This is a genomic window from Staphylococcus sp. FSL K6-0223 (assembly GCF_038008285.1).
In genome coordinates this window covers 461374-519044 of sequence record NZ_JBBOYX010000002.1, presented here as the reverse complement: position 1 = coordinate 519044, position 57671 = coordinate 461374, and the positions used below count along the sequence as shown (strand labels likewise).

General features: G+C 32.1%; 54 protein-coding genes and 6 pseudogenes (1 of these 60 running past the window's edge). 47 read left to right on the top strand and 13 right to left on the bottom strand.

Translation table 11 applies throughout. The features are described from left to right. From glpK to hfq, 5 genes are all read left to right on the top strand, one after another. Positions 1-1154 carry the 3' portion of a glycerol kinase GlpK gene (glpK, locus tag MHI13_RS13465; RefSeq protein WP_002433942.1) on the top strand. 346 nt of this gene lie to the left of the window's left edge, so only the last 1154 of its 1500 coding nucleotides appear in the window; its start codon lies beyond the left edge, outside the window; the stop codon is at positions 1152-1154. A gap of 178 nt (positions 1155-1332) precedes the next feature. After that, entirely contained in the window at positions 1333-3006 is a 1674-nt protein-coding gene (locus MHI13_RS13460) for a glycerol-3-phosphate dehydrogenase/oxidase (protein ID WP_002470050.1), read from the top strand. 260 nt (positions 3007-3266) lie between these two features. Then, positions 3267-4202, top strand: a complete 936-nt coding sequence (locus tag MHI13_RS13455; protein ID WP_064210586.1) for an alpha/beta hydrolase — start codon at positions 3267-3269, stop codon at positions 4200-4202. A 4-nt stretch (positions 4203-4206) separates the two neighbouring features. After that, positions 4207-5205 carry a tRNA (adenosine(37)-N6)-dimethylallyltransferase MiaA gene (miaA, locus tag MHI13_RS13450; protein ID WP_064210587.1) on the top strand — a complete coding sequence of 333 codons (999 nt, stop codon included), beginning with the start codon at positions 4207-4209 and terminating at the stop codon, positions 5203-5205. Beyond that, the gene (hfq, locus tag MHI13_RS13445) at positions 5159-5398 is read left to right on the top strand and encodes an RNA chaperone Hfq (RefSeq protein WP_064210588.1); all 240 of its coding nucleotides are present in this window, start codon (positions 5159-5161) and stop codon (positions 5396-5398) included. Before miaA ends, hfq begins: the two co-directional genes overlap by 47 nt. 264 nt (positions 5399-5662) lie before the next feature. On the opposite strand, the gene MHI13_RS13440 is transcribed toward hfq, so the two are convergent. Beyond that, positions 5663-6139, bottom strand: a complete 477-nt coding sequence (locus MHI13_RS13440) for a glutathione peroxidase (RefSeq protein ID WP_002433669.1) — start codon at positions 6137-6139, stop codon at positions 5663-5665. A 111-nt stretch (positions 6140-6250) separates the two neighbouring features. Between MHI13_RS13440 and hflX the strand changes: the two genes are divergently transcribed. From hflX to MHI13_RS13380, 12 genes and pseudogenes are all read left to right on the top strand, one after another. Beyond that, positions 6251-7486 (top strand): GTPase HflX, encoded by a 1236-nt coding sequence (gene hflX / locus MHI13_RS13435; protein WP_064210589.1) that lies wholly within the window; start codon positions 6251-6253, stop codon positions 7484-7486. Positions 7487-7502: 16 nt separating this feature from the next. Then, positions 7503-8741 (top strand): methionine gamma-lyase family protein, encoded by a 1239-nt coding sequence (locus MHI13_RS13430; protein ID WP_064210590.1) that lies wholly within the window; start codon positions 7503-7505, stop codon positions 8739-8741. A 260-nt stretch (positions 8742-9001) separates the two neighbouring features. Next, positions 9002-9370 (top strand): MerR family transcriptional regulator, encoded by a 369-nt coding sequence (locus MHI13_RS13425; RefSeq protein ID WP_002433929.1) that lies wholly within the window; start codon positions 9002-9004, stop codon positions 9368-9370. Positions 9371-9389: 19 nt separating this feature from the next. Further along, positions 9390-10730: a type I glutamate--ammonia ligase gene (gene glnA, locus MHI13_RS13420; RefSeq protein WP_002433573.1), complete on the top strand. Its 1341-nt coding sequence runs from the start codon at positions 9390-9392 to the stop codon at positions 10728-10730. 71 nt (positions 10731-10801) lie between these two features. Then, positions 10802-11264 (top strand): annotated as a pseudogene (locus tag MHI13_RS23480) (minor capsid protein); the annotation flags it as partial. A gap of 422 nt (positions 11265-11686) precedes the next feature. Next, a complete protein-coding gene (locus tag MHI13_RS13410) occupies positions 11687-11935 on the top strand; it encodes a hypothetical protein (RefSeq protein ID WP_023350352.1) in 249 nt (82 codons plus the stop codon). Between the two features lie 37 nt (positions 11936-11972). Beyond that, a pseudogene (locus MHI13_RS13405) lies at positions 11973-12099 on the top strand (hypothetical protein); the annotation flags it as partial. Next, complete coding sequence (locus MHI13_RS13400; RefSeq protein WP_193750999.1) at positions 12090-12242, top strand: hypothetical protein; 153 nt, start codon at positions 12090-12092, stop codon at positions 12240-12242. The pseudogene MHI13_RS13405 and the gene MHI13_RS13400, both read left to right, overlap by 10 nt. 155 nt (positions 12243-12397) lie before the next feature. Beyond that, positions 12398-12881 (top strand): annotated as a pseudogene (locus MHI13_RS13395) (minor capsid protein); the annotation flags it as partial. A gap of 209 nt (positions 12882-13090) precedes the next feature. Further along, positions 13091-13168, top strand: a pseudogene (locus tag MHI13_RS23475) (hypothetical protein); the annotation flags it as partial. Positions 13169-13304: 136 nt separating this feature from the next. Beyond that, entirely contained in the window at positions 13305-13556 is a 252-nt protein-coding gene (locus MHI13_RS13385; protein ID WP_064210035.1) for a hypothetical protein, read from the top strand. A gap of 73 nt (positions 13557-13629) precedes the next feature. Next, positions 13630-13726, top strand: a pseudogene (locus tag MHI13_RS13380) (hypothetical protein); the annotation flags it as partial. Positions 13727-14074: 348 nt separating this feature from the next. Here MHI13_RS13380 and MHI13_RS13375 read toward each other — a convergent pair. Then, positions 14075-15100: a threonine aldolase family protein gene (locus MHI13_RS13375; RefSeq protein WP_064210036.1), complete on the bottom strand. Its 1026-nt coding sequence runs from the start codon at positions 15098-15100 to the stop codon at positions 14075-14077. A gap of 317 nt (positions 15101-15417) precedes the next feature. Here MHI13_RS13375 and MHI13_RS13370 point away from each other — a divergent pair, with 317 nt between their 5' ends. The 3 genes and pseudogenes from MHI13_RS13370 to MHI13_RS13360 form a co-directional block, all read left to right on the top strand. After that, positions 15418-15615: a hypothetical protein gene (locus tag MHI13_RS13370; RefSeq protein ID WP_002433822.1), complete on the top strand. Its 198-nt coding sequence runs from the start codon at positions 15418-15420 to the stop codon at positions 15613-15615. 60 nt (positions 15616-15675) lie between these two features. Next, positions 15676-17148, top strand: a complete 1473-nt coding sequence (gene cls, locus MHI13_RS13365) for a cardiolipin synthase (RefSeq protein WP_064210037.1) — start codon at positions 15676-15678, stop codon at positions 17146-17148. 108 nt (positions 17149-17256) lie between these two features. Continuing rightward, positions 17257-17547 (top strand): annotated as a pseudogene (locus MHI13_RS13360) (response regulator transcription factor); the annotation flags it as partial. Between the two features lie 16 nt (positions 17548-17563). On the opposite strand, the gene MHI13_RS13355 reads toward MHI13_RS13360, so the two are convergent. Beyond that, on the bottom strand, positions 17564-17749 hold the full coding sequence (locus MHI13_RS13355; protein ID WP_002433828.1) for a hypothetical protein: 186 nt from the start codon (positions 17747-17749) through the stop codon (positions 17564-17566). 431 nt (positions 17750-18180) lie between these two features. Then, positions 18181-18369 (bottom strand): hypothetical protein, encoded by a 189-nt coding sequence (locus MHI13_RS13350; RefSeq protein WP_002433689.1) that lies wholly within the window; start codon positions 18367-18369, stop codon positions 18181-18183. A 160-nt stretch (positions 18370-18529) separates the two neighbouring features. On the opposite strand from MHI13_RS13350, the gene nucI reads away from it, so the two are divergent. After that, positions 18530-19066, top strand: a complete 537-nt coding sequence (gene nucI / locus MHI13_RS13345; RefSeq protein WP_002433760.1) for a thermonuclease NucI — start codon at positions 18530-18532, stop codon at positions 19064-19066. Between the two features lie 61 nt (positions 19067-19127). On the opposite strand, the gene MHI13_RS13340 is transcribed toward nucI, so the two are convergent. Continuing rightward, positions 19128-19985, bottom strand: coding sequence for an NERD domain-containing protein (locus MHI13_RS13340; RefSeq protein WP_064210038.1), 858 nt, complete (start codon positions 19983-19985; stop codon positions 19128-19130). A gap of 334 nt (positions 19986-20319) precedes the next feature. On the opposite strand from MHI13_RS13340, the gene MHI13_RS13335 reads away from it, so the two are divergent. Next, positions 20320-20913: a hypothetical protein gene (locus MHI13_RS13335; protein WP_064210039.1), complete on the top strand. Its 594-nt coding sequence runs from the start codon at positions 20320-20322 to the stop codon at positions 20911-20913. Between the two features lie 69 nt (positions 20914-20982). Here MHI13_RS13335 and MHI13_RS13330 read toward each other — a convergent pair whose 3' ends face one another. Further along, positions 20983-22359, bottom strand: coding sequence for an aspartate kinase (locus MHI13_RS13330; protein ID WP_064210040.1), 1377 nt, complete (start codon positions 22357-22359; stop codon positions 20983-20985). Between the two features lie 188 nt (positions 22360-22547). Here MHI13_RS13330 and MHI13_RS13325 point away from each other — a divergent pair, with 188 nt between their 5' ends. The 4 genes from MHI13_RS13325 to MHI13_RS13310 all read left to right on the top strand — a co-directional run bounded on the left by MHI13_RS13325 (position 22548) and on the right by MHI13_RS13310 (position 26684). Next, positions 22548-23828, top strand: coding sequence for a homoserine dehydrogenase (locus MHI13_RS13325; RefSeq protein WP_002433692.1), 1281 nt, complete (start codon positions 22548-22550; stop codon positions 23826-23828). Between the two features lie 5 nt (positions 23829-23833). Beyond that, the gene (gene thrC / locus MHI13_RS13320) at positions 23834-24895 is read left to right on the top strand and encodes a threonine synthase (protein ID WP_064210041.1); all 1062 of its coding nucleotides are present in this window, start codon (positions 23834-23836) and stop codon (positions 24893-24895) included. Between the two features lies 1 nt (position 24896). After that, a complete protein-coding gene (gene thrB, locus MHI13_RS13315; RefSeq protein ID WP_064210042.1) occupies positions 24897-25817 on the top strand; it encodes a homoserine kinase in 921 nt (306 codons plus the stop codon). Positions 25818-25880: 63 nt separating this feature from the next. Continuing rightward, positions 25881-26684: a Cof-type HAD-IIB family hydrolase gene (locus MHI13_RS13310; protein WP_064210043.1), complete on the top strand. Its 804-nt coding sequence runs from the start codon at positions 25881-25883 to the stop codon at positions 26682-26684. A gap of 121 nt (positions 26685-26805) precedes the next feature. Here the strand turns inward: MHI13_RS13310 and MHI13_RS13305 are convergent, their stop codons facing one another. Together MHI13_RS13305 and MHI13_RS13300 are read right to left on the bottom strand one after the other, a co-directional pair. Next, positions 26806-27120 (bottom strand): hypothetical protein, encoded by a 315-nt coding sequence (locus MHI13_RS13305; protein ID WP_002433981.1) that lies wholly within the window; start codon positions 27118-27120, stop codon positions 26806-26808. A gap of 173 nt (positions 27121-27293) precedes the next feature. Next, positions 27294-28742, bottom strand: coding sequence for an amino acid permease (locus tag MHI13_RS13300; protein WP_064210044.1), 1449 nt, complete (start codon positions 28740-28742; stop codon positions 27294-27296). A 218-nt stretch (positions 28743-28960) separates the two neighbouring features. Here MHI13_RS13300 and MHI13_RS13295 point away from each other — a divergent pair, with 218 nt between their 5' ends. The 5 genes from MHI13_RS13295 (at position 28961) to MHI13_RS13275 (ending at position 33354) form a co-directional block, all read left to right on the top strand. Continuing rightward, entirely contained in the window at positions 28961-30475 is a 1515-nt protein-coding gene (locus MHI13_RS13295) for a catalase (protein ID WP_064210045.1), read from the top strand. Between the two features lie 94 nt (positions 30476-30569). Further along, positions 30570-30719 (top strand): 50S ribosomal protein L33, encoded by a 150-nt coding sequence (gene rpmG, locus MHI13_RS13290; protein ID WP_001831295.1) that lies wholly within the window; start codon positions 30570-30572, stop codon positions 30717-30719. A 187-nt stretch (positions 30720-30906) separates the two neighbouring features. Further along, the gene (gene rpsN / locus MHI13_RS13285) at positions 30907-31176 is read left to right on the top strand and encodes a 30S ribosomal protein S14 (RefSeq protein WP_002433763.1); all 270 of its coding nucleotides are present in this window, start codon (positions 30907-30909) and stop codon (positions 31174-31176) included. Positions 31177-31337: 161 nt separating this feature from the next. Continuing rightward, positions 31338-32315 carry a GMP reductase gene (guaC, locus tag MHI13_RS13280; RefSeq protein WP_064210046.1) on the top strand — a complete coding sequence of 326 codons (978 nt, stop codon included), beginning with the start codon at positions 31338-31340 and terminating at the stop codon, positions 32313-32315. Between the two features lie 22 nt (positions 32316-32337). Beyond that, positions 32338-33354 carry a CAP domain-containing protein gene (locus MHI13_RS13275; protein ID WP_186306238.1) on the top strand — a complete coding sequence of 339 codons (1017 nt, stop codon included), beginning with the start codon at positions 32338-32340 and terminating at the stop codon, positions 33352-33354. A 232-nt stretch (positions 33355-33586) separates the two neighbouring features. Here the strand turns inward: MHI13_RS13275 and lexA are convergent, their stop codons facing one another. After that, positions 33587-34207: a transcriptional repressor LexA gene (gene lexA, locus MHI13_RS13270; protein ID WP_002433936.1), complete on the bottom strand. Its 621-nt coding sequence runs from the start codon at positions 34205-34207 to the stop codon at positions 33587-33589. 142 nt (positions 34208-34349) lie between these two features. Between lexA and sosA the strand changes: the two genes are divergently transcribed. The 4 genes from sosA to MHI13_RS13250 all read left to right on the top strand — a co-directional run bounded on the left by sosA (position 34350) and on the right by MHI13_RS13250 (position 37556). Next, positions 34350-34583, top strand: a complete 234-nt coding sequence (sosA, locus tag MHI13_RS13265) for a DNA damage-induced cell division inhibitor SosA (protein ID WP_064210048.1) — start codon at positions 34350-34352, stop codon at positions 34581-34583. A 163-nt stretch (positions 34584-34746) separates the two neighbouring features. After that, the gene (locus MHI13_RS13260; RefSeq protein WP_002433819.1) at positions 34747-34983 is read left to right on the top strand and encodes a DUF896 domain-containing protein; all 237 of its coding nucleotides are present in this window, start codon (positions 34747-34749) and stop codon (positions 34981-34983) included. Positions 34984-35114: 131 nt separating this feature from the next. After that, positions 35115-37103, top strand: coding sequence for a transketolase (tkt, locus tag MHI13_RS13255; RefSeq protein WP_064210049.1), 1989 nt, complete (start codon positions 35115-35117; stop codon positions 37101-37103). 216 nt (positions 37104-37319) lie between these two features. Next, on the top strand, positions 37320-37556 hold the full coding sequence (locus MHI13_RS13250; RefSeq protein WP_016898133.1) for a YneF family protein: 237 nt from the start codon (positions 37320-37322) through the stop codon (positions 37554-37556). A gap of 95 nt (positions 37557-37651) precedes the next feature. On the opposite strand, the gene MHI13_RS13245 is transcribed toward MHI13_RS13250, so the two are convergent. Further along, entirely contained in the window at positions 37652-37882 is a 231-nt protein-coding gene (locus tag MHI13_RS13245; RefSeq protein ID WP_081253912.1) for a tyrosine-type recombinase/integrase, read from the bottom strand. 123 nt (positions 37883-38005) lie between these two features. Between MHI13_RS13245 and MHI13_RS13240 the strand changes: the two genes are divergently transcribed. The 7 genes from MHI13_RS13240 to sbcC all read left to right on the top strand — a co-directional run bounded on the left by MHI13_RS13240 (position 38006) and on the right by sbcC (position 46065). Then, positions 38006-38632, top strand: a complete 627-nt coding sequence (locus MHI13_RS13240; protein WP_227938720.1) for a hypothetical protein — start codon at positions 38006-38008, stop codon at positions 38630-38632. A 615-nt stretch (positions 38633-39247) separates the two neighbouring features. Next, positions 39248-39790, top strand: coding sequence for a phage scaffolding protein (locus MHI13_RS13235; protein ID WP_064210051.1), 543 nt, complete (start codon positions 39248-39250; stop codon positions 39788-39790). A gap of 213 nt (positions 39791-40003) precedes the next feature. Then, positions 40004-40240 (top strand): hypothetical protein, encoded by a 237-nt coding sequence (locus tag MHI13_RS13230; RefSeq protein ID WP_241497425.1) that lies wholly within the window; start codon positions 40004-40006, stop codon positions 40238-40240. Between the two features lie 64 nt (positions 40241-40304). Beyond that, entirely contained in the window at positions 40305-40463 is a 159-nt protein-coding gene (locus tag MHI13_RS13225) for a hypothetical protein (protein ID WP_193750992.1), read from the top strand. An 865-nt stretch (positions 40464-41328) separates the two neighbouring features. Continuing rightward, positions 41329-41796 carry a CcdC family protein gene (locus MHI13_RS13220; RefSeq protein ID WP_002433613.1) on the top strand — a complete coding sequence of 156 codons (468 nt, stop codon included), beginning with the start codon at positions 41329-41331 and terminating at the stop codon, positions 41794-41796. A gap of 111 nt (positions 41797-41907) precedes the next feature. Then, positions 41908-43032 carry an exonuclease subunit SbcD gene (sbcD, locus tag MHI13_RS13215; RefSeq protein ID WP_064210052.1) on the top strand — a complete coding sequence of 375 codons (1125 nt, stop codon included), beginning with the start codon at positions 41908-41910 and terminating at the stop codon, positions 43030-43032. Between the two features lie 3 nt (positions 43033-43035). Next, positions 43036-46065, top strand: coding sequence for an exonuclease subunit SbcC (sbcC, locus tag MHI13_RS13210; protein WP_064210053.1), 3030 nt, complete (start codon positions 43036-43038; stop codon positions 46063-46065). A 55-nt stretch (positions 46066-46120) separates the two neighbouring features. Here sbcC and mscL read toward each other — a convergent pair whose 3' ends face one another. Continuing rightward, complete coding sequence (gene mscL / locus MHI13_RS13205; protein WP_002433596.1) at positions 46121-46477, bottom strand: large conductance mechanosensitive channel protein MscL; 357 nt, start codon at positions 46475-46477, stop codon at positions 46121-46123. A 213-nt stretch (positions 46478-46690) separates the two neighbouring features. Here mscL and MHI13_RS13200 point away from each other — a divergent pair, with 213 nt between their 5' ends. From MHI13_RS13200 to menI, 3 genes are all read left to right on the top strand, one after another. Next, a complete protein-coding gene (locus MHI13_RS13200) occupies positions 46691-48331 on the top strand; it encodes a BCCT family transporter (protein WP_064210054.1) in 1641 nt (546 codons plus the stop codon). Between the two features lie 277 nt (positions 48332-48608). Further along, positions 48609-51314 carry an aconitate hydratase AcnA gene (acnA, locus tag MHI13_RS13195; RefSeq protein WP_023350325.1) on the top strand — a complete coding sequence of 902 codons (2706 nt, stop codon included), beginning with the start codon at positions 48609-48611 and terminating at the stop codon, positions 51312-51314. A gap of 135 nt (positions 51315-51449) precedes the next feature. After that, entirely contained in the window at positions 51450-51917 is a 468-nt protein-coding gene (menI, locus tag MHI13_RS13190) for a 1,4-dihydroxy-2-naphthoyl-CoA hydrolase MenI (protein ID WP_064210055.1), read from the top strand. Between the two features lie 46 nt (positions 51918-51963). On the opposite strand, the gene MHI13_RS13185 is transcribed toward menI, so the two are convergent. Continuing rightward, positions 51964-52260: a HesB/YadR/YfhF family protein gene (locus MHI13_RS13185; protein ID WP_064210056.1), complete on the bottom strand. Its 297-nt coding sequence runs from the start codon at positions 52258-52260 to the stop codon at positions 51964-51966. Positions 52261-52439: 179 nt separating this feature from the next. Then, on the bottom strand, positions 52440-53048 hold the full coding sequence (gene plsY, locus MHI13_RS13180; protein WP_340761248.1) for a glycerol-3-phosphate 1-O-acyltransferase PlsY: 609 nt from the start codon (positions 53046-53048) through the stop codon (positions 52440-52442). A gap of 209 nt (positions 53049-53257) precedes the next feature. On the opposite strand from plsY, the gene parE reads away from it, so the two are divergent. Then, complete coding sequence (gene parE / locus MHI13_RS13175; RefSeq protein ID WP_193750985.1) at positions 53258-55252, top strand: DNA topoisomerase IV subunit B; 1995 nt, start codon at positions 53258-53260, stop codon at positions 55250-55252. Then, positions 55249-57651 (top strand): DNA topoisomerase IV subunit A, encoded by a 2403-nt coding sequence (parC, locus tag MHI13_RS13170; protein ID WP_064210058.1) that lies wholly within the window; start codon positions 55249-55251, stop codon positions 57649-57651. The genes parE and parC overlap by 4 nt, the downstream gene beginning before the upstream one ends. The last annotated feature ends 20 nt before the right edge of the window (positions 57652-57671 follow it).

Below are 57671 nucleotides of genomic sequence, written 5' to 3'. Positions count from 1 at the left end.
ATCAAGGGTATGAAGAAACATTCAGAGATAAAACAGGTTTACTATTAGACCCTTATTTTGCAGGAACTAAAGTAAAATGGATTTTAGATAATGTTGATGGCGCAAGAGAGAAAGCAGAAAATGGAGACTTATTATTCGGAACTATTGATTCTTGGTTAGTTTGGAAGTTGTCAGGTAAAGCGGCTCATATCACTGATTATACGAATGCTAGTCGTACTTTAATGTTCAATATTCATGATTTAAAATGGGATGATGAACTATTAGACATTTTAGATGTTCCTAAACAAATGCTTCCTGAAGTTAAAGAATCAAGCGAAGTGTATGCTAAAACTATAGATTATCACTTCTTCGGTCAAGAAGTACCTATTGCCGGTATCGCTGGTGACCAACAAGCTGCATTATTTGGTCAAGCTTGTTTCGACCGTGGTGACGTTAAAAACACTTACGGTACAGGTGGCTTTATGTTAATGAACACTGGTGAAGAAGCGGTTAAATCAGAAAGTGGATTATTAACAACTATTGCATATGGTATTGACGGCAAAGTGAACTATGCGCTTGAAGGTTCAATCTTTGTTTCAGGTTCAGCTATCCAATGGTTACGTGATGGTTTGAGAATGATTAATTCTGCACCTCAAACTGAGAACTACGCTTCACGTGTGGACTCAACTGAAGGCGTTTATATGGTTCCAGCATTTGTAGGCTTAGGTACGCCTTATTGGGATTCTGATGCTAGAGGCGCATTCTTCGGATTAACTCGCGGTACTGAAAAGGAACACTTCATCCGTGCAACATTAGAATCACTATGCTATCAAACACGTGATGTTATGGAAGCAATGTCAAAAGATTCATCTATTGAAGTACAAAACTTACGTGTAGATGGTGGTGCAGTTAAAAATAACTTCCTAATGCAATTCCAAGCTGATATCGTTAATACAGCAGTTGAAAGACCTGAAATTCAAGAAACTACTGCTTTAGGTGCTGCATACTTAGCAGGTTTAGCTGTAGGATTCTGGGACGATAAAGAAGATATTAGAGAACGTTGGAAGCTTGAAACTGAATTTGAACCAAAAATGGAAGATGAACAACGCACTAAGTTATACAAAGGCTGGAAAAAAGCTGTTGAAGCAACTCAAGTATTCAAATTAGAAGATTAAGACAAATTTTTTAAAGGAAAAATGAGCAATAAATGGACTTGATTTTCTTAAATGTGATATACTTTATTTAAGTTAATAAGAAAATCGAGAAACGAGAGATCTGTTCGTACAAAACAATTAAATGTTGTTGTGGGATAGGTGTCTCGTTTTTTATTTATTTCTAGGAGGCGTTTAGATAATGGCATTATCTACATTGAAAAGAGATCATATCAAGAAAAATTTAAGAGAAAATGAATATGACGTTGTTATCGTCGGTGGTGGTATTACAGGTGCAGGTATTGCTCTTGACGCTAGTAACCGCGGTATGAAAGTAGCATTAGTTGAAATGCAAGATTTCGCACAAGGTACAAGTTCTAGATCTACTAAACTTGTTCATGGTGGTTTAAGATATTTAAAACAATTACAAGTTGGCGTTGTTGCTGAAACTGGTAAAGAACGTGCAATTGTTTATGAGAATGGTCCACATGTAACTACACCTGAATGGATGCTGTTACCAATGCATAAAGGTGGTACATTCGGTAAATTCTCAACAGCTATCGGTTTAACAATGTATGATAGACTAGCTGGTGTTAAAAAATCTGAACGTAAAAAAATGTTATCTAGACAAGATACACTAGATAAAGAACCATTAGTTAAACAAGAAGGCTTAAAAGGTGGCGGTTATTACGTTGAATACCGTACTGATGACGCTCGTTTAACTATTGAAGTTATGAAAAAAGCAGCTGAAAAAGGTGCAGAAATCATTAACTATACTCGTTCAGAACATTTCACTTATGATTCAAATAAAAAAGTTAATGGTATCGAAGTATTAGATATGATTGACGGAGAAACATACGGTATTAAAGCTAAAAAAGTAATTAATGCTTCTGGTCCATGGGTTGATGAAGTGAGAAGTGGTGACTATGCACGTAATAATAAACAACTACGTTTAACTAAAGGTGTGCACGTTGTTATCGACCAATCTAAATTCCCATTAGGCCAAGCAGTTTATTTCGACACTGAAAAAGATGGTCGTATGATTTTCGCTATACCTCGTGAAGGTAAAGCATATGTTGGTACAACTGATACTTTCTATGATAACGAAAAAGCAACACCATTAACTACACAAGAAGATAGAGATTATCTCATTGATGCGATTAATTACATGTTCCCAAGTGTTAATGTTAAAGATGAAGATATCGAATCAACTTGGGCAGGTGTTCGTCCATTAATCTTAGAAGAAGGTAAAGACCCATCTGAAATTTCTCGTAAAGATGAAGTTTGGGAAGGTGAATCAGGCCTACTTACTATTGCTGGTGGTAAGTTAACAGGTTATCGTCATATGGCACTAGATATTGTTGACTTATTAGCTAAACGTTTAAAACAAGAACATGGACTTAAATTTGAACCATGTGCAACTAAATATCTTAAAATTTCTGGCGGTGACGTAGGTGGTAGTAAAAACTATCAACACTTTGTTGACCAAAAAGTTGACGCAGCCAAAGGATTTGGTATTGAAGAAGATGTTGCACGTAGATTAGCTAGTAAATATGGTTCTAACGTAGATCATTTATTCAACATAGCTCAAACTGCTAAACAACAAGATAATCATTTACCATTGGAAATTTATGTGGAATTAGTTTACGGAATCCAACAAGAAATGGTTTACAAACCAACTGACTTCTTAGTACGTCGTTCAGGTAAATTATACTTCAATATTCAAGATGTTTTAGATTATAAAGATGCTGTTATTGACGTTATGGCTGATATGCTTAACTATTCAGATGCTCAAAAAGAGTCTTACACTAAAGAAGTAGAAGAAGCAATTGATCAAGCACGTACTGGAAATAATCAACCAGCAGTTAAAGAATAAGCATGTTGAATTAAAACGTATGAATATCTAATAAACTACTTGTGAATGTTGGCTCTCGCTTTCATTCATAAGTAGTTTTTTAATTTGCAAATTTTGTGCCATCATTTTCTAAAAATAAATGATTAATGAGGGTAATGTTAATATGCAAACGATTTGATTACATCAATGTCTCACGGTATATTATTTATAAAATGGTTTTAATGAACGCATTGAATTAAACCTAAATTTGAAGTTAGAAAGATCGATCGGGGGCATATGATGTGAGTCAAAGTCAATTTAAAATTACTGTTGAAGATGGAACAATGATTGAAGTTAAAGTTGATAAAGCGAAGAAAAATACTATCGGTATTATTCATCTTTTTCATGGAATGGCTGAACATATGGACCGTTATGACGAGTTAGTAAATGCGTTGAATATACAAGGATACGATGTTTTAAGACACAATCATCGTGGTCATGGTAAAGATATTGATGAAGTTGAACGGGGTCACTTTGAGAGTATGTCTCAAATCGCTGATGATGCGTATGAGATAGTTGAAACACTATATGGTACTGAACTTAAAGTTCCTTACGTTGTCCTTGGACATTCTATGGGCTCTATTATTGCAAGATTATTTGTTATGAGATACCCAGAATTTGCAGATGGATTAATATTAACAGGTACTGGCATGTTCCCGAAATGGAAGGGTGTTCCGGCGACTTTCGCTTTGAAACTCATTACGATGATCTTAGGAAAACGCCGTCGAGTAAATTGGGTGAATAAATTAGTTAATAAATCATTTAACAAACGAATAGACAATCCCTTAACTGAAAGTGATTGGATATCTACAAGACGTGATGAGGTAGAGAAATTTGTTAAAGATGAATACTGTGGTTTCAAAGTATCTAATCAGTTAATTTATCAAACTGTAAAATTTATGATGTTAACAATAGAACCTAAATGTCTAGATAAACTTAACAAACAATTGCCAATTTTATTGATTTCAGGAAAAGAAGATCCATTTGGTGATTATGGAAAAGGAATCAAACAATTAGGTAAATTGTATAAAAAATCAGGTATTAAGCACATTACTGTTCAGCTATATAAAAATAAAAGACATGAAATTTTATTTGAGGACGATTATCAAACAACGTGGCAACATATGTTTGAATGGATAGAGAAACAAATTTTAAAGAAAAATAAAGTGAGTGAATAACGAAATGACGAATCAACATAAGCCATTTATTGTTGTTATTGTTGGACCAACAGCATCAGGTAAAACTGAATTAAGTATTGAAGTTGCCAAAAAATTTAATGGAGAAATCATTAGTGGCGATTCAATGCAAGTATATAAAAATATGGATATTGGAACAGCTAAAGTAACACAAGATGAAATGGATGGTATCACGCATCATATGATAGACATCTTAGAACCAGATGAGTCGTTTTCGGCATTTGAATTTAAAAAACGTGCAGAAGCATGTATTGAAGATATTACAAATAGAGGTAAATTACCTATTATCGCGGGTGGCACGGGCCTTTACATACAATCATTACTTTATAATTATGCATTTGAAGATGAAACTATTTCAGAAGAGCAAATGAAACGTGTTCAAGCGCAACTTGAAGAATTAAAACACTATAATAATGAAGAATTGCATCAGTATCTAGTATCATTTGATAGTGACTCTGCAGAAGATATTCATCCAAATAATCGAAAAAGAGTACTTCGAGCGATAGAATACTATTTAAAAACAAAAAAACTTTTAAGTTCTCGCAAGAAAGTGCAACAATTTACTGAAAATTATGATACATTATTATTAGGGATTGAAATGTCGCGCGAAACATTATATTTTAAAATAAATAAACGTGTCGATATTATGTTGGGTCACGGATTATTTAATGAAGTGCAAGACCTCGTAGAACAAGGTTTTGAATCAAGTCAAAGTATGCAAGCAATTGGATATAAAGAACTCGTACCTGTAGTAAAAGGTCATATACAGATGGATGATGCTGTTGAAAAACTTAAACAGCATTCACGTAAGTATGCGAAACGACAATTAACTTGGTTTAAAAATAAAATGAACGTTCATTGGTTAGATAAAGAAAAAATGTCACTTCAGATGATGTTAGATGAGATTACAACCCAAATAAATAAAAGGAGTTCTAAACATGATTGCAAACGAAAACATCCAAGATCAAGCACTAGAGAACTTTAAAGCAGACAAAACTGAGGTCACTGTATTCTTTTTAAACGACTTTCAAATGAAAGGTGTTATTGAAGACTTTGACAAATATGTCGTAAGTTTAAATTCTCAAGGCAAACAACATCTGATTTACAAACATGCGATCAGCACTTTCACAGTTGATAATGAAACAGAAGAATCAACTGAAGAACAAAGTGAAGAATAGAAGTTGTAATCAAAGTGCATTAATAACGCCATTTTGTTGAAAGTAAAATCTAATCGTTGGTTTTACTAATCAATGAAATACATTTAATTATTGAAGATAATGTTTTAAAACACTAAGCACTTTAGAACAAATCAAGGGAATGTTTGTAATAAAAAAATGCTTCATGCAATGTGTTGATTGAAGTTCGTCTTAATTTCAATAATTACACATTACATGAAGCATTTTTCATTATAGTTACACTTTATATTACTCTTACATTTTTAATTATAATAATTTTTCAATTTCACTTGCGATTTGGTCTGGTTTTTTCTGAGGAGAAAAGCGTTTAACGACATTACCCTCACGATCAACTAAGAATTTAGTGAAATTCCATTTTATTTTTTCATTTAACATACCTTTTGCTGCATCAGTTAAATAACGGAATAAAGGATGTTGATTGTCGCCTTTAACGTCTACTTTCTCATGAATAGGGAAAGTAACGCCATAATTAATTTTACAATTTTGAGCGGCCTCTTCTCCTGAACCAGGTTCTTGTCCGCCAAATTGATTACAAGGGAAACCTAAGACGATAAAGCCTTTATCTTTATAGTTATCATATAACTTCTGTAATCCTTCAAATTGTGGAGTAAAACCACATTCACTAGCAGTGTTTACGATTAGCATTACGTCGCCTTTATACTGTTCTAATTTATAATTTTCACCATTATTTTTTTGTACTACGAAATCATAAATTGTTTCCATATCTATCACCCTTTCGATTTACTTCAAATTTAACATAATTTAATCGTATAGTCTTTGTTTATACTCTATGATAGAATGTTTTGAGTAACTTTTTAAAAGGAGATGTATATCATGGCACAGCAACCACATACGACTAAGAAGAATTTAGAGACTGCTGTTTTAATCGGTGTACATGCTCAAACGGATAATCAATTTAATTTTGATTCAACTATGGAAGAATTAGAAGCTTTATCTCAAACTTGCCGTTTAAATGTTAAGGGACAAATCACTCAAAATAGAGAACAATTTGATCATAAATATTATGTAGGTAAAGGTAAAATAGAGGAAATTAAAGCTTTCATCGAATTTCATGATATAGATGTTGTTGTTACAAATGATGAATTAACGACGGCTCAATCTAAAACATTAAATGATAATTTGGGCATAAAAATCATCGATAGAACCCAATTGATTTTAGAAATATTCGCATTAAGAGCAAGAAGTAGAGAAGGTAAATTACAAGTTGAACTTGCACAACTTGATTATCTTTTACCACGATTGCAAGGTCATGGAAAGAGTCTTTCTCGTTTAGGCGGTGGCATAGGTACAAGAGGTCCAGGTGAAACAAAACTTGAAATGGATCGACGTCATATTAGAACACGCATGAATGAAATCAAGCACCAACTACAATCAGTAGTTGAACATCGTGAAAGATATAGAAATAAACGAGAACAGAATCAAGTTTTCCAAGTTGCCTTAGTTGGTTATACGAATGCTGGAAAATCATCTTGGTTTAACGTTTTAGCGAATGAAGAAACCTACGAAAAGGATTTACTCTTTGCAACATTAGACCCAAAAACACGTCAAATACAAATAAATGAAGGGTTTAATCTTATTATTTCAGATACAGTAGGTTTCATTCAGAAATTACCTACAACACTTGTTGCTGCGTTCAAATCTACGCTTGAAGAAGCTAAAGATGCAGATTTACTATTACACGTTGTTGATGCGAGTCATCCTGAACATCGTACGCAATATGATACAGTTAATCAAATCATTGATGATTTAAATATGGATCAAATACCTCAGGCTGTCATTTTCAATAAAAAAGATTTATGCACAGAAGCTCAAGAGGCTCCAGTTGCTAAATCGCCATATGTATTTGTATCTAGTCGTGATGAAAATGATAAAGATAAAGTTAGAAACTTAATGATTGATGAAATAAAACATCATTTAGACTATTATGAAGAAACAGTTGATAGTACAGATGCAAATCGATTGTACTTCTTAAAGCAACACACACTAGTTGATGAACTTTATTTCAATGAAGACAATGAGACTTATAGTATTAAAGGTTATAAAAAATAAAGAAGGAAGAAAAATCATGGAAGAAATGACCAAATTAATTGAAGAAGTTGAAACGACTTTAGCACCATTCTTCAAAGATATTGAGAAAACTGCGTTAATCAATCAAGAAAAAGTATTAGACGCATTTCACCATGTCAAAGCTACAGAGAGTGACTTGCAAGGATCTACCGGGTACGGTTATGACGATTTTGGTAGAGATCATTTAGAAGAAATTTACGCTCACACATTTAAAGCTGAAGATGCCCTTGTCAGACCACAAATCATTTCAGGTACCCATGCAATTACGCTAGCTCTGCAGAGTACTTTAAAATATGGTGACGAGTTGTTATATATCACTGGAAGTCCATATGACACTTTACTAGAAGTGATAGGTGTGAACGGGAATGGTATAGAAAGTTTAAAAGAACATGGTGTGCACTATAACGAGGTCAAATTGAAAAATGGTAAAATTGATATTCCTTCTGTACTTAGTGCAATAAATGAGAAAACGAAAGTTGTTGCTATTCAACGTTCTAAAGGTTATGATCAACGCCCGTCAATTCCGGTGGATGAAATTGAAGAGGCGATTGATACAATTAAAACACAGCATCCGAATGTCATTATATTCGTAGATAATTGCTATGGAGAATTTGTTGAAGATAAAGAACCTATTGAAGTAGGGGCTGACTTAATCGCAGGTTCACTCATTAAGAACCCTGGTGGTGGCCTAGCTAAGATAGGCGGGTATATAGCCGGTCGTAAAGATTTAATTGAGAGATGCGGTTATCGCTTAACTGCGCCAGGTATTGGTAAAGAAGCGGGAGCATCTTTAAATTCTTTACAAGAAATGTATCAAGGATACTTTTTAGCGCCTCATGTAGTCAGTCAAAGTTTGAAAGGCGCATTGTTTACCAGCCTTCTTCTTGAAAAGTTAAACATGAAAACGACACCTAAATACAATGCGAAACGTACAGACTTAATCCAAACGGTACAATTTGAGACGAAAGAACAAATGATATCTTTCTGTCAAAGTATACAACATGTTTCTCCAATTAATGCACATTTTAGTCCAGAACCTAGTTATATGCCTGGATACGAAGATGATGTCATTATGGCAGCAGGTACCTTTGTACAAGGCTCCTCTATAGAATTATCAGCGGATGGTCCTATTAGACCACCATATGAGGCATACGTACAAGGTGGACTTACTTATGAACATGTTAAATTAGCTGTAACACGAGCAGTTACACAACTGCGAAAACAAAACTTGATATAAAGATTAATTTAACTCTCTAAATAAACTTGATTTAGAGAGTTTTGTATTTGTTTGAACTTTTTGTCAGAAAATTATAAAATTATTTCAGAAAGTATAAGTTGTTGCCTGAAATTAATTAAATATTTTGAATGAATTTGTTAGTAGAAATATTGATATGACAGGTTTTTGATATTTTATGTTAGAAAACCTTACATACTTTTGTATTATCGATAAAACTATGCTAAATTAATGACAAGTTCAAAAGTAGAGGAGAGGTTCAAGTGCAGTCTAACGATTCTATCAGACGTAACATGGCCGTATTCTCTATGAGTGTAGTGAGTAAATTAACCGAACTAAGTCCAAGACAAATTCGATACTATGAGACACATGAACTCATTACACCTGAAAGAACTGAAGGTAACAAAAGGTTATTTTCAATGAATGATTTGGATAGACTTTTAGAAATTAAATCTTTAATTGAAAAGGGTTTTAACATTAAAGGTATTAAACAAATCATTTTTGATGACCAAGATCACTTATCGACAGACGAACAAGAGACTAGAAAAAGAATGATTGTAGATGCAACACAGAAACCGCGTAGCGAAACATTACCAATAAATCGTGGTGACTTATCAAGATTTATTAAATAAAATTTGGAGGATTAAAACCATGCCAAAACGTAGTTTTACAAAAGATGATATTCGTAAGTTTGCTGAAGAGGAAAACGTAAGATATTTAAGATTACAATTTACTGATATTTTAGGAACAATTAAAAACGTAGAGGTTCCTGTTAGCCAATTAGAAAAAGTTTTAGATAATGAAATGATGTTTGATGGTTCTTCAATCGAAGGATTTGTAAGAATTGAAGAATCTGATATGTATTTACATCCAGATTTAGATACTTGGGTAATTTTCCCATGGACTGCTGGACAAGGTAAAGTTGCACGTTTAATCTGTGATGTATTTAAAACAGATGGTACTCCATTTGAAGGCGATCCACGTGCTAACTTAAAACGAGTTTTAAAAGAAATGGAAGATATGGGATTCACAGACTTCAACTTAGGGCCTGAACCAGAATTCTTCTTATTCAAATTAGATGAAAAAGGTGAACCAACTTTAGAACTTAATGATGATGGTGGTTACTTCGACTTAGCACCTACAGACTTAGGTGAAAATTGCCGTCGTGATATCGTATTAGAATTAGAGGATATGGGCTTTGATATTGAAGCAAGTCACCATGAAGTTGCACCTGGTCAACATGAAATTGACTTTAAATATGCAGATGCTGTAACAGCATGTGATAATATTCAAACATTCAAACTTGTTGTAAAAACTATTGCTCGTAAACATAATTTACATGCGACATTTATGCCTAAACCATTATTTGGTGTTAACGGAAGCGGAATGCACTTTAACGTTTCACTATTCAAAGGTAAAGAAAATGCATTCTACGATCCAAATGGCGAAATGCAATTAACAGAAACAGCTTATCAATTTACAGCAGGTGTTCTTAAAAATGCACGTGGTTTCACTGCAGTATGTAACCCTCTAGTAAACTCATATAAACGTTTAGTGCCAGGTTACGAAGCTCCATGTTATATCGCTTGGAGTGGTAAAAACCGTTCTCCATTAGTACGTGTACCTTCTTCAAGAGGATTATCAACTCGTATTGAAGTACGTTCAGTTGACCCTGCAGCTAACCCTTACATGGCTTTAGCAGCAATCCTTGAAGCAGGATTAGACGGTATTAAGAATAAACTAGAAGTACCAGAACCAGTAAATCAAAATATCTACGAAATGAATCGTGAAGAACGAGAAGCAGTTGGCATCCAAGACTTACCATCAACATTGTATACTGCGTTAAAATCAATGCGTGAAAATCCTTCAATCAAAAAAGCTTTAGGAAATCACATTTACAATCAATTTATTAACTCTAAATCAATTGAATGGGATTATTACCGTACTCAAGTTTCTGAATGGGAACGCGAGCAGTACATGAAACAATACTAAAGCGCTAAACAAAATAGGGGAACCACATTAGGGGTAAGAGCTGAGGCGAAACTGTCTCGGCTCTTTTTTATGTTGTTAATAGTAATTTTAAAGGTGTGAAATGGTCTAGAAGAGTATGGCAAGATATGGCTATAGTTCAAAAAGAAGTGGAAAGAACGACGAGTAATGTTACTTAGAGGGAGACATCCCAATGAGTATGTAACTGTATATGAGAAACATACTGTTACAAATATTTATAATGCAAGTAGATTGTTAGTTACTGAATCTGCACGTGTGCAGGCTGAATCACAGAAGCTAACTTATCTTAAAGAATTAGGTGAAGATGGCGAATATAAATATGTGGCCAAAATAGATAAAAAAACATCTAAAATATGTCACACATTAAATGGCAAAGTATTTAAAGTTAAAGACATGGTTCCAGGCATCAATGCTCCACCAATGCATCCATGGTGCAGAAGTACTACAGTACCACATGTGGGAAACTGGCGGGATAAATTCTTTACTGAACGTAAAGGTAAGTATCAGATTAAAGATTACCTTAGCGAGTCAGGTGCACTTAGTAACAAAAATGATGAATACGGTGTTAAAAGAAGAAAGCACGCACAAACGTATTATAATTCAGTAAAAAATCGTGATAAACTGGCAGAGATAAAAACTATTGCAAACAATGTGAATATGAATGAAAAAGCGATTAAAAGAGTTTATGAACACCTATTTGAGAACAAGTATCTACTAGACAATGGCATTAAACAATTTGACCCTGATTTTTATATGGCTCAAAGTTGGCAAAGATTGAGAGAAGGGAAAAATATTAAATCTATGGATGTAATAATGCTAAAGCACGAAGCACTTGAACACTTTTTAATGAATAAGTATTATTTAAGTTATAAAGAAGCACATATACTTTCTGAAAAAAATACAATTACAGCGCATTAATTAAATAGAGGTGAGATTATTTGCTAATTTTAAAACTTCAAGAAAAAAATAACCAGACTGTTATATATAAATATTATCCTAATGATAATGAAAATATTAAGCCAGGTGTTATTCATGTGAATATAGACAGTCTTCAAATTATCAATGCTGAAAAATCTGAGATAGAAGATAAAGAAAAAGATAATTATTTTATACATGCTATCGAAAGAATAGAATTGAATACCAGTAAAAAAATGTTTCCCAAATCTGAACTTGTAGCTTGGGGATAGAGCACCTAACAAAGATATAGATTAAGGTGCTATTTTTATACGCTTTTTTAACCTTCTACGGAAGGTTATTTTTTTATGTCCAAAACGTGCTGATGACGTTATAAAAGCAAGTATGGAATACGCAGTCGACAGACTATAAACGGAGGTATATCTCATGGAAAACAACCAAAGTAATATTACTGAAGAAACGAAGCACAATGATAATTCAGAAACAATTCATGAACAATCACAGCAAAAGGAGCACACATTCTCCCAAGCAGAAGTATCTCAAATGATTAAAGATCGTTTAGCTAGAGAAAAAATCTGATGAACGTATTAAGGATGCCATTCAAGAGGCTGAAAAACTGGCAAAAATGAATGGGAACGCGAGCAGTACATGAAACAATACTAAAGCGCTAAACAAAACAGGGGAACCACAATAGGGGTAAGAGCTGAGGCGAAACTGTCTCGGCTCTTTTTTGTGTTGTTAATAGTAATTTTAAAGGTGTGAAATGGTCTAGAAGAGTATGGCAAGATATGGCTATAGTTCAAAAAGAAGTGGAAAGAACGACGAGTAATGTTACTTAGAGGGAGACATCCTAGTGAGTATGTAACTGTTTATGAGAAACATACTGTTACAAATATTTATAATGCAAGTAGATTGTTAGTTACTGGATCAGCACGTGTTCAAGCTGAATCACAGAAGCTAACTTATCTTAAAGATTTAGGTGAAGATGGCGAGTACAAGTATGTAGCAAAAATTGACAAGAAAACATCTAAAATATGTCACACATTAAATGGCAAAGTATTTAAAGTTAAAGATATGATACCTGGAGTTAATGCTCCACCTATGCACCCTTGGTGCAGAAGTACTACAGTACCGCATGTCGGCAGTTGGCGAGACAAGTTCTTTAAAGAGCGTGAAGGTATGTATCAAGTAGAAAATAAAAAAATGAACATGAAAAAATAACAAGGCTTTCTGGAGCGTTAAATAATTTAAATGATCCTTACCAAGAAAAGAGAGATAATCATGCAATAATTTATTATCAATCAGTCAGAAAACGAAATAAAAATATAGAAATAGATAAAATTTCTAAAAATACAAATTTAAATAAAAACCTAGTGAAAAGAGCTTATGAACATTTGTTTGAGAATAAATATAGATTAAATAACGGTATTAATAATTTTTATCCAGATTATAATATTGCTGTAAGTTGGCAACGTTTAAGAGAAGGTAAAAATATTAAAGAGCGAGATTTGATTCTGTTGCGTCACGAAGCGCTTGAACATTATTTAATGAATAAGTATAATTATAACTATAGAGAAGCTCACGAAATTGTAGAAAGAAAATACGATTTTGCTAGTTATATTGAGAAATAGGGTGATTCAGTTGCTTATTATGAAAAAGCTAAAAGAAGATAATCAAGTTATAGTATATGAATATATTCCACAAGATAAGATAGAAAATGGTAAGGGTAAAATAACGGTAAATAAATTAGATTCAAAGGTAATAGATTATAATTTATCAAAGATTGAAATTGAAAAAAACATTTTAGCTTATAGAAATAAAGCTTTCTTTGCTATTAGAACTTTTATAGAAAATAAAGAATTTCCAGAAAATCATTTAGTTGCTTGGTATTAGCATCCTTTCTACACAAATATATAGAAAGTGGTGCTATTTTTATACGCTTTTTTAACCTTCTACGGAAGGTTATTTTTTATGTCCAAAACGTGCTGATGACGTTATAAAAGCAAGTATGGAATACGCAGTCGACAGACTATAAACGGAGGTATATCTCATGGAGAACAATCAAAGTAATATTATTGAAGAAACGAAGCATAATGAGAGTATAGAAACAACTCATGAATAATCACAGCAAAATGAGAAAACATTCTCCCAAGAAGAAGTATCTCAAATGATTAAAGACCGTTTAGCTAGAGAAAAAATCTGATGAACGTATTAAGGATGTCATCTAGGAGGCTGAAAAACTGGCAAAAATGAAACCAGTTCAATGCTCAATGAGTCCGGTGTTCAAATTTTAATAAATTAACCATAATAAAAAGATCTCGTCGCATTCTCACAATAATCAATCATTAACCTTTTATTTCCAAAGTAAATTAAGAATAGACGAAATCTCTTCAAATTTAAATAGCAGTATATTAAATTAACTTCAACAACTGTTCTACATTTTCTTCAGTAGTTGCCCAACTAGTCGCAAATCTTACAACACGGTGATTATCATCATATTTTTCCCACACTGCGAATTTAACTTTCTTCTCTAATTCTTTTATTTTATCGTTACTGAGTATAAAGAATTGTTGGTTCGTGGGTGAATCAAAATAGACTTGATATCCTTTTTCTAAAAATCCGTTTTTGACTTTCTTAGCCATATCAATCGCATGTTTACTAATTTTAAAATATAAATCATCTGTAAATAACTCTAAGAATTGGATACCAGTTAATCGACCTTTAGCTAGTAAAGCGCCATGGTGTTTAATAATGGTTGTAAAGTTTTTTGGCTCATTATTCTTAGTGAATACAATTGCCTCACCACATAGTGCACCTATTTTAGTACCACCAATATAAAAGATGTCACAATATTTAGCTACATCTTCAATAGTGACGTCGGTATTTTCACTCATCAACCCGTAACCGAGTCTAGCACCATCCATAAATAATGGTATCTCATGTTGACGACAAACTTTGGCTAAACTATTTAATTCCTCTTTTGTATATAGTGTGCCATATTCTGTAGGATGAGAAATATAAACCATCCCCGGAAATACCATATGTTCTTTTTTGAAGTCACTATAAAAAGTTTCTAAGTAAGCTTCAACACCTTTAGCGGATATTTTTCCTTCTTCTGATGGGATGGCTAAAACTTTATGGCCACTAAATTCAATCGCGCCACCTTCATGAACCGCCACATGTCCCGTATCTGCTGATATAACACCTTCGTAACTTTTCAACATAGAATTGATAACTACTTGGTTTGTTTGAGTTCCGCCAACTAAAAATCTTACAGTTGCCTCAGGACACTTGATAGTTTCTCTAATTTTATCAGCTGCTTGTGATGAGAAGTCATCAAAGCCGTATCCAGCAGCTTGAACCATGTTTGTATCAATAAGTCGTTTGAGTACTTTCTCATGTGCACCTTCTAAGTAATCATTTTCAAATGAAATCATTAACTTTCCCTCCTAAGTTAAATCCAATCTTCAATATTATTCAATACATCTTGATGATTCACTTTTATTAGAAAATAAATTCTCATTTTTAGGGGTAGAAAACAAGAAATGATTAACTAATAAAAATATCAAAAGATAGATAATTCTGAATATTCAATCGAATGTTGTTATTATACATCATGATAACTAAAATTAAAATATATTCCGAACAACCTATTTAAATAAGTGGTAATTAAACAAATTGTTTCTGTAATAATTGAATTTTTATATGAAAAGTTCTATCATTTAATCAACATAAAGAAAGGGGAATGTACCTTATGCAACAAATTAAATTCAAAACATTTACAGAAGATTCTATTGAAAGATTGGAAAAAAGCGTTAATGATTTTCTTAAGTCAGATGAAGGTAGTGCATATAGCTTATTAAATATCACTATTAAACAAATTGAGGAGCGAAAGTTTCCAAATATAGAAGAAGATTATAACGCAATAGTAACTTTAGTTACTAAAGAATAATATAAGAGAAATATCCACTTGAGATGATTCAGGTGGAAATACATATAGGAGTTAACATTCATGAATTTAGGATATTTTGGTACTATTTTAGCGATTTTATTAGTCCTAGGATTTATCATCAATTTGATACTTGCTTTTATTATCATTTTCTTGGAAAAGGACCGACGAAGTGCAAGTTCCACATGGGCATGGTTATTTGTACTTTTCTTATTACCAATAGTTGGATTCATTCTTTACTTATTCCTAGGTCGAACTGTTTCTAAGAAAAAGCTAGAGAAAAATAACGGAAAAGAGTTGGATGCTTTCCAAGATTTAGTTAAAGCACAAGCAGATAGCTTTGAAAAATTAAATTTTAATTCTCCAAACGACCAAGTAACAAAACATCATGATTTAATCCGAATGTTATTGATGAAACAAGATGCTTTTTTAACAGAGAATAATAAAATTGAATTATTTACGGACGGTCATAAACTCTTTGATAAAGTTATAGAGGATATTTATAATGCTAAAAATTATATTCATCTGGAGTATTATACATTTGAACTTGATGGCCTGGGGAATCGTATTATCGATGCGTTAGAAACTAAACTCAAAGAAGGCTTAGAAGTCAAATTATTATATGATGATGTAGGTTCGAAAAAAGTGAATATGGCTAAATTTAAAAAATTTAAGTCTCTAGGTGGAGAGGTTGAAGCCTTTTTTGCTTCTAAATTACCTATCATCAACTTTAGAATGAATAACCGAAATCACAGAAAAATTATTATCATAGATGGTCAAGTTGGCTATGTCGGTGGTTTTAATATAGGTGACGACTATTTAGGTCTAGGTAAATTAGGTTATTGGAGAGATACACACCTTCGTGTTCAAGGTGATAGTATTGACGCATTGCAACTAAGATTTATTCTGGATTGGAACTCACAAGCACATCGACCACAGTTCGAATATGACCAAAAATATTTCCCTAAAAAGACTGGAGAAAAAGGAGATAAAGCATTACAAATTGCATCGAGTGGACCAGCTTTCGATCTTCACCAAATTGAATATGGTTATACAAAAATGATAATGAGTGCAAGAAAATCAATTTATCTTCAAAGCCCTTACTTTATACCAGATCAATCTTATATTAACGCGCTGAAAATGGCTGCAAATAGTGGGGTAGACGTCAATTTGATGATTCCATGTAAACCTGATCATCCATTTGTATATTGGGCTACATTTTCAAATGCAGCTGATTTGTTAGATAGTGGTGTAAAAATTTATACTTATCAGAATGGATTTATACATTCTAAAATATTGATGATCGATGATGAAGTTTCATCTGTAGGTAGTGCGAACATGGACTTTAGAAGTTTCGAGTTAAACTTTGAAATTAATGCTTTTGTATACGACAAAGAAATTGCACAACAATTACGTCATGCTTTCGAAGAAGACGTGAAGAAATCAAAACTTCTTACCAAAGAAAAATATGAGCAACGTCCACTTTCAATTAAGTTTAAAGAAGATTTAGCTAAGTTAATTTCACCAATTTTATAAACTAATAATTAAGTAGAATCCTCGTTCGAAAGAGCGAGGTTTTTTAGTTGCTAATAACTTTATTATGTAAACTAAAAAAATAAATGATAAATGTCACGTACTAATAATGACAAATCTGTAGAAGATTTAGTCAATACTATTTATAAAGTTATGAATGGTGAAAAAGAATATAGTACCTCATTGATGACTACTTTATTTAGTGAGTCAAATCCATTAACGCATAAGGAACAAGTTGTATTAAAAGAAATAGGCATAGGTTTAAGTAGTAAAGAAATTGCTGAAAAATTGTACTTGTCTAATGGTACTGTTAGGAATTATACAAGTACGATTATTGATAAAATGTGCTCTGAAAATCGCTTTGATGCATGGAAAAAAGCAATTGCTAAAGGATGGATATAAACTTTGATAGAATATATTACTTTTTAATTATTAATTTCGGGCGGTCAGTTTTATCTACATAATTAGATAATAGTGATAAAATTTCTACAACTTTGTGTGTGGGTGTTTCAATACTCAAGGTGTGTTGAAATATTCTTCCTTTAGCTGTTTTCACTTTATACGTCACAGAGTTTGTGTCGATGATACAATCTAAAATTTCCATCGTTTCGTACCTCCAATCATAAGTGTTGTAAATATGTTAGTCTTAATAAAATTGTAAATAAATTTAGACTTTATCTACTTACAACTTTTATGTCGGAGATACATTTATAAAAATTATTCTTCTATAAAATAAAGCTGAATAGTTTAGTTGTAAAAATAGATATCATATTATTTCTGTAACTATACCACTTTAGATAATTATTACTCCTAATTTGTAAAATATTTTAAATTTGGTTTTAGCTAAATATATTTTTGCAAAAGCCTTATTAACATAAAAAACCATACGCTTTGCGTATGGTTCGTAAAAATTCTATTATTATTAATTGAATTTTTTTATTTTTTACGACTTCTCTTCCTTAGGATAGTCTAACTTAAGAGAAGCCATTTGAACTTTCCCTTTGAAGTTTAAATTTTCCTTAGACCATTTTACCTTCACTTTTTCCTTTTATTTAGTGTTGATTGAATAATGTATACAATGAAACCAACTAAAATGCCTAATAATAAGGCTACTACAACACTTACTATAATAGGTAATTTAAATACTATTTGTAATACTACGCCTATGATTATTGCTACAATAATTGCGATTAAAGATATTTTATTTTCATTAGATGAATCCATCTATTTCACTCCTAACATTACATATTATAGCATGAGCTTACATTTTGAAAAAATAACTATTAGAAGAAGCTTTTGATTTATCAGTTTAAATTTAATATTGACTACAAAGTGATTTTTATTTAACATAAATCAGAATATAACGTGAAGTAAGGTGACATCTATGAAATCAAAAAAAGGATTATCGCTAATTGTTGTTGCATTAATCGCAATAATAGTAATACTATTTCAATTTATTAACCATGATGGGCCATTCGGTGCTCATCAATCAACGGAAGAAAATCAAAGCGCAGATTTGAAAGGGAAGGACAAAGTCTACGTTGAGCGTGTAGTGGATGGAGATACTTTTCTTGCTAAGAAAGATGGTGAGCGCATTAAAGTTAGAATGATTGGTATGGACACGCCTGAAACGGTTAAACCTAATACTCCTGTTCAACCCTATGGTAAAGAAGCGTCAAATTATAGTAAGAAAGAGTTAACACACAAATATGTTTATTTAGAGTATGATAAAGAAAAAAATGATAGATATGGTCGAACTTTAGCTTACGTTTGGCTAAGTAAAAATAGGATGTTTAATAGAGAGCTAGTTGAGAAGGGGTTAGCTAGAGAGAAATACTATTCTCCAAATGGTAAGTACAGACAAATTCTTAAAAAAGCACAAGAAGAGGCGAAACAAAATAAAGTGAACTTATGGAGTTAATATATTTAAAGGCCAAGAGGATTTACTATCAATCTTCTTGGCCTTTTTAAGCTATGATATGTTATTTAAAACTCTCAGATATTTCTTGGACTTGTTCATCATTGAGAGGGTGCTTAGAAAGTTGTATAGCATCTTCTATGACCTTTTCAAGAGAAGATTGAGTAGATACTGTATCCACATATTTATCACTTTCATCTGAACCTTCAATAATATTTACGCTACCATCACTGAAATAAACAACGCCGATACTTTGTATCTTAAATTGATAATCTGATTCAATTTGATCTTTAAGTGCTTTAGCATTATTTGCAGCTTGTTGGTATGGATCTTGATCATAAAATTCATATATCACACGATTATCTTGTAAGATTTCTGTAAATGTATAGACACCTGTACGTGTCGTATTGAATTGGCTATGATATCTACTACTTACATAATGACCTACTATTTGATCAGTATCATAGGGTTGATTCTTTTCTTCAAAATGTTTATCTGGAACGTCGAAATGGTAGAAAGTTTTTTGATTCCAATTTTTTACGTCGACATTGATGAGTCCTACATCAGTGACAATAATAAAATCAAATGATCTTGCATATTCAAATAATGGGTGTTTCACAGCTAAATTATTTGTAGAAACAATTGAATATGTTTTTAATCGACCGTTTTCTTTAAAGCGATCCAAAATCTTTTGTAACTCACGCTTAGCATTTTTAAAAGCATGGTGTCCTACATCGTTATTAGAACTTAACATTTGATTCTTTAAAGCTAAATTTTCTTCACTTAAAGTTGAGTTTTTAGCAATTAATTGATTTCTAGCATATTCTTCAGTCTCAACTCTATCTTTCATATATCTTTGATTTAAGACAATAGCTATAATCAAAATAATAATAATTACAGATAAAATGACCGTTACAGACATAAATATTCACCCAAATCTTAAGATTTTAAATTCTAATTTCAAAACACATTATATACGTCTTAAAATTTGAGTTCAATCATTATGAGTACAAATAATGATTAAACTTTCTTGCGCTATATTTAATGTTTACAAAATTTTAAGAAATCGAAATCTTTACTCAATATCTAAAAGAACGTAATATAACTCTTTTTGTTTTTATGTATATATGAAAAGGCTATACTTTATAAATATATTAATTTTAATTTACTAAATGTTCACAATTCTGCGTTTGATAATTGTATATTTCGAATGTATAATTAAATTTATGAAAGCGCTTGCTTAAGGAGGTGTACGAATGAAACTTGAAGCACAAAAACCAGTCGACCAAATAGTTAAGATATTAATGGATACATCTACTCATATTTTTAAATTTCATGGTGAAGTTGCGATGCAGTTGTTTTTGAATGATGAGTTTAAGTTACCTAATAAAGTGGATATTTGCGTTGAACGCAAAAAATTAATTGAAATCGTCAAAGTTATACCTAAGGATTTCACTATAGAATATTATGGTAAGGCAAATGGGGGTTCGAAGAATAAAAAACTTTCATTATCTGAAGTTGCCCATGTAGAAGTATTTAAAGATGGAAATATGGTTCTCAATATTTTCGTTTATGATGTAGTAAATGATCAGTGGATATTCAGATTAGATAATAAAATCCGTTTACCAAAAAATAATATTTATTTTCACTCATTAAACTGGAATGTAGATTATATAAAACCTGAAATAGTTTTAATGTATGATTTAATGGATAATCAAAATTATCATCAATTTTCAAATTATAAGGCTGTGATTGATTCACTAAGTTATTATCAATTTTATATTTTAAAATTAGTAGTAGGGAAAAAACGTATTGAAGAAGCGGTAATAAATAATAGAAAAATATCATAAAAAGATTTCTACGACATACACTTAATATAGACTAAAGTAGTATATGTATTGTAGAAATCTTTTTATCTTTTATGAACATAAATTTTTTAAACAAATACCATGGTAACAAAATTCATAAGTTGATAGGACAGCTTTTTCTGCATCTTCAACTCGTATACCGAACATCATTGATATTTCAGAAGCCCCTTGGTTAATCATTTTTAAGTTAATATTAGATTCTGAAAGTGCATGAGTGATTTTACTCGCTGTACCAACTACTTGATTCATTCCTTCTCCAACAATCATTAAAATTGCTAGATCGTGATCGACGCTAAGTTCATCTACTTCACACCGTTTTCTGATTTCATTTAAAACTTGACTTTCTTTACCTTTAATTTGATTCGTACGCATAATAATACTGATATTATCAATACCAGATGGCATGTGATCGAATGAGATATTAAACTCCTCTAATACGGCTAGAATCTTTCGTGTAAATCCTACCTGTCTATTCATCAAATATTTCTTAATATTGATAACTGTAAAGCCTTTGTCGCAACTTATACCACTAATTACATTGTCCGAATTTACTTCTCTATCATGTCGAATATAAGTACCTTTATCATTTGGGCGATTCGTATTTTTTATTACAACAGGTATCCGATCCTTATATAAAGGTTGTAGCGCTTCATCATGAAAAACTCCAAACCCTGCATATGAAAGTTCTCGCATTTCTCTATAAGTAATCTCTTCAATTAACTCCGGCTTATCTATAATTGTTGGATTTGCTTTGAAAATACCTGACACATCAGTGAAGTTTTCATAAAGAGATGCTCTTACACCTCTAGCAATTATAGCACCGGTAATATCTGAACCGCCTCGGGGGAAGGTTACAATATAATTTTGTTTAGAAATTCCAAAGAAACCAGGGATAATAAGCTTTTCTTTATAATTACGTAATTTATAAATCTTTTCATATGAAGAATCTATAATTTGAGCTTGTTGTGGCAAATCCGTCACAGTGAGTCCGGCTCCTTTAGGAGAAACATACCGTGTAGGGATACCTTGACTATTATTGTAGCTTGCAATCAATTGCGCATTGAAATCTTCTCCACATGATAATAAAGCGTCGTATAAACGTGAAGGTTTATCATAAAGTTGGTTAATGTAAAGTTCTAACGTTTCATCAATGGTAGTTAATATTTCATCATCCATATCTAACTCTTTTACAATGTCAGCATAACGCTGAATAATTTCTTTTTTCTTATTTTGATAATCTAAACCATTGAGTACTTTTTCATATAAACGGATGAGTAAATCAGTTGTTTTGGTATCATCATTACTCCTTTTACCTGGGGCAGAAACAATAATTATTTTGCGCTCAGGGTCTCCATTTACAATATCTAATACTTTTTTAATTTGTTTAGCATTGGAGACAGAACTACCTCCGAATTTAGCAACTTTCATGAGTTATCAACCTTTCTAAAAAATCAGAAAATTCTATTCAGTTTTCTGATTAAGCATGGTACTATAGATTTATATTTTCAATATTAAGAACTTTACAAAAATTAAGAATAATTTTATACTAAACCATTATTTAGTATTTTTCAACTGTACAATTGTTTTTCTCAAAAGCACAATAGGAGGTATGATACATGAAAGAATTGAATATTGCATTACTTGGTCTAGGGACTGTTGGATCAGGTGTTGTCAAAATTATTGAGGAGAATAGGCAACAAATTAAAGATACCATCAATAAAGATATTGTTATTAAGCATATTTTAGTACGTGATAAATCAAAAAAGCGTCCATTAAATATTAGCCAATATCATTTAACTGAAGATATTGATGAGATATTAGGGGATGAATCAATTGATATTGTTGTTGAGGTAATGGGAGGTATAGAACCTACAGTCGATTGGTTAAGAACTGCACTTAAAAATAAAAAACATGTGATAACTGCTAACAAAGATTTATTAGCAGTTCATTTAAAATTATTGGAAGATTTAGCAGAGAGTAATGGCGTAGCCTTAAAATTTGAAGCAAGTGTTGCGGGCGGTATTCCAATTGTTAATGCGATTAATAATGGTTTAAACGCTAATAATATTTCAAAATTTATGGGTATCTTGAACGGAACTTCTAATTTTATTCTTACAAAAATGACCCGAGAACAGACAAGTTTCGAGGATGCTCTAGATGAAGCTCAAAGATTAGGATTTGCCGAAGCGGATCCTACAGATGATGTTGAAGGTGTCGATGCTGCGCGTAAAGTTGTCATTACATCTTATCTATCATTTAACCAAGTAATTAAACTTAATGATGTGAAGTTAACTGGTATTAGTGGAACAACATTATCAGATATAAATGCTGCTGATCAATTAGGCTTTAAAATAAAACTAATTGGTAAAGGTACTTATGAAAATGGTCATGTTCACGCTTCAGTTGAGCCAACGCTCATTCATAAGTCACATCAACTTGCAGCTGTTGAGAATGAATATAACGCTATTTATGTTATAGGTGATGCTGTAGGAGACACAATGTTTTATGGTAAAGGCGCTGGTAGCTTAGCCACGGGAAGCGCTGTTGTAAGTGATTTACTCAATGTAGCTTTATTCTTTGAATCGAACCTTCACACGTTGCCACCTCATTTTGAATTAAAAACTGATGAAACGAGAGAGATGATGGATGGGGAAGAACCTGTTGTAATCCAAGAAAAGTTAAATTACTACATTGTTTTACAAAATAATCATTTAACAGTTGATAAGATTGAAAATGATATCAAAGCACTGTTGCCATTCCATAAGTCACTTCAAATTGCTGAAAGAGATGAGAATACAGTAGCAGTGATAATTATAGGATTGGATCAATCTCCAGAGGATGTTCTTAATAAATCAGGATACGAAGTCGAAAAGATTTATCCTGTAGAAGGAGTTTAATAAATATGAAAAGATGGCAAGGATTAGTACAAGAATTTAAAGAGTATTTACCAGTTAGTGAAGAAACACCACAAATTACTCTAAACGAGGGTAGTACACCACTTATTTATTGTGAAAAGTTATCTGAAAAACTTGATATAGAATTGTATGTGAAATATGAAGGTGCCAACCCTACAGGATCATTTAAAGATCGTGGCATGGTTATGGCGGTCACTAAAGCTAAGGAACAGGGTAAAAAGATAGTGATATGTGCATCTACAGGAAATACATCAGCTTCAGCAGCGGCTTATGCAGCGCGAGCAGGTTTAAAAGCAATAGTAGTTATACCTGAAGGCAAGATTGCACTCGGAAAATTATCACAAGCTGTAATGTATGGTGCAGAAATTGTCTCAATTGAAGGCAACTTTGATGAAGCACTAGAGATTGTTAAAGAAATTGCTAAAGAGAACAGCGATATTGAATTAGTGAACTCAGTGAATCCTTTTAGAATTGAAGGACAGAAAACTGGGGCATTCGAAATCGTTGAACAATTAGAACAAGCTCCAGACGTATTGGCAATTCCTGTTGGTAATGCCGGAAATATTACTGCTTATTGGAAAGGTTTTAAAGAATATAATGAGAAAAAAGGTAGTCAATTACCTCAATTGTTTGGTTTCCAAGCAGCAGGTGCAGCGCCAATTGTTCAAAATAAAGTTATCAAAAATCCAGAAACAGTTGCTACAGCCATCCGTATCGGTAACCCAGCAAGTTGGCAGAAAGCAGTTAAAGCATTAGAGGAATCTAACGGATTAATAGATAGCGTAACAGATGATGAAATACTTGAAGCTTATCAATTAATGACTACAAATGAAGGTGTGTTTAGTGAACCAGCAAGTAACGCATCAATCGCAGGTTTAATTAAACTTCATAGAGCAGGTAAACTTCCAAAAGGTAAAAAAGTAGTGGCAGTTTTAACTGGTAATGGCTTAAAAGATCCAGATACAGCAATCTCCTTATTGGACAACCCAATTCAACCTTTACCTAATGAAAAGGACAGTATCATAAAATACATTAAAGGGGCAATTTGATATGGAAGAAGTTCTAAAACTTAAGATTCCAGCTTCAACTGCTAATTTAGGCGTAGGTTTTGATTCTATAGGAATGGCATTAGATAAATATTTATACATGTCTATTAAAGAAATTAAAGGACATGCTTGGGAATTCTTGTATTATAGTCCTGAATTAGAAACGTTACCCAAAGATGAAAGTAATTATATATATAAAGTTGCACAAGAAGTTGCAGAAAAATATAAAGTAACATTACCTTGTTTACAAATTGAAATGAGAAGTGATATCCCACTAGCTAGAGGATTAGGTTCCTCTGCTTCAGCGCTAGTGGGCGCTTTATATATTGCAAACTATTTTGGTAATATTCAATTATCACAATATGAGTTATTGCAATTAGCTACTGAAATTGAAGGTCACCCTGATAATGTTGCTCCAACTATATATGGGGGATTAATTTCTGGCTATTATAACCCAGAGACAAAAGTTACAGATGTCGCACGTATAGATGTTCCTAAGGTTGATATTATTCTAACGATTCCACCGTATGAATTACGTACAGAGGACTCTAGAAATGTTTTGCCTGAAACCTTTTCACATAAAAAAGCAGTACAAAATAGTGCGATTAGTAATACTATGATATGTGCCTTAATTCAACATAAATACGGCTTAGCTGGTAAAATGATGGAACAAGATGGGTTTCATGAACCGTTTAGACAACATCTTATTCCAGAGTTTGAGGAAGTACGCCAATTATCGCGAGAACACCAAGCATACGCAACTGTCATCAGTGGTGCAGGTCCTACAATTTTAACTTTGTGTCCTAGAGAACGTAGTGGCGAATTAGTAAGAGCATTAAGAGATCGAATCACTCATTGTACCTCTGAGCTTGCTACAATTAATGAGAATGGCGTTATAGAAGAAGTTGTGTACCTAAAGTCCTAAACTATTGTAAAATATAGATAAGAATGATTTTTGATTAAGTCACGGAAGGAGTTCTTTTACTATATGAGTAAATTTAAAATGATAGTTTTGGATATGGATGATACTTTAATGAACAGTGACAATGAAGTGTCAACCGAAACTAAATCCTATTTGATAGATATTCAAGATAAAGGATATAGCGTAGTTTTAGCATCTGGTAGACCTACGGAAGGGATGATACCCGTAGCTAGAGAATTACAGTTAAATCACAACGAGAGTTTTATAATTAGCTACAACGGTGGCAAAACAATTAAAATGTCTAATGAAGAAGTTGAAGTAAGTAAACCAGTTTCTAAAGACAATTTTGATTTAATTGTAGATTATTGTAGAGAAAGAGGATTTCTAGTTTTAACGTATGATAACGGTTATATCATTCATGATAGTGATCACGAATATATGAATATTGAATCTGAATTGACTGGTTTACCAATGAAAAGAGTCGAAGATATTAAATCATATATTAATCATGATGTACCTAAAGTTATGGGTGTAGATTATGTAGGTAATATTACTGAAGCACGTGTAGATCTTAATGGTTTCTTCAATGAGGACATAGATGTAACGACTAGTAAACCATTTTTCTTAGAATTTATGGCTAAAGATGTCTCTAAAGGAAATGCAATCAAAGCATTATGTAAGAAAGAAAATATTAATTTAGAAGAAGTAGTAGTGTTTGGAGATAGTTTAAACGATCAATCTATGTTTGACGTAGCTGGTTATTCAGTTGCGATGGGTAATGCTAGTGAAGAACTTAAAGAAAGCGCTGATGTAGTTACCTTAGATAACAATTCAGAGGGGATTCCTCATATGTTGAAGAAATTAATCTAACTTAAAATAAAATTACTAAAAATACAGGTTTTAACATATTTAAATGGACTGGGAAGAAGAGTTATTCATACCAGTCCATTTTTTCGTTATTCCATTTTGACAATAGCTTGAGTGTTTATTTTTATTTAGCAGTATGTGTCCAATCATGTTTCCCTTTATATCTTTTTATGTGTGCATAGACTTGGTCAGCAGCATAATCAAGATTAGTATATACTGTAATAGTAAAAGCTGATTGATTGTCTTCGAAGGGTTCTTCTAAAAATACATCTTTGAGATGTGTAAATAAATCATTCATTTGATCATGTTTTAAACTAGGGTATTCCCTTAGCGTGTGCTTTAATAAGTTGCCATTTTTTTCTTCAAGGGCTTGAACCACAATGACAAAACGTTCATCTTGTTTTATAACATCATCGAATAAGTTAGTTTGTCCAACCATGTTATCCACCTCTAAACCTTTTTATTACTTATATTATACATGATTACTTTTCAACATAAAATATTCAAAGCTGCCGTGAAAGAAGTTTATTTTCTAAAAAAGAATAAAGTCAATTAATGAAAGTAATAAAATAAAAAGACGACAATTCTTATTAGGAATCATCGTCTTTGTTATTAATTTTTATAATTATGTGGAGTTAAATCCATTTCTTCTAATTTAACAAAATGAGTGCGTTTAATTAATTTATGGACGAAATAAATAATTGAAAGGATAATGATAGGTGCAAAGTTTCTTAAAACGCTTAATAAATCTCCAGTAATAATACTACTGTAAGAATTACCTAATAATAAAAACAATAATGTAATAATTACAATTATTGGACCTACTGGATAAAATGGTGCTTTATAAGGGAGTAAATCATTAGGATTTTTACCTTGTCTTTTAATTGCCCTACGCAATCTAATCTGAGACCATATACTAGATCCCCATACTACAATAACCATTGAACCAATGATGTTTAATAGATTAAACACAGCATTGGCATTGAAATTTGCATATATTATAACAAGTATGATAAGGATGTAGGTTGTAACTAAAGCACGCATAGGTAATTTAGTTTGTTTGTTTAATTTGCCGAAAAATTTAGGAGCCTGACCATCGGCACTTAGAGAAAATAGCATTCTACTCGTTGTATATATACCTGAATTTGCTGCTGATAATAATGAAGTCAAAATAACTGCATTAATAACTGATGCAGCAAATGCGATTCCAATTCTATCGAATACAATAGTAAATGGACTTTGTGAGACCGATTTATGCTCATTTAATAATAATGGATCAGTATAAGGTATAATTGCAGCTATAACTGCGATAGATAACACATAGAATAATAAAATTCTCCAGAATACTTGTTTTATAGCTTTTGGCATTGATTTTTGAGGATTATTTGATTCACCTGCTGTAACAGCGACGACTTCAGTACCGCCTACAGAGAAACCGGCTACAAGTAATACGCTTAATAATCCTGATATACCCCCAACAAATGGTGCTTGACCTTTAGTATAATTATCAAAGCCGTAAGAATGACCACCTAATATACCAAATATCATTAATATGCCAAAAATAATGAAAACAATGATTGTTATTACCTTGATGAGTGATAACCAAAATTCAGTTTCTCCAAAAGCTTTTACTGAAAATATATTAATCAAGAAAATAAAAGTTAAAAATATTAAACTCCATGCTAGGGGACTAAGTACTTTAAATACATCCCAAAATTGGAGGACATTCGATGCCACAATAATGTCTACACTTGTTACAAGTGACCACATTCCCCAATATAACCATCCCATCGTGAAACCTAGAGATGGATCTACAAAGCGAGTTGAATAAGAACTGAATGATCCTGATACTGGGTAAAAAGTTGCTAGTTCTCCAATAGATGACATTAAAAAGTAAAGCATAATTCCTATTAGAATATAAGCTAATATAGCGCCACCGGGACCTGCTTGCGAAATCACACTAGCAGTTGCAACGAATAAACCTGTTCCGATAGCGCCACCAATTGCAATCATGGATATGTGTCTCGATTTGAGTCCACGTTTCATATTGTTATCTTCCATAAGGTGTCTCCCATCTATTTAAATATATCCACCATTTTAATCTTTTTAGGTATAGTATTCAATAACTTTTTAGCACTTTAAAGCGAAAATATTTAAAAATTTTCTGAAATTTAATTTTCATTAGGAATTGGGTTTAATTACTACTTAAAACGGGTTTATTTAAAATATATATTAGATTATAATTATTACAAATTAGAATTTGTGAGGGGGAGCTAGCCATGTCTAAACAAGATGGTAGATTAACTGGTCTATTTGGTGCACCAGTATCAGATAGAGAAAATAGTATGACAGCAGGGCCACGAGGTCCATTATTAATGCAAGATGTTTATTATTTAGAACAAATGTCACATTTTGACAGAGAAGTAATTCCAGAGCGACGTATGCACGCTAAAGGTTCTGGCGCATTTGGTACTTTTACTGTCACAAATGACATTACTCAATACACAAATGCTAAAATTTTCTCTGAAGTTGGTAAACAAACAGAAATGTTTGCACGTTTCTCAACAGTTTCAGGTGAACGTGGTGCGGCTGACTTAGAAAGAGATATACGTGGATTTGCGTTGAAATTTTATACTGAAGACGGTAACTGGGATTTAGTTGGGAATAATACACCAGTGTTCTTCTTCAGAGATCCTAAATTATTTATTAGTTTAAATCGCGCTGTTAAAAGAGATCCACGTACTAACATGAGAAGTCCTCAAAACAACTGGGATTTTTGGACTGGCATTCCAGAATCTTTACATCAAGTAACAATTTTAATGTCAGATCGTGGTATGCCTAAAGGTTTCCGTAATATGCACGGTTTCGGCTCACATACTTATTCAATGTATAATGACGCAGGAGAACGTGTATGGGTGAAATATCATTTTAAAACGCAACAAGGTATTGAAAATTATACTGATGAAGAAGCTGCTGAAATCGTAGGTGGAGATAGAGATTCATCTCAAAGGGATTTATACAATGCCATCGAACGAGGGGATTATCCTAAATGGAAAATGTATATCCAAGTGATGACAGAAGAACAAGCAAAAAATCATCCACATAATCCATTTGATTTAACTAAAGTATGGTATAAAGATGATTATCCATTAATTGAAGTAGGCGAATTTGAATTAAATCGCAATCCTGAAAACTATTTCTTAGATGTAGAACAGGCTGCATTTGCACCAACTAATATAGTACCAGGGTTAGATTTTTCTCCGGATAAAGTGCTACAAGGGAGATTATTCTCTTATGGAGATGCTCAGAGATATCGTTTAGGTGTCAATCATTGGCAAATCCCTGTCAATCAACCTAAAGGTGTTGGCGTTGAAAACTTGTGTCCATTTAGTCGCGATGGGCAAATGCGTTTCTTAGATAACAACCAAGGTGGCGGTCCACACTATTATCCAAATAACCAAGGTGTATATGATTCACAACCTGAGTTTAAAAAACCATCATTCCCTGTAGATGGTGATGGATATGAATATAACTTCCGTCAAGATGATGATAATTACTTCGAGCAACCTGGTAAGTTATTCAGACTACAATCAGATGATGCTAAAGAACGTATCTTTACTAACACAGCTAATGCAATGGACGGGGTGACTGAAGACGTCAAAGTACGCCACATTCGTCATTGTTATAAAGCTGATCCTGATTATGGTAAAGGAGTAGCAAAAGCTTTAGGTATCGATATTAATCAAATTGATTTAGAAACTGAAGAAGATGAAACATACGAAAACTTTAAATAATATAATTGTAAAAGATAAGATTGCATGTTGACATCAATTATGATAAAATTTTAAATCGTAAGAATTCCTAACAACATTAGAAAGGGTGTTTAACGTGCGCGTAAATATTACTTTAGCTTGCACAGAATGTGGCGATCGTAACTATATTACAACTAAAAATAAACGTAACAATCCAGAACGTATTGAAATGAAAAAATATTGTCCTAGATTAAACAAATATACGTTACATCGTGAAACTAAATAATTTCTTATCTTTCAAATACGACAATTTGAAATTTATAGTCTCTCCTATAATGAAATAGGAGAGGCTTTTTTTATTGAAAAAATATAAATCAGGTTTAGTAGCTTTAAAATTTTTCCTTGTATAAATTAAAATTTATGTTATTCTATAAAACGTAATAATTACGATTTATGGAAAGAGGTTAAATTAAATGGCGAAAAAATCTAAAGTAGTTAAAGAACAAAAAAGAGAAGAACTTGTAAATAAATATTATGAATTACGTAAAGAACTAAAAGCAAAAGGTGATTATGAAGCGCTTAGAAAACTCCCTAGAGATTCTTCACCTACGAGATTAACTAGAAGATGTAAAGTAACAGGACGTCCAAGAGGCGTTTTACGTAAATTTGAAATGTCTCGAATTGCTTTCAGAGAACATGCACATAAAGGTCAAATTCCTGGTGTGAAAAAATCAAGTTGGTAAAAATGAATTTATGTCTTTTGTCCATTTACATTAGTAAAAAAACAATGTACAGTTAATAAGGATAAAGAATAACTGAATAATATGTGTAAATTTAATATAATTATTCGGTTTTAAAGCGTTATCCGATTAAAATTTTTAATTGTAAGGGGCAAATTACAAAAATGAAGATTTTTGACTATGAAGATATACAATTAATACCTAATAAATGCATTGTTAACAGCCGTTCTGAATGTGTTACTTCAATTAAATTTGGACCACGCACATTCAAATTACCAGTAGTTCCGGCTAACATGCAGACAGTAATGAATGAAGAGCTTGCACAATGGTTCGCACAAAATGATTATTTTTATATTATGCATCGCTTTGATGAAGAAGCTAGAATTCCATTTATTAAAAAGATGCAAGATGAGGGGCTATTCGCTTCTATTTCTGTTGGAGTAAAAGAAAATGAATTTAAATTCATTGAAGAACTTGCTTCAAAATCTTTAGTTCCAGAATATATCACAATTGATATTGCGCATGGCCATTCAGACTCAGTCATCAATATGATTAAACATATTAAAAACCACATACCTAAAAGTTTCGTTATTGCAGGTAATGTTGGAACACCTGAAGGCGTTAGAGAACTTGAAAATGCTGGTGCTGATGCAACAAAAGTTGGTATTGGTCCAGGTCGTGTATGTATAACTAAAATTAAAACAGGCTTTGGTACTGGAGGTTGGCAATTAGCTGCACTTAACATTTGTAGTAAAGCAGCTCGAAAACCTATTATTGCTGATGGTGGTTTAAGAACTCATGGTGATATAGCTAAATCAATTCGTTTTGGTGCATCAATGGTAATGATTGGTTCGTTATTCGCTGCACATGAAGAGTCACCAGGAGAAACTGTTGAACTTGAAGGTAAAAAATATAAAGAATATTTTGGAAGTGCCTCAGAATTTCAAAAAGGTGAACATAAAAATGTTGAGGGTAAAAAAATGTTTGTTGAACATAAAGGTTCACTGAAAGATACTTTAATTGAAATGCAACAAGATTTACAAAGTTCAATATCTTATGCCGGTGGAAAAGATCTAAAATCACTAAGAACTGTAGACTATGTTATCGTGAGAAACTCAATTTTCAATGGTGATAGAGACTAAGTTTAAATAGTAGGTGTAAAAAATTAAAAGATTTCTATTATTCTTTGTAGTTTTATTATGTATCATTATTTTCACACCCATTAAAGAAGCTAAGCCATTAGTAGATTTTCAAAAAGAAGTTCGACAACAAGTTGATACATGGATTAACCACGATTCAAATGTAAACGATAAATCATTATCTGTTCCTAAAAAACAAGAATTTGCACTTAGTAATATCCAAATGAATATGTCTAAGCAAGCCGTTGAAAGTAAATTAGGTCATCCAAAACGTATGACTTCTAATGAATATGGAACTAAGTGGTACACATATTATAATAAAGATTATGATAACTTTATTATGATTAGTTATATTAAAAACCACGTTAATGCCATGTACTCAAATCAAAATATCATATCTTCAAAATCTAAAATTAAGTACGCTACTCCTAAACATACTGTGAGAGAACGGTTAGGTACTCCTATAGAATATATTAGTAAAGGGCGATATCGTTTTGAGGTAAAAAATAATGAATATGATGTTTTCCATAAAGATCACATTTATACAACAGTTTTTTACGACAAACATGAAAAAAATGGAGTGACTGCATTACTACAAGTAAGTGAAAATATGGAAAATCGCTTGCGTCAACAATATGGTGTACCATCTAGAGAATTAGAAAAAAGCTTTGAATTACAAAATTATGATTTAGTTAACTCGGAAAGAAAGCAACATGGCTTAAATACACTAAATTATTCAAGTAAAATTTCTAATACTGCTAGAAAGCATAGTAAAAATATGTCTGAAAATAACTTTTTCGATCATACAGATAATAAAGGGGATTCTCCTTTTGATAGATTGAAAAAAGATCGTATTGATTTCAATGCGGCAGGAGAAAATCTTGCTTATGGTCAAATCAATAGTATTTATGCTCATGAAGGATTAATGAATTCACTAGGTCATAGGAAGAACATACTAAATACGCATTATCGAAATTTAGGCGTAGGTGTAGATTTTAATAAAGAGAAGCAACCATTTTGGACTGAGAATTATACAGAATAAGAGTTTATCTTAAGTAGATAAGGGTAAAATAAATTCGTAAGGATGTAGATAAGCATGAAAACGAATAAAGATAAACAACCCGATATACTTGATAAAATAAAAGATGTATTAAACAAAGATTCTAAACAGAAGACAAGGTAGTTCGATAAGAACTACCTTGTCTTTTAGTATTTATATGAGATTTTTATAGAGGTCTTGATATAGGGGGGCTTAAATAGAGAGAAATTGATAGTTACATTTCTCTGTATAACCCTATGACTTTACCAACTACTATAACATTATCTAAATAAATAGGATCCATAGTACTATTTTCAGGTTGTAATCGGTAACGGTTTTTCTCTTTATAGAAGCGTTTAACAGTAGCTTCTTCGTCTTCAGTCATTGCTACTATAATGTCGCCGTTTTCAGCTATCGTTTGGCTTCTTACAATCACTTTGTCACCGTCTAGAATACCAGCTTCAATCATACTTTCTCCTACTACATTTAATATGAAAATGTCACTATTATGTGTTGAAGTTAAATGTTCAGGTAGTGGGAAATACTCTTCAATGTTCTCAACAGCTGTAATAGGAACACCGGCAGTAACTTTACCTATTACTGGTACGTGAATCGTTTCTTCAACATTAACTTCCTCTAGTTGTTCACTAACAATTTCAATAGCTCTAGGTTTAGTAGGGTCTCTTCGAATATAACCTTTTTCTTCTAATCTTGATAAATGTCCATGTACGGTTGAACTAGATGCTAAGCCCACTGCTTCGCCAATTTCTCTAACACTAGGTGGATAACCCTTAGTTTGTACAATGTGTTTAATGTAATCATAAATCTCACTTTGACGTTTAGTTAATTCTCTCATATATAGGCACTCCCTAATTTTATTTAAGTACATTATAGCATTAATTATCTTCGAAAACAAACGTTTGTTCGTTTTAGTGTTGACACAGAACATTCGTTCTGATAAATTAAATATACAAACAAACGTTCTAGGAGTGAGATTAATGTTAATTAAGACAAAACAAAAGTTTTTAATATATATAGCTGTAGTACTCATCTCTTGCATGGTTTTCCTAACATTCTTTTTAAGTGTAAATCAAAGTGCGCATTCAGAACAAACGTACGAAATGACAGATCATGAAATTCGTCAACAGGATAATAATAAATCAAACTATAAAGTTGAAGACACACAAAATAGCGAACAAAATGACACTTCAGTGTTCGCTTTAGTTAATTAGTAATTTATTAAAAATATGATGAGTAAGTATTGTTAATGAGCGTAACTATTTGGTTACGTTCATTTTTTTGATATATTCTACACAAGAATTTAAAGTAGGAAATCATATATATTTTAAGAGTCTTACACATTTTGTTTAAAATTTAACAAGGAGCGTGACGATAATGTCTAAGGAAGATTTAAATATAGATAGAATCAATGAGCTAGCTAAAAAGAAAAAAGAAAAAGGTTTAACAGAAGAGGAAGCTAAGGAACAATCTAAATTAAGAAAGCAATATTTAGATTCATTTAGAAAAGGGTTCAAGCAACAGCTTGAAAATACTAAAGTAATAGATCCTGAAGGAAATGATGTTACACCTGAAAAGCTTAAAAAAATTCAATCTGAGAAAAACAATAAATAATGTAAGAAGGTTGTTCAAGGTAGTTCTTGAACAATTTGTATGAGCTGATTTATCAGATTTTTCTTTATCATTTTAATTTAAAATAAGTTATAATTATATTTAGATATTATTTAAGAAGGGAAGACACAACGATGTTTAACGAAAAAGACCAATTGGCTATCGATACAATACGTGCACTAAGTATTGATGCTATCGAAAAAGCAAATTCGGGACACCCTGGTTTACCAATGGGAGCTGCCCCTATGGCGTATACATTATGGACACGTCATCTTAATTTTAACCCCCAATCTAAAGATTATTTTAATAGAGATAGATTCATTCTTTCAGCAGGACATGGCTCTGCTTTACTATATAGTTTATTACATGTATCAGGTAGTTTAGAATTAGAAGAACTAAAACAATTTAGACAGTGGGGTTCTAAAACTCCAGGTCATCCAGAGTTTAGACATACAGATGGAGTAGAAGTAACAACTGGGCCACTAGGTCAAGGATTCGCAATGTCAGTGGGAATGGCACTTGCTGAAGATCACTTAGCTGGTAAATTTAATAAAGATAATTTTAATATGGTTGATCATTACACATACGTTTTAGCTTCAGATGGAGATTTAATGGAAGGTATTTCACATGAAGCTGCTTCATTTGCGGGCCATAATCAATTAGATAAGTTAATCGTTTTATACGACTCTAATGATATTTCACTTGACGGTGATTTAAATAAATCATTCTCAGAAAATACACAATCTAGATTTGAAGCATATGGTTGGAATTATATTTTAGTTAAAGATGGCAATGATTTAGAAGAAATTGATAATGCTATTAATAAAGCTAAATCACAACAAGGCCCAACTATTATTGAAGTTAAAACTGTTATCGGTTTTGGTTCTCCAAATAAAGCTGGTTCAAATGGAGTACATGGCGCTCCGCTAGGTGAAGATGAAAGAAAACTTACTTTTAAAGCTTATGGACTTGATCCTGAACAACGATTCAATGTACCTGAAGAGGTTTATGAAATCTTCCAAACTTCTATGTTAAAACGTGCTAACGAAAATGAAGATGCATGGAAAGCTAAATTAGAAGATTATAGCAAAGAATATCCTGAATTAGCAGAAGAATTTAAGTTAGCAATTAGTGGTAAATTACCTCAAAACTATGAAAAAGAGTTACCTAAATATGATTTAGATCATAAAGGAGCATCTAGAGCAGATTCTGGAGAAATTATTCAAAAACTTAGTCAAACAGTACCATCATTCTTTGGGGGTTCTGCTGATTTAGCAGGGTCTAATAAATCTAATGTCAAAGAAGCTAAAGATTATGATAAAGAAACACCAGAAGGTAAAAATGTATGGTTTGGTGTACGTGAATTTGCGATGGGTGCAGCAGTGAACGGAATGGCTGCTCATGGTGGATTACATCCTTATGCAGCGACATTCTTCGTATTTAGTGATTACTTAAAACCTGCATTACGTTTATCAGCTATCATGGGTCTTAACTCAACATTTATCTTTACACATGATTCAATAGCTGTAGGTGAAGATGGTCCAACACACGAACCAATAGAACAATTAGCGGGCTTACGTGCTATTCCGAATATGAATGTTATTCGACCTGCAGATGGTAATGAAACACGTGTAGCATGGGAAGTAGCATTAGAATCAGAACAAACACCAACTTCTCTAGTTTTAACACGTCAAAACTTACCAACATTAGATATTGCTGAAGAAACTGTAGAAGCGGGAGTTCGTAAAGGAGCTTACGTAGTATTTGAATCAGAGAAAGATCCTGAATACTTATTATTAGCATCTGGTTCAGAAGTTAGTTTAGCAGTAGAAGCTGCCAAAGATTTAGACAAACAAGGTAAAGGTGTTAGAGTTGTATCAATGCCAAACTGGTTTGCATTTGATAAACAATCAGATGATTATAAAGAATCAGTATTACCATCCTCAATTACTAAGTGTGTAGCAATTGAAATGGCATCTCCATTAGGTTGGCATAAATATGTTGGAACAGAAGGCAAAGTCATTGGTATTGATGGCTTTGGCGCAAGCGCACCTGGTGATTTAGTAGTTGAAAAATATGGATTTACTAAAGAAAATATATTAAATCAAATTCGCACATTCTAATATCTTAAATTATTAATAATTAGAGAAGGGTTACTAGCTCAAGTTTATTAGCTAGTAGCCTTTTATTTTATATAAGTTTAATAGTCAATTTGTTAAGAAAAACAAATATTTGTTATCATTGCTAATGGTAGGTATTAGTTATCACTTTAAAGTCCCTCTTGAAATAACAAAGTGAATTTAGTAAAATTCAGTAGGATAAAGAAAGTGGGTGAAACAATGGCAACTTGGTTAGCAATAATTTTAATCATTTTAGCACTTATCGTAGGATTAATCGGTGGTTTCTTTTTAGCAAGAAAATATATGATGGATTACCTCAAAAAAAACCCACCTATCAATGAAGAAATGCTACGTATGATGATGATGCAAATGGGTCAAAAACCATCTCAAAAGAAAATCAATCAAATGATGACAATGATGAACAAAAATATGGACCAAAACATGAAAGGCAAATAAAGCCTATAATGACGGGAGTTACAGTGATTTTAGATTTTCACTGTAACTCCCGTTTTTGTTTACTGGTAACACTATGGTAACAAAATATTTAGTTTTTAATTGCTTTCTTTGTATCGCTCATAAAGTATTCCAGCTATTTCATTTTCAGTGTTCGGGTATAAGTGGCCGTATGTGTTCACGGTTGTTTGTATATCGCAGTGACCTAAATGACGAGACACAACGTATAGTGAGACACCCGCATTAATCAATAAAGACGCATGTGAGTGTCTATGGACCACACGTATTTTAGGCAATCCGGCGCGCTGTGTGCCTCTCTTGAGCAACATATTAACTGTTGTATTAGGACACTTAGGCGAGATATTAAACACTTAAGAACTAATATCTTATTAAAGTTTAAATATGTTAATTTATAATTGAAACATAATTATTTTCTATAAGGAGAGATTAAATTGAAAAAGTTATTAGTTTCAACGTTAACCGGCTCAATTGCAATTGCGACTTTAGGTAATACTTATGTTTCAGCGCAAGAGGTGGAGAAAGCGAACAATCAACAAGTAGCTAGTACCAGTGAAAAAGCGAATACTACTCAAACTAAATCAATCAATAACTACAGTAAAAAAGAAATCGACAAACAGATGACTGAAAGAGGATGGCATAAACACAAAAACGCTGATGGTACTACAACATATACTCAATACGAGGGCGATACAATAGCAAATATGCAAAAACATGCTACACCTCAACAAAAAGAAAAAATGAACAAAGAACTTAGACATAACCCTATGCCATTCAAACAGGGCGTAAATTCTTTCAAAATGAGTAAAGATGGGAAACATTTCACTATTAAATTAAGTAAAACAACAGCGAAAGCTATAGCTACAACTGGCACTGCGGCAGCAGGTGGCTTATTCGCTTTACTTGGGCCATTCTGGGGATACGGAGCATCTATAGCAACTTCATTAGCAAACGTATACGGTTCAGGCTCAATTAAAAACGGTGTAGTAGGTCATGGAGTTGTTAAAACAAGTCCTAAAGGCGACGCTACACCTTATATCACTAGTTGGGGAAATCAATAATTTTTAATAACGTTCTGAAATAACAGGGGTGTATAGTATGCATTTGTCACCAGAATCTATCATTATTGGTATCGCTACTTTTATTGCGGTTATTGTAGCGTCATATATTGGCAGGAAAATCAAAGATAATGTAATTTTAAGTATGGTAGTAACAGTAATTCTTACTTTGATATTGCTTTTTGTCATATATAAAGTAGGAATATGGATATATTATAAATGACACTTTTTAAATTATATTAAATCACTTATAATTCTTATGAAATGCGATAGCCATGCATACTAAGTGTGGTTATCGTGTTTTATTTTACTTTTATATAACGGTATATGTGACTATAATTGTAATTAGTAACACATTTTTTTATAATATACTCATATCGCAATAGCGCTAAATAAAAATAGCGTTATTATGTATAACATTATTTAGTTTGCTTTATTAGATTGTATTACACTCATATATATTTTATATGTTTACAGGCTAGTCCACGATAAAGGTGGGCTAGTCTTTTTTGTTGTGTCCTCTTCGCAAGACGTTAAAAGGCGATGACGTAAGTCCGGCGTTAACGGATAATCCTATCGGTGTCGAACACCGTTATCAAAACGTAAGGAACGAATTTTATGGCATTTAGTAGAGAAGAACTCAAAAACATCGGTATAGATGACGAAAAAATCAACGACGTGATGACGTTATACGGTAAGAACATTCAAAGTCTTAAAGATAGCGTTGATGAAGAAAAACGAAAAGCCGAAGAAAATAAGAAAGAAGTTGAACCTTATCGTAAACGTATCAACGAACAAAACGATGAGTTAGATAACTTGAAAGAAAAGATCAATAAAGGCGAAAACTTAGAGGAGCAAATAAATGCACTCAAGCAAGCCAATAAAGAAAAAGACCAACAACACATCGATGAGATGAACGAGGTTAAATTGCAATATGAAATTGACAAAGAACTAAACAGTGCAGGCGCTAAAAATACAACAGCAGTCATGGCGTTAGTCAATCGCGACAACATTTCGTTTGATAGTGAAAAAGGTTCACGCGGCTTAAAAGAGCAATTGGACGACCTTAAAGAAATGAAAGTTATCTATTCGTATAAGATTACGATGATAAAGGCGGCTCAAAAAATGCCGATAGTCAAAGCAATTCAAACAGTAATATGAACTATAGCGTAGGTAAAGGCAAAGGTAACAGCGGCTCAGAGGCTGAAGCTAACGCATTAGGCGAGAAGTATTACGATGAATTATTTGGAGCGAACAAAAAATAAGGAGGTTAAAACCTATGAATTTAAAACCGAAAGTAATTAATGGTTTTGGTTTCAATCCAGAGAGTTTATACGTGACGCTAAATACTTAGAATACACTGTAGGTAATCCAGTGTTAGATGCGTCTAAATTCACAGAGCCAACAACAGTTAAAGCAGGTACAGCTATTTCACGTAATGAAGATACTGGTTTATATGAGTTGGTTACTGATAGCACTTCAAACATCGTTGCAGGTGTATTAACAACAAATGAGGTTGTTGTGTACCCTAACGAAAACGAAAAAGTGCCAGCAGTACGTAAAGCGTCAGTAAGACCCGAACGTATCCACGGTGCTACAGACGCATTTTAAGAGGCTACAAAAGGCCGTATTTCTTAAGATATGTTAATCATTTTAACTATAAGGAGGCATATGAATGGTATTAGAAGATAAGGCTTTCCAAAAGGCTACCTTACAAGCATTCATTAACAAAGGCGACGCAGACCGCGACGTTAGTTTATTCCCGTTAGCGCAAGCGTTCCCAACTGAACAAGTTGAAGATATTGAAAATGTTTACAATATCATCGAAACATAATTAAATGTAGCAGCATCTATCGCAGGCTTTAATTCAGGTTCTCCCATCAGAAATAAAGGTCAAGGTAAGCAAGCTATGGCGAAACTTACTAAAATTCAAGACACTTATTTCCTAGTTATAATGGAATTATTACGTTACAACAACACACATTCAAATGATGAACAATAATAAGTCTTAGACGCAGTATTGATTAGCTCAGAAAACTTGAGTGCAGGCGTTAAAAAAACGAAAGAATTACTACGTACGCAAATGGCTTATCATGGTATTAAAGACCAAAATATGAAAGGCAAATAAAGCCTATAATAGCGGGCGTCACAGTGGTTACAATAACCACTTTGACGCTTTTTTATTACTTATAGCGATATGATGATCAATTTTATTTATGAATTAGTAATTTTTAAAGGCAAGTTTTGTAATGATTGATTAAAATATATTGTAAATCGTAACTTAAAAACAAAAGAGTATTAAAAAAGTTAAAATTATTAAGTTACATAGCAATAAGTTTGGTTTACTATTTAATTGGGGGCGATAAATAATGATAAGTCGTAATAAGGAATTACTCAAATTAGGTTTTAATATAGTAAACTTAACTATCTATATCGTTTTAATCTATTTATTAATTAAATTATAGACGGGTTACTTATATATTAGTGATCAAACCTTCAATAACACATGCCTTAGCAAAAAAATAATTTGCTAAGGCATTTTTAAAATTGTATGGGAACTTAAATTAGTTATTGATAAAACTGGTTTTTAAATCTTTAGAATTTTAGAAAGTTTAAAGTAGTCATTGATATAAGGATAGTGATATACTATCATATGATGAATTAAGAGTATTAAGTTTATGTCATAAGAAGGTGTCAAATTGGCTTATTTAATTTTTTCTATTGTCGTTGCTTTTTTAATGGGCGCAGTAGTAATTGTAATAAGAATGAAAGCACAAAAGTTTCCAGTTAATGAAAAAAAAATCATTTTACCTCCATTCTTTATGGCTACTGGGGCTTTAATGTATATTATTCCATATTTCAGATTAACAGGTATGGAAATGTTAGAATCACTAATTTTAGGTGTACTATTCTCAACTGTTTTAATTTTCACATCAAGATTTGAAGTCAAAGGCAGCGAAATTTACATGAAGCGTTCTAAGGCATTTCCAGTAATTTTAATTTCGTTATTAGTTATTAGAACTATTATTAAAATCTTTATTAGCAATGAAATTAACCCAGGTGAAATAGCTGGTATGTTTTTCTTACTAGCGTTTTGTATGATTGTACCTTGGAGATTAGCAATGTTTTATAAATATAAAAAGTTAAAAAAATCACTAGTTAAGTAGTGTATTGGCCACTTGTCATATTATTTGATGAGTGGCATTTTTTACTTGAAAGTTGATATTAAGAATAATAAAATATAAATACGAACAAATGTTCTTCTTAGGAGGATGATTATGAAAATTATACATACTGCTGATTGGCATCTTGGTAGAATCTTGAATGGTAAACAGTTATTAGATGATCAAAAATATGTATTAACTAAATTTATTAATCATATGGAAAAAGAAAAACCTGATGTCATAGTTATAGCAGGTGACTTATATGACACCTCTTATCCGAGTAAAGAAACTATGAGTTTACTTGAAAATACAATTGCAGAGTTGAATATAAGACTTAAAATACCTGTAATTATGATTAGTGGGAATCATGATGGAAAAGAAAGATTGAATTATGGGTCATCATGGTTTGAACATAATCAATTGTTTATAAGAACCAAACTTAAGGATATACATAAACCTATAGAAATAAACGGGGTGCAATTTTTTGCTTTACCTTTTGCGACAATAAGTGAAGTACAACACTTTTTCGAAGATAAAGAAATCAATACTCATCAACAGGCTTTAAATCGCTGCATAGAATATATGTCTCAAAATATAGATGAAAATAAAGTGAGTATTTTAATTGGTCATTTAACTATTAAAGGTGGTAAAACATCTGATTCAGAGCGACCTTTAACTATAGGAACTGTAGAGTCAGTTGAAAGACAGTCATTTGATCAATTTGAGTATGTTATGTTAGGGCATCTACATCATCCTTTTAGTGTAAATGAAAAAAACATTAAATATAGTGGCTCATTACTACAATATTCATTCTCTGAAGTGAATCAAGCAAAAGGTTATCGCATAGTTAATATCGATGAAGTTAATCATGTAGAAGATACATTTAAATCTATTGAACCTTTAAGAGAATTAGAGGTTATAGAAGGGGATTATGATGATGTTATTGAAGAACGAGTTTCTGTGAAAAATAAAGATAATTATTTTCATTTTAAACTCACTAATATGTCACATATTAATGATCCAATGATGAAACTTAAACAAATTTATCCTAATACATTAGCATTAACTAATCATACATTCGAACATATTGAAGAGTTTAATAATGTAGAGATAAAGAAACAAGATGATCAATCTATAATTAAGTCGTTTTATGAATCAATGACTAATGAGGAAATTAGCGAAAATCAATCTAATAAGATAGCTGAAATTTTAAATAATATTATGAGAAAGGAAGTCTAATAAATGAAACCATTAAATTTGAAGTTAAACAATTTTGGACCCTTTCTTAATGAGACAATAAATTTTAGTCAAATTGACAATAATGAACTCTTTCTAATAAGTGGTAAAACGGGGTCTGGTAAGACAATGATTTTTGATGCTATTGTGTATTCATTATTTGGAGAAGCTTCGACTAAAAATAGAAAAGAGGGTGACTTAAGAAGTCATTTTGCTAGTGGTAAAGAACCTATGAGTGTGACATATGAATTTAAACTAAATAATCAAATATTTAAAATTCACAGAGAAGCTCCTTTTATTAAAGAAGGAAATACTACTAAAACCCAAGCAAAACTTGATATTTATGAGTTAATTGATGATGTTTATGAATTAAGAGAAAGTAGAGTCAATGCAGGTAACCAATTTATCACTCAAATTATGGGCGTGAACGCTGAACAATTTAGACAATTATTCATTTTGCCTCAAGGTGAATTTAAAAAATTCCTACAATCAAATAGTAAAGAAAAACAATCTATTTTAAGAACGTTATTTAATAGTGAAAGATTTGAAGAAATACAAAAGTATTTAATAGAAAGCGTTAAAAATGAAAAATTACAAATAGAAAATAGATATAATGAAATAGATTACTTATGGAATGAACTTGCTACGTTTGAAGATGATTATTTACTTAAAATAATAAATATAGAGAGCTCGCAAACCGAGAAAATTTTAGAACGTTTACCAAAATTTATAAATCACGGTAAAAAAGTATTATCTAACTATAAAAAGCGAAAAGATATGTTGGACCACGAAGTTGAAGAAGTCACTAATGAATATACATTTAGTAAAGAGTTGAACCAAAATATAAACTCTCTAGAAGAGAAAAAGAAATCATTCGAACTCCTCAAACAAAATCAAGATAGTATTGATCATCTTAAGGTTGAACTAAAGAAAATAAGGGAATCAAATGTTTTGATTAATTATTTCAAAAGGCAAAAAGTTGTTAATAAAGAGATTGAGGAATTAGAGACTGAAATCACTAAATCAAAATCTAAAGAAGAAGAATACGAAACTCAAATTAATAATATAGAAAAAACTCTTAAATCTTTAGAATCAGAAGCACCAGAAGTTAACAAAGCTAACAAATATCTTGAACAAACTTATAATTTTTACAATAATCTTGATGATTATATTAAAGTCTTTGAGCAAAAGCCTATTTATCATGAGGAATTAAATGAGTTAGAAAAAAAGTATTCCGATTCAAAAGAGCAAATAGAAAATCTTCTGAATCAAGCTAAAGGAAAATCAAGAAATTATGAAATAGTTGATCAATATATAGATGAGATAAATAAAATCAAAACTTTAATCGATGATACTGAAAGGTATTTGAAAAGTGAAGAACAAGTTCGGAAAATTAAACAAGAACAATCTGAAAATGTAAGACAAATTAAAGATTTAAAAGACAAATATGCAAACTTAGAGCATATCATTTCACAGGTTGATGCAACTAATATTGATTTAAACAATAAGGAGACATTTGTTAAAGAAATTCAAACGGCTCTTTCAATTGGAGATACATGTCCAGTTTGTGGTAATGAGATTCATTCACTTGGAGAACATATTAATTTTGATTTGATTGCTCAAAATAAAAAGCATTTAAAAGAGCTTGAGGATAGTAAAATCTCCATCAATGAGAATATCATTAGGTTAGAAAGTAAAAATGAAGAATTGACTAAACGAAAAGAGGACATCAATTTTAAAGATCAAGAAATCCAAGATTTAGATGAACTTAAATCGAAGTTAGAAGAGATAGAGAATGCTAAAAGGCTTCAACAAAAAGAAAACCAATTTTTAGAGTCAATTAATGATGAAGAGAAAAATTTAAATCAAAATCTTCATAAATTCGAGCTAGACCTTAATAATAAAAAAGCGCAACTTGAACAATTAGATATTAAATTTAATGATTTTAAGAGAAATACACAGTTTGAATCATGTACATCATTTAAGCAGTACTACGAGAAGAAAAAGCAAGAGACTCAAACTTTTAATGAGCGTAAAGAAACTATAAAAGACCAACTAAATGAACTTAAGAATAACTTAAATATAGAGTCAACTAATGTTAAGCATTACAATCAAAATTTAGAAGCTAGAGTTGAAGAAGAAAATCAGCTTACTATTAACATTAAAGATGAGATGAATCGAAATGGTTTCGAAACTTATGAAGAAATTGAAGAAGCAATAAGTTTAAGTGAAAATAAAAGTAATATTGAAGAAAAAATTAATGACTATAACAAACAGTATCAAACCTATGAAATTGAGATTAGCCAATTGGAAAAACTTGTTGACGGTAGAGAACTTACTAATTTAGAAGATATTGAAACGCATCTAAAAACAAAAAAACAAGCATTAGAGCAAATTAATTCAGAAGTTGCAACAATAGCATATAAGCAAGAAGCAAATATAAAAAATATTGATAAAATTGAAGACTTAATCAATACATTAAATGAAGAATTAAAAGAGCAAAAAGAGATATTTTTACTAACGGAAATTCTCTCAGGCAAAAATAGTCATAAACTAACACTAGAAAATTATGTGCTCATTTATTACTTAGAAAAAATTATCTTTCAAGCTAATCAACGTCTATTAACAATGAGTGGAAATAGGTATCAATTGATAAGAAGAGAAGCTATTTCTCAGGGCTTCAGTGGTCTTGAAATAGATGTATTTGATTTTCATTCTAATAAGTCAAGACATATTAGTTCTCTTTCTGGAGGGGAAACATTCCAAGCTTCTCTTGCATTAGCATTAGGTTTAAGTGAGATTGTTCAACAAGAATCTGGTGGCATTAATTTAGAATCAATGTTTGTTGATGAGGGATTTGGTACGTTGGATCAAGAAACATTAGAAACTGCCCTTGATACTCTAATTAACTTGAAATCTTCCGGTAGAATGGTGGGAATTATTTCACATGTAAGTGAACTAAAACAGAGAATACCACTTATTTTAGAAGTATCTACTAACCAGTATCAAAGCCAAACTAGATTTAAAAGAAATTAGTAATATACAAAACAGCCGTTATGAGATAATCATAACGACTGTTTTTATAATATTATTAATTTTTCTCTCTAAGTAAATCTCTAATTTCAGTTAATAAAACTGTATTTTCTTCAACTTCTTCCTCTTCTTCTTCTTTTTTCATAATAGTGTTAGCTATTTTTACGAAGATGAAAAGGGCAAAAGCAACAATTATAAAATCAATAATAGATTGTATGAAAAGACCATACTTTATTCCCCAGAAAGACCAATCTTTAGCGAAATCTACTGAACCGAAAATTTTGCCAATCAATGGCATAATGATGAATTGAACTAATGATGTAACGATTTTATTAAAAGCCGCGCCCATTACTACAGCGATAGCTAAATCTAATACATTTCCTTTGAGAGCAAAGTCTTTAAATTCTTTTAACATATACTTAATTCCTTTCTAATTAAAATATAAAATCAATTATACAACATATAAATATTTTAGCAAATACTATATTTAAGTAAATTTGATTATGAAAAAGACGTTTGTTATGCTAAAGAGGTGCATTAGTAAAATTAAATTTTTTAAGATAAAAAAAGAATTTTTTAATTTTACTACTTTGAAAATTTAATATTCGGATGAAGGGAGTAATTAATTATGAATTCTTCTTCTCAAGAGAAGAGAAACAAGAAGTTTTCATCAGTGTTTATCTATAGTTCAATCATTGTTGCAATTGTAGTAATCATTGGTGCCATTTGGCCTGATAAGTTCGACTACATTACTAACAATGCTAAAATGTGGATTACTGATAAACTTGGATGGTATTACTTAATTTTAACTACTATTATTGTTTTCTTCTGTATCTTCCTAATTTTCAGTCCAATTGGGAAACTCAAACTAGGTAAACCTAATGACAAACCAGAATTTAATACTATTTCTTGGTTTGCAATGTTATTTAGTGCAGGTATGGGTATTGGATTAGTGTTCTATGGTGCAGCAGAGCCAATGGCTGACTTTGCCGCTCCACCTACAGCAGATCCTAAAACTACAGAAGCTTATACAGAAGCTCTGAGATCAACATTCTTCCACTGGGGATTCCATGCTTGGGCTATCTATGGTGTAGTAGCATTAGCTCTTGCTTATGCGCAATTCCGTAAAGGTGAGCCAGGTTTAATTTCAAGAACATTGAGACCTATTTTAGGTAATAAAGTTGAGGGACCTATAGGAACTTTAATTGATGTTCTTTCAGTATTTGCTACATTAGTAGGTGTAGCAGTTTCACTAGGTATGGGAGCCTTACAAATTAATGGTGGTTTAAACTATTTATTTAATGTTCCTAACAATACATTTGTACAAGGGATTATTATCGTAATTGTTACAATCTTGTTCATTGCAAGTGCATGGTCAGGTTTAAGTAAAGGTATTCAATATTTAAGTAACTTAAACATTAGCTTAGGTGCTATTTTAATGATTATCACTTTAATCATTGGCCCTACAGTTCTAATTTTAAACATGATGACTAGTTCAACTGGTAGCTTATTAAATACTTTCTTATTTAATAGCTTTGATACAGCTGCGCTTAATGGACAAAAACGAGATTGGATGTCAACTTGGACACTATACTATTGGGGTTGGTGGTTAAGTTGGAGCCCATTCGTAGGTGTATTCATTGCCCGCGTTTCAAAAGGTCGTTCAATTCGTGAATTCATTTCAGGTGTTTTACTTGTACCAGCACTTGTAAGTTTCGTTTGGTTCAGTGTATTTGGTGTGCTTGGTATTGAAACAGGTAAAAAACATCCTGAACTATTCAAAATGTCACCTGAAACACAATTATTCGGTGTATTCAATCACATACCTATGGGTATAGTATTATCAATTATTGCATTATTACTAATCGCATCATTCTTTATTACATCTGCAGACTCAGCAACTTTCGTATTAGGTATGCAAACAACATTTGGTTCACTTAACCCAAGTAGTATGGTTAAAGTGACATGGGGAGTTGCTCAAGCACTTATTGCATTTGTTCTATTATTAGCAGGTGGCGGTGATGGTTCTAAAGCCTTAAACGCTATTCAAAGTGCTGCAATTATTAGTGCCTTCCCATTCTCGTTTGTCGTCATAATGATGATGATTAGTTTCTATAAAGATGCAAACCAAGAACGTAAATTCTTAGGATTAACATTAACTCCTAACAAACATCGTTTACAAGACTATGTGAGATATCAACAAGAAGATTATGAATCAGATATTCTTGAAAAAAGAGAATCTAGAAGAAATAAAGAAAATGAAGAATAATTCGTAATTAACTTTAAAGCCTATAAGTGTGAATTGACTTTCATACTTATAGGTTTTTTTATTAATAAATTTAAATGGGATTGATAACCATTCTCAATTAATAATATTTACTTATTGCACCATTAGCTAATGATAACTTTTTCTTATATAACCTGATTAAAAATGCGAAATGAAAATAAAGCGTTTTCTAATGGTACACAGTTGTTTTGATAAACATATAATAATACAATTTAATTAACGGCATATAAATATATAGAAATATCAAGGGGGATAACAAATGGCTTCTAATATTAAAGAACAAGCAAAGAAACAATTCCAATTAAATGGCCAATCATACACTTACTATGATTTGAAGACATTAGAAGAACAAGGTTTAACTAAAATTTCTAAATTACCTTACTCAATTCGTGTTTTACTCGAGTCTGTATTACGACAAGAAGATGATTTTGTAATTACTGATGATCACATTAAAGCGTTAAGTGAATTTGGTAAAGATGGTAATGAAGGTGAAGTACCATTCAAACCATCACGAGTTATTTTACAAGACTTCACAGGTGTACCTGCAGTCGTAGACTTAGCATCATTACGTAAAGCAATGAATGATGTAGGCGGAGACATCAATAAAATTAACCCTGAAGTGCCAGTTGATTTAGTCATTGACCACTCAGTTCAAGTAGATAGCTATGCGAATCCTGATGCATTAGAACGAAATATGAAATTAGAATTTGAACGTAACTATGAACGTTACCAATTCTTAAACTGGGCTACTAAAGCTTTTGACAACTATAACGCTGTACCTCCAGCAACTGGTATCGTACACCAAGTTAACTTAGAGTACTTAGCAAATGTTGTACATGTTCGCGACGTTGATGGTGAACAAACTGCTTTCCCAGATACTTTAGTAGGTACTGACTCTCACACTACTATGATTAATGGTATTGGTGTATTAGGCTGGGGTGTAGGTGGTATCGAAGCTGAAGCTGGAATGTTAGGTCAACCATCTTATTTCCCAATTCCAGAAGTTATCGGTGTCCGTTTAACTAACTCATTACCTCAAGGTTCAACAGCAACTGACCTCGCTTTACGTGTAACTGAAGAATTACGTAAAAAAGGTGTTGTTGGTAAATTCGTAGAATTCTTTGGTCCAGGTGTTCAACACTTACCTTTAGCTGACCGTGCTACAATCGCGAATATGGCTCCAGAATATGGTGCAACTTGTGGTTTCTTCCCTGTTGATGAAGAATCACTTAAATACATGAAATTAACTGGACGTAAAGATGATCATATTGCACTTGTAAAAGAATACTTACAACAAAACAATATGTTCTTCGACGTTGAAAAAGAAGATCCAGAATATACTGATGTTATTGACTTAGATTTATCTACAGTTGAAGCTTCATTATCTGGTCCAAAACGTCCTCAAGACTTAATTTTCTTAAGTGATATGAAAACTGAATTTGAAAAATCAGTTACAGCACCAGCTGGTAACCAAGGCCACGGTCTTGATAAGAGCGAATTTGATAAAAAAGCTGAAATTAAGTTTAATGATGGCTCTACATCTACTATGAAAACTGGTGACATTGCTATCGCTGCGATTACATCTTGTACTAACACATCTAACCCTTACGTTATGTTAGGTGCAGGTTTAGTTGCTAAGAAAGCGGTTGAAAAAGGACTTAAAGTTCCTGAGTTTGTTAAAACTTCATTAGCTCCAGGTTCTAAAGTTGTAACAGGTTATTTAAGAGACTCTGGATTGCAAGAATACTTAGATGACTTAGGATTTAACTTAGTAGGTTACGGTTGTACAACTTGTATCGGTAACTCTGGTCCATTATTACCTGAAATTGAAAAAGCAGTTGCTGATGAAGATTTATTAGTTACTTCAGTTTTATCTGGTAACCGTAACTTTGAAGGTCGTATTCATCCATTAGTTAAAGCTAACTACTTAGCTTCACCACAATTAGTTGTTGCTTATGCATTAGCTGGTACTGTAGATATTGATTTACAAAACGAACCTATCGGAAAAGGTAAAGATGGTGAAGATGTATATCTACAAGATATTTGGCCTTCAATTAAAGAAGTTTCAGATACTGTTGATAGTGTTGTAACACCAGAATTATTCTTAGAAGAATATAAAAATGTTTACAACAATAATGAAATGTGGAATGAAATCGACGTTACTGATGAACCTTTATATGATTTCGATCCAAACTCAACATATATTCAAAACCCAACATTCTTCCAAGGTTTATCTAAAGAGCCTGGAACTATTGAACCACTTAAAGATTTACGCGTAATGGGTAAATTCGGTGATTCAGTAACAACTGACCATATCTCTCCAGCAGGTGCTATTGGTAAAGATACACCAGCAGGTAAATATTTATTAGATCATAATGTTCCAATCCGTGACTTTAACTCTTATGGATCTCGTCGTGGTAACCATGAAGTAATGGTACGTGGTACATTTGCTAATATTCGTATTAAAAACCAATTAGCTCCAGGAACTGAAGGTGGCTTCACTACTTATTGGCCAACTGAAGAAATCATGCCAATTTATGATGCTGCTATGAAATATAAAGAAGATGGCACAGGATTAGCTGTTTTAGCTGGTAATGACTATGGTATGGGATCATCTCGTGACTGGGCAGCAAAAGGTACAAACTTATTAGGAGTTAAAACTGTTATCGCTCAAAGTTATGAACGTATTCACCGCTCTAACTTAGTAATGATGGGTGTACTACCATTACAATTCCAACAAGGTGATTCTGCAGAGTCATTAGGTTTAGATGGTAAAGAAGAAATATCAGTTGAAATTTCTGAAGATGTTCAACCACATGATTTAGTTAAAGTTAAAGCTAAAAAAGAAAATGGCGAAGTAGTAGAATTTGAAGTAATTGTACGTTTCGACTCATTAGTTGAATTAGATTACTATCGTCATGGTGGTATCTTACAAATGGTATTAAGAAATAAATTAGCTCAATAATCATTTAATGCTAACTAGCGTTAAAGTTAAATTAAGTTAAACAATTGCCGTGCTAACATTTGTGTTGGCACGGCTTCTTTGTGTTATCCTTAAGTTAAAAACAGAAATGATGAGTTGAAAGAAGGACTAAAGTTTATGATTTATAGTTTGACAGAAATAGAAGCAAGATATCAGGAAACAGATAAAATGGGAGTTATATATCATGGGAATTATGCCACATGGTTTGAAGTCGCGCGTACGGATTACATAAGAAAACTTGGTTTTAGTTATGCTGATATGGAGAAGACAGGTATTATATCACCAGTTACTGATTTAAATATTAAATATAAGAAGTCAATTTTTTATCCTGAAAAAGTAACTATCAAAACTTGGGTTGAGAAATACTCAAGATTGCGTTCTTTATATTGTTATGAGGTTTATAACGAAAAAGGGGAATTAGCCACAACTGGTTCAACAGAATTAATATGTATGAAAGCTGATAACTTTCGACCTATACGTTTAGATCGTTACTTCCCTGATTGGCATGCTACTTATAGCAAAGTTGCTGAACTGAATAAAGAAGGAAAAGAAGCTGAAGTAACAGACGGCATTAACAACCTATAAATGACTTAAAATAACCCGCTTCTGAATCAGTCAAAAGCGGGTTATTTTATTTTTTAGTATATGAGATTTCATCTTCATGATCGACGACATCTACTAGTATTACATCATCTTTGAAGTACCATAAATCCTTTTCCGCTACGACAACATTTAAACCATCATAGCTTTGTTCAAAGCCTATTTCTACATCATCTCTTCTATCTACACTAAAAGCGGGGCTAAAGCCTTGTTTGAGTTGAAATTCGCCACCATATCTTACATAAAATTGAAGTACTTTATTTTCTTCAGGTAAATCAAGTTCATCTTTGAACCATTCAACTGCCTCTTTAGTTAGTTCGATATCCAATTTTTATACCTCCAATTTTAATTAGCATTTAAAGTTTATTGCTATGTTAAAGGTATACGCATTATAGCACAATTAATATAACTGCTACATTTATACTGATTCACTTTAATCAGAGTTGATAAATTGATTATAAAAAACACTAGAAGTCATTAACTTCTAGCGTAAAGAATAATTTTAAGTTACATCCATTTAATTTTAGGCTCTTCACCTTTGAAAATTCTAACAATGTTAGTTCTATGACGAATGATTAGTATGATTGATACTAGTGCACTCATTCCCAATAATATATAGTCATGAATAATGACCGAGCCTATGACGCAACAAATTGCAGCAATAATACTTGATAAAGAAACATATTTAAATATCTTTAATATTCCAAAGAATATAATTGCTAAAACGAGTAGTAGTAAAGGATTTACACCTAATACGACACCTGTACTAGTAGCAACTGCCTTCCCACCATTAAATTTAAGATAAATAGGATATACATGTCCCAAAATTGCAAATAATCCTACTATCAATCCATTCGTAAAGAATGTACTGATTATGCCATCAGCATGAACAGGGAACCATAATGGGAAAAAGACCGTTATAAATCCTTTGAAGATATCTAAAAATGTAACTACGAAACCAGCTGGCCTCCCTAAAACACGAAAGCTATTTGTTGCTCCAGTATTGCCACTGCCATACTGTCTAATATCTTTTTTGAAAAATAATTTACCAATGACTAATCCACTTGGAAATGCGCCAATAAGATAACTTAAAACTAACATGACGACAATCATCATAAAAACTTACACATCCTTTAGTGACTTAGCTTCATTCTACCATATTCATATTCGATTAGAACATTCATAATTCAAATTATTGGAATAAAGCAATCAAAACAATTTGATTGTATAAATGATACTTGCAATTTAAGTCAATTTATATAAGAATAACTATTGTATAGTTTTAAAAACGAACGTACGTTTGTAGGAGGGCGAAATCATTGGCAGTGAATAAACAAAATACTTATTCAGATGATTCTATTCAGGTACTTGAAGGCCTTGAAGCTGTTAGAAAAAGACCTGGGATGTACATAGGGTCAACTGATAAACGCGGATTACATCATCTCGTATATGAAGTTGTCGATAACTCCGTCGATGAAGTTTTAAACGGTTATGGTGATGAAATCACTGTAACAATTAATCAAGATGACAGTATTTCAATTGAAGATAACGGTCGAGGTATGCCAACGGGTATCCATGCGTCTGGTAAACCAACTGTTGAAGTAATTTTCACAGTATTACATGCCGGTGGGAAATTTGGCCAAGGTGGTTATAAAACTTCTGGAGGACTTCATGGTGTTGGTGCATCTGTAGTTAATGCATTAAGTGAATGGTTAGAAGTTGAGATACATAGAGATGGTAATATTTACACTCAAAGTTTTAAAGACGGTGGTATACCAGCAACAGGACTTAATAAAAAAGGGAAAACTAAAAAGACAGGTACAAAAGTTACATTTAAACCTGACCCTGAAATTTTTAAGGCCACAACGTCCTTTAACTTTGATGTTTTAAGTGAACGCTTACAAGAATCGGCTTTCTTATTGAAGAATTTAAAAATTACGCTTAATGATTTGCGTAGTGGTAAAGAGCGTGAAGAAGTTTACCATTATGAAGAAGGTATTAAAGAATTTGTAAGCTATGTTAACGAAGGTAAGGAAGTACTTCATGATGTTACTACATTTTCAGGGTTAGCGAATAATATCGAAGTTGAAGTGGCTTTCCAATATAATGATCAATATTCTGAAAGTATTTTAAGTTTTGTAAATAACGTTCGTACTAAAGATGGCGGTACACACGAAGTAGGTTTTAAAACTGCTATGACACGTGTGTTTAACGATTATGCGCGTAGAATTAATGAATTAAAAGATAAAGACAAAAATTTAGATGGTAATGATATAAGAGAAGGACTCACTGCAATTATTTCTGTTCGTATCCCAGAGGAGTTACTTCAATTTGAAGGGCAAACTAAATCTAAACTAGGTACTTCTGAAGCGAGAAGTGCTGTTGATTCAGTAGTTTCTGAAAAGTTGCCTTTCTATTTAGAAGAAAAAGGCCAATTATCTAAATCTTTAGTTAAAAAAGCAATTAAAGCACAACAAGCTCGTGAAGCAGCACGCAAAGCTCGTGAAGATGCGCGCTCTGGTAAAAAGAATAAACGTAAAGATACTTTGTTATCAGGTAAATTAACTCCTGCACAAAGTAAAAATACAGATAAAAATGAACTATATCTTGTGGAGGGTGACTCAGCAGGTGGATCTGCCAAACTAGGTCGTGATCGTAAATTCCAAGCAATCTTACCACTTCGAGGTAAAGTTATTAATACTGAAAAAGCACGTCTAGAAGATATCTTTAAAAATGAAGAAATCAACACAATTATTCATACTATTGGAGCAGGTGTTGGTAACGACTTCAAAATAGAAGATAGTAACTATAATCGCGTGATTATAATGACCGATGCCGATACTGATGGTGCGCACATTCAAGTATTATTATTAACGTTCTTCTTTAAATATATGAAACCATTAGTACAAGCTGGTCGTGTCTTTATCGCATTACCTCCCCTCTATAAATTAGAAAAAGGCAAAGGTAAAACTAAGAAAGTTGAATATGCATGGACAGATGATGAATTAGAAAAATTACAAAAGGAACTTGGTAAAGGATTTACGTTGCAACGTTATAAAGGTTTAGGTGAAATGAATCCTGAGCAATTATGGGAGACAACGATGAATCCTGAGACTCGTACATTAATTCGTGTTCAAGTTGAAGATGAAGTACGTTCTTCTAAACGTGTAACTACACTAATGGGTGATAAAGTTGCACCACGTCGTGAATGGATCGAAAGCCATGTTGAATTTGGTATGCAAGAAGATCAAAGCATTTTAGATAATAAAGAAGTTCAAGTTCTTGAAAACGAAGAATATATTGAGGAGGAAACGAATTGAGTGAGATAATTCAAGACCTATCCCTTGAAGATGTTATCGGTGACCGCTTCGGACGTTATAGTAAGTACATCATTCAAGAACGTGCATTACCAGATGTACGTGATGGATTAAAACCAGTACAACGAAGAATTTTATTCGCTATGTATTCAAGCGGTAATACATTTGAAAAGAATTTCCGTAAAAGTGCTAAAACAGTCGGTGACGTTATTGGACAATATCATCCTCATGGTGATTCTTCCGTATATGATGCTATGGTGCGTCTAAGTCAAGATTGGAAACTTCGACACGTACTTATCGAGATGCACGGTAATAATGGTAGTATTGATAATGATCCACCAGCTGCTATGCGTTATACAGAGGCTAAGTTAAGTCAATTGTCTGAAGAGTTACTAAGAGATATAAATAAGGAAACAGTAGCCTTCATACCAAACTATGATGACACTACTTTAGAGCCAATGGTTTTACCGTCAAGATTCCCTAATCTTTTAGTAAATGGTTCTACAGGTATATCTTCAGGATATGCGACTGATATTCCACCACACAATTTAGCAGAAGTTATTCAAGCTACTTTAAAATACATCGATAACCCTGATATTACTGTAAATCAGTTAATGAAACATATTAAAGGACCTGATTTTCCTACTGGGGGAATTATTCAAGGTATTGATGGTATAAAGAAAGCTTACGAAACTGGTAAAGGTAAAATAGTTGTACGTTCAAGAGTCGATGAAGAAGAATTAAGAAGTGGACGTAAGCAACTTATCATTACAGAAATTCCATATGAAGTGAATAAAAGTAGTTTAGTTAAACGTATTGATGAATTACGAGCTGACAAAAAAGTTGATGGCATTGTGGAAGTACGTGATGAGACAGATAGAACTGGCTTACGTATCGCAATTGAACTAAAGAAAGATGTTAATAGTGAATCAATTAAGAATTATTTATACAAAAATTCTGATCTTCAAATTTCTTATAATTTTAACATGGTTGCTATTAGCGATGGTCGACCTAAATTAATGGGATTACGTGAAATTATTGAAAGCTATTTAAACCACCAAATTGAAGTCGTAACTAATAGAACACGTTATGATTTAGATCATGCGGAAAAACGTATGCATATTGTTGAAGGTTTAATGAAAGCACTATCTATCTTAGATGAAGTCATAACTTTAATCCGTAATTCAAAAAATAAAAAAGATGCAAAAGATAACTTAGTTGCTGAATTTGATTTCACTGAAGCACAAGCTGAAGCTATTGTAATGTTACAACTGTATAGATTAACAAATACTGATATTGTAGCATTAGAAGAAGAACACGCTGAATTAGAAGCTTTAATTAAAAAATTAAGAAATATTTTAGATGATCATGATGCACTATTAAGTGTGATTAAAGACGAACTTAATGAAATTAAGAAAAAATTTAAAGTGGATCGTTTATCAACAATTGAAGCTGAAATTTCTGAAATAAAAATTGATAAAGAAGTCATGGTTCCTAGTGAGGAAGTGATTTTAAGTGTTTCACATCATGGCTATATCAAACGCACATCTACGCGTAGTTTCAATGCAAGCGGTGTTACTGAAATTGGCTTAAAAGATGGAGATCGTTTATTAAAATATCAAGAAGTGAATACTCAAGATACTGTCTTAGTGTTTACTAATAAAGGGCGCTACCTGTTTATTCCAGTACATAAGTTAGCAGATATACGTTGGAAGGAACTCGGTCAACACGTTTCACAGATTGTTCCTATAGATGAGGATGAACAAGTGGTTGATGTTTATAATGAAAAGGACTTTAACCATGATGCATTCTATGTCATGGCAACTAAAAACGGTATGATTAAGAAAAGTAGTGTTAGTCAATTTAAAACTACAAGATTTAATAAGCCACTTGTAGGTATGAAAGTGAAGGACCATGATGAAATTGTCAACGTGATACGATTAGAATCTGATCAATTAATAACAGTACTTACACATAAAGGTATGTCGCTTACTTACTCAACTAGTGAGTTATCTGATACAGGTTTAAGAGCTGCAGGAGTTAAATCAATTAACCTTAAAGATGAAGATTATGTTGTAATGACAGAGAGCGTTTCTGACTCAGATTCTATCTTAATGATAACGCAACGTGGTGCTATTAAACGTATTAGTTATAAAGTTTTACAAGTCGCTAAACGTGCACAACGTGGTATTACCTTATTGAAAGAACTTAAGAAAAACCCACATCGTATTGTTGATGCTGCAGTGGTTAAAGAAGGACAAGAAACTTATACGGTTTTCTCTAACAATCACGAAGAATCTGGTAATATTAATGAAGTGCATCTCTCAGAACAATACACAAATGGTTCATTTATTATAGATGTCGATGATTTTGGTCAAGTAGTAAGCATGACCTTAGAGTAAATTAAGTATATGCAACCATA

Bases quoted from the DNA above. Each gene is read 5' to 3' on its own strand.
- MHI13_RS13400 (WP_193750999.1), top strand. From the start codon at position 12,090: ATGGAAAACAACCAAAGTAATATTACTGAAGAAACGAAGCACAATGAT.
- MHI13_RS13330 (WP_064210040.1), bottom strand. From the start codon at position 22,359: ATGAAAGTTGCTAAATTCGGAGGTAGTTCTGTCTCCAATGCTAAACAA.
- MHI13_RS13260 (WP_002433819.1), top strand. From the start codon at position 34,747: ATGTCTAAGGAAGATTTAAATATAGATAGAATCAATGAGCTAGCTAAA.
- MHI13_RS13440 (WP_002433669.1), bottom strand. From the start codon at position 6,139: ATGGAAACAATTTATGATTTCGTAGTACAAAAAAATAATGGTGAAAAT.
- MHI13_RS13245 (WP_081253912.1), bottom strand. From the start codon at position 37,882: ATGTTGCTCAAGAGAGGCACACAGCGCGCCGGATTGCCTAAAATACGT.
- MHI13_RS13460 (WP_002470050.1), top strand. From the start codon at position 1,333: ATGGCATTATCTACATTGAAAAGAGATCATATCAAGAAAAATTTAAGA.
- nucI (WP_002433760.1), top strand. From the start codon at position 18,530: ATGAAATCAAAAAAAGGATTATCGCTAATTGTTGTTGCATTAATCGCA.
- MHI13_RS13305 (WP_002433981.1), bottom strand. From the start codon at position 27,120: ATGGTTGGACAAACTAACTTATTCGATGATGTTATAAAACAAGATGAA.
- MHI13_RS13340 (WP_064210038.1), bottom strand. From the start codon at position 19,985: ATGTCTGTAACGGTCATTTTATCTGTAATTATTATTATTTTGATTATA.
- MHI13_RS13250 (WP_016898133.1), top strand. From the start codon at position 37,320: ATGGCAACTTGGTTAGCAATAATTTTAATCATTTTAGCACTTATCGTA.
- rpsN (WP_002433763.1), top strand. From the start codon at position 30,907: ATGGCGAAAAAATCTAAAGTAGTTAAAGAACAAAAAAGAGAAGAACTT.
- sbcD (WP_064210052.1), top strand. From the start codon at position 41,908: ATGAAAATTATACATACTGCTGATTGGCATCTTGGTAGAATCTTGAAT.
- MHI13_RS13350 (WP_002433689.1), bottom strand. From the start codon at position 18,369: ATGGATTCATCTAATGAAAATAAAATATCTTTAATCGCAATTATTGTA.
- glnA (WP_002433573.1), top strand. From the start codon at position 9,390: ATGCCAAAACGTAGTTTTACAAAAGATGATATTCGTAAGTTTGCTGAA.
- cls (WP_064210037.1), top strand. From the start codon at position 15,676: ATGAATTTAGGATATTTTGGTACTATTTTAGCGATTTTATTAGTCCTA.
- MHI13_RS13370 (WP_002433822.1), top strand. From the start codon at position 15,418: ATGCAACAAATTAAATTCAAAACATTTACAGAAGATTCTATTGAAAGA.
- MHI13_RS13225 (WP_193750992.1), top strand. From the start codon at position 40,305: ATGGTATTAGAAGATAAGGCTTTCCAAAAGGCTACCTTACAAGCATTC.
- miaA (WP_064210587.1), top strand. From the start codon at position 4,207: ATGACGAATCAACATAAGCCATTTATTGTTGTTATTGTTGGACCAACA.
- mscL (WP_002433596.1), bottom strand. From the start codon at position 46,477: ATGTTAAAAGAATTTAAAGACTTTGCTCTCAAAGGAAATGTATTAGAT.
- sosA (WP_064210048.1), top strand. From the start codon at position 34,350: ATGTTAATTAAGACAAAACAAAAGTTTTTAATATATATAGCTGTAGTA.
- menI (WP_064210055.1), top strand. From the start codon at position 51,450: ATGATTTATAGTTTGACAGAAATAGAAGCAAGATATCAGGAAACAGAT.
- MHI13_RS13430 (WP_064210590.1), top strand. From the start codon at position 7,503: ATGGAAGAAATGACCAAATTAATTGAAGAAGTTGAAACGACTTTAGCA.
- hflX (WP_064210589.1), top strand. From the start codon at position 6,251: ATGGCACAGCAACCACATACGACTAAGAAGAATTTAGAGACTGCTGTT.
- acnA (WP_023350325.1), top strand. From the start codon at position 48,609: ATGGCTTCTAATATTAAAGAACAAGCAAAGAAACAATTCCAATTAAAT.
- guaC (WP_064210046.1), top strand. From the start codon at position 31,338: ATGAAGATTTTTGACTATGAAGATATACAATTAATACCTAATAAATGC.
- hfq (WP_064210588.1), top strand. From the start codon at position 5,159: ATGATTGCAAACGAAAACATCCAAGATCAAGCACTAGAGAACTTTAAA.
- MHI13_RS13335 (WP_064210039.1), top strand. From the start codon at position 20,320: ATGAAACTTGAAGCACAAAAACCAGTCGACCAAATAGTTAAGATATTA.
- lexA (WP_002433936.1), bottom strand. From the start codon at position 34,207: ATGAGAGAATTAACTAAACGTCAAAGTGAGATTTATGATTACATTAAA.
- MHI13_RS13235 (WP_064210051.1), top strand. From the start codon at position 39,248: ATGGCATTTAGTAGAGAAGAACTCAAAAACATCGGTATAGATGACGAA.
- MHI13_RS13375 (WP_064210036.1), bottom strand. From the start codon at position 15,100: ATGATTTCATTTGAAAATGATTACTTAGAAGGTGCACATGAGAAAGTA.
- plsY (WP_340761248.1), bottom strand. From the start codon at position 53,048: ATGATGATTGTCGTCATGTTAGTTTTAAGTTATCTTATTGGCGCATTT.
- tkt (WP_064210049.1), top strand. From the start codon at position 35,115: ATGTTTAACGAAAAAGACCAATTGGCTATCGATACAATACGTGCACTA.
- thrC (WP_064210041.1), top strand. From the start codon at position 23,834: ATGAAAAGATGGCAAGGATTAGTACAAGAATTTAAAGAGTATTTACCA.
- MHI13_RS13310 (WP_064210043.1), top strand. From the start codon at position 25,881: ATGAGTAAATTTAAAATGATAGTTTTGGATATGGATGATACTTTAATG.
- MHI13_RS13325 (WP_002433692.1), top strand. From the start codon at position 22,548: ATGAAAGAATTGAATATTGCATTACTTGGTCTAGGGACTGTTGGATCA.
- MHI13_RS13200 (WP_064210054.1), top strand. From the start codon at position 46,691: ATGAATTCTTCTTCTCAAGAGAAGAGAAACAAGAAGTTTTCATCAGTG.
- MHI13_RS13295 (WP_064210045.1), top strand. From the start codon at position 28,961: ATGTCTAAACAAGATGGTAGATTAACTGGTCTATTTGGTGCACCAGTA.
- sbcC (WP_064210053.1), top strand. From the start codon at position 43,036: ATGAAACCATTAAATTTGAAGTTAAACAATTTTGGACCCTTTCTTAAT.
- MHI13_RS13300 (WP_064210044.1), bottom strand. From the start codon at position 28,742: ATGGAAGATAACAATATGAAACGTGGACTCAAATCGAGACACATATCC.
- MHI13_RS13355 (WP_002433828.1), bottom strand. From the start codon at position 17,749: ATGGAAATTTTAGATTGTATCATCGACACAAACTCTGTGACGTATAAA.
- thrB (WP_064210042.1), top strand. From the start codon at position 24,897: ATGGAAGAAGTTCTAAAACTTAAGATTCCAGCTTCAACTGCTAATTTA.